The 48,726-nt window shown below is 72.0% G+C and carries 57 protein-coding genes and 1 pseudogene (1 of these 58 cut by a window edge); 34 read left to right on the top strand and 24 right to left on the bottom strand.

Going from position 1 to position 48,726, the window contains the following annotated elements; genetic code table 11:
- Positions 1-292: 292 nt before the first annotated feature.
- Positions 293-1,180 carry a DUF5926 family protein gene (locus tag ACLQ25_RS12750; protein ID WP_425731078.1) on the top strand — a complete coding sequence of 296 codons (888 nt, stop codon included), beginning with the start codon at positions 293-295 and terminating at the stop codon, positions 1,178-1,180.
- 81 nt (positions 1,181-1,261) lie between these two features.
- On the opposite strand, the gene ACLQ25_RS12745 is transcribed toward ACLQ25_RS12750, so the two are convergent.
- Positions 1,262-2,479, bottom strand: coding sequence for an arginine deiminase (locus ACLQ25_RS12745; protein ID WP_425731077.1), 1,218 nt, complete (start codon positions 2,477-2,479; stop codon positions 1,262-1,264).
- Positions 2,480-2,642: 163 nt separating this feature from the next.
- Between ACLQ25_RS12745 and ACLQ25_RS12740 the strand changes: the two genes are divergently transcribed.
- The 5 genes from ACLQ25_RS12740 to pheA all read left to right on the top strand — a co-directional run bounded on the left by ACLQ25_RS12740 (position 2,643) and on the right by pheA (position 6,092).
- The gene (locus ACLQ25_RS12740; RefSeq protein ID WP_355048649.1) at positions 2,643-3,383 is read left to right on the top strand and encodes a hypothetical protein; all 741 of its coding nucleotides are present in this window, start codon (positions 2,643-2,645) and stop codon (positions 3,381-3,383) included.
- Positions 3,384-3,551: 168 nt separating this feature from the next.
- Positions 3,552-4,010 carry a hypothetical protein gene (locus ACLQ25_RS12735; protein ID WP_357131480.1) on the top strand — a complete coding sequence of 153 codons (459 nt, stop codon included), beginning with the start codon at positions 3,552-3,554 and terminating at the stop codon, positions 4,008-4,010.
- 75 nt (positions 4,011-4,085) lie between these two features.
- On the top strand, positions 4,086-4,475 hold the full coding sequence (locus ACLQ25_RS12730) for an ACT domain-containing protein (protein ID WP_425731076.1): 390 nt from the start codon (positions 4,086-4,088) through the stop codon (positions 4,473-4,475).
- An 83-nt stretch (positions 4,476-4,558) separates the two neighbouring features.
- Positions 4,559-5,128 carry a hypothetical protein gene (locus tag ACLQ25_RS12725; protein WP_425731075.1) on the top strand — a complete coding sequence of 190 codons (570 nt, stop codon included), beginning with the start codon at positions 4,559-4,561 and terminating at the stop codon, positions 5,126-5,128.
- 10 nt (positions 5,129-5,138) lie between these two features.
- Positions 5,139-6,092, top strand: a complete 954-nt coding sequence (gene pheA, locus ACLQ25_RS12720; protein WP_425731074.1) for a prephenate dehydratase — start codon at positions 5,139-5,141, stop codon at positions 6,090-6,092.
- A gap of 37 nt (positions 6,093-6,129) precedes the next feature.
- On the opposite strand, the gene ACLQ25_RS12715 is transcribed toward pheA, so the two are convergent.
- The 3 genes from ACLQ25_RS12715 to ACLQ25_RS12705 all read right to left on the bottom strand — a co-directional run bounded on the left by ACLQ25_RS12715 (position 6,130) and on the right by ACLQ25_RS12705 (position 7,825).
- Entirely contained in the window at positions 6,130-6,852 is a 723-nt protein-coding gene (locus ACLQ25_RS12715; RefSeq protein WP_234582643.1) for an AIM24 family protein, read from the bottom strand.
- A gap of 102 nt (positions 6,853-6,954) precedes the next feature.
- Positions 6,955-7,302 (bottom strand): metallopeptidase family protein, encoded by a 348-nt coding sequence (locus tag ACLQ25_RS12710; RefSeq protein WP_425731086.1) that lies wholly within the window; start codon positions 7,300-7,302, stop codon positions 6,955-6,957.
- A gap of 91 nt (positions 7,303-7,393) precedes the next feature.
- Entirely contained in the window at positions 7,394-7,825 is a 432-nt protein-coding gene (locus ACLQ25_RS12705) for an OsmC family protein (protein ID WP_355048644.1), read from the bottom strand.
- A gap of 184 nt (positions 7,826-8,009) precedes the next feature.
- On the opposite strand from ACLQ25_RS12705, the gene ACLQ25_RS12700 reads away from it, so the two are divergent.
- The 3 genes from ACLQ25_RS12700 to ACLQ25_RS12690 all read left to right on the top strand — a co-directional run bounded on the left by ACLQ25_RS12700 (position 8,010) and on the right by ACLQ25_RS12690 (position 10,693).
- Entirely contained in the window at positions 8,010-8,753 is a 744-nt protein-coding gene (locus ACLQ25_RS12700) for a hypothetical protein (RefSeq protein WP_425731073.1), read from the top strand.
- Positions 8,754-9,059: 306 nt separating this feature from the next.
- On the top strand, positions 9,060-9,881 hold the full coding sequence (locus ACLQ25_RS12695) for an HAD family hydrolase (protein ID WP_425731072.1): 822 nt from the start codon (positions 9,060-9,062) through the stop codon (positions 9,879-9,881).
- Positions 9,881-10,693 carry a Cof-type HAD-IIB family hydrolase gene (locus ACLQ25_RS12690; RefSeq protein ID WP_425731071.1) on the top strand — a complete coding sequence of 271 codons (813 nt, stop codon included), beginning with the start codon at positions 9,881-9,883 and terminating at the stop codon, positions 10,691-10,693. Before ACLQ25_RS12695 ends, ACLQ25_RS12690 begins: the two co-directional genes overlap by 1 nt.
- A 4-nt stretch (positions 10,694-10,697) precedes the next feature.
- Here the strand turns inward: ACLQ25_RS12690 and ACLQ25_RS12685 are convergent, their stop codons facing one another.
- On the bottom strand, positions 10,698-11,312 hold the full coding sequence (locus tag ACLQ25_RS12685) for a bacterial proteasome activator family protein (RefSeq protein ID WP_425731070.1): 615 nt from the start codon (positions 11,310-11,312) through the stop codon (positions 10,698-10,700).
- Between the two features lie 61 nt (positions 11,313-11,373).
- On the opposite strand from ACLQ25_RS12685, the gene ACLQ25_RS12680 reads away from it, so the two are divergent.
- Together ACLQ25_RS12680 and ACLQ25_RS12675 are read left to right on the top strand one after the other, a co-directional pair.
- Positions 11,374-12,171, top strand: a complete 798-nt coding sequence (locus tag ACLQ25_RS12680) for an alpha/beta hydrolase family protein (RefSeq protein ID WP_425731069.1) — start codon at positions 11,374-11,376, stop codon at positions 12,169-12,171.
- Positions 12,172-12,250: 79 nt separating this feature from the next.
- Positions 12,251-13,438: an ABC transporter substrate-binding protein gene (locus ACLQ25_RS12675; protein WP_425731068.1), complete on the top strand. Its 1,188-nt coding sequence runs from the start codon at positions 12,251-12,253 to the stop codon at positions 13,436-13,438.
- A gap of 72 nt (positions 13,439-13,510) precedes the next feature.
- Here ACLQ25_RS12675 and ddaH read toward each other — a convergent pair whose 3' ends face one another.
- A complete protein-coding gene (gene ddaH, locus ACLQ25_RS12670; RefSeq protein WP_425731067.1) occupies positions 13,511-14,344 on the bottom strand; it encodes a dimethylargininase in 834 nt (277 codons plus the stop codon).
- 59 nt (positions 14,345-14,403) lie between these two features.
- Here ddaH and ACLQ25_RS12665 point away from each other — a divergent pair, with 59 nt between their 5' ends.
- Entirely contained in the window at positions 14,404-14,865 is a 462-nt protein-coding gene (locus tag ACLQ25_RS12665; RefSeq protein ID WP_007453771.1) for an Lrp/AsnC family transcriptional regulator, read from the top strand.
- Between the two features lie 98 nt (positions 14,866-14,963).
- The gene (locus ACLQ25_RS12660) at positions 14,964-15,926 is read left to right on the top strand and encodes a zinc-binding dehydrogenase (RefSeq protein ID WP_425731066.1); all 963 of its coding nucleotides are present in this window, start codon (positions 14,964-14,966) and stop codon (positions 15,924-15,926) included.
- Here ACLQ25_RS12660 and ACLQ25_RS12655 read toward each other — a convergent pair.
- From ACLQ25_RS12655 to mobA, 3 genes are all read right to left on the bottom strand, one after another.
- Positions 15,923-17,017, bottom strand: a complete 1,095-nt coding sequence (locus tag ACLQ25_RS12655; protein ID WP_425731065.1) for a T3SS (YopN, CesT) and YbjN peptide-binding chaperone 1 — start codon at positions 17,015-17,017, stop codon at positions 15,923-15,925. The genes ACLQ25_RS12660 and ACLQ25_RS12655 overlap by 4 nt on opposite strands.
- A 108-nt stretch (positions 17,018-17,125) precedes the next feature.
- A complete protein-coding gene (locus tag ACLQ25_RS12650; protein ID WP_425731064.1) occupies positions 17,126-17,389 on the bottom strand; it encodes a DUF6457 domain-containing protein in 264 nt (87 codons plus the stop codon).
- Positions 17,386-18,117: a molybdenum cofactor guanylyltransferase gene (gene mobA / locus ACLQ25_RS12645; protein ID WP_425731063.1), complete on the bottom strand. Its 732-nt coding sequence runs from the start codon at positions 18,115-18,117 to the stop codon at positions 17,386-17,388. Before mobA ends, ACLQ25_RS12650 begins: the two co-directional genes overlap by 4 nt.
- Before the next feature lie 102 nt (positions 18,118-18,219).
- On the opposite strand from mobA, the gene fdhD reads away from it, so the two are divergent.
- The gene (gene fdhD / locus ACLQ25_RS12640; RefSeq protein ID WP_425731062.1) at positions 18,220-19,083 is read left to right on the top strand and encodes a formate dehydrogenase accessory sulfurtransferase FdhD; all 864 of its coding nucleotides are present in this window, start codon (positions 18,220-18,222) and stop codon (positions 19,081-19,083) included.
- A 29-nt stretch (positions 19,084-19,112) separates the two neighbouring features.
- On the opposite strand, the gene ACLQ25_RS12635 is transcribed toward fdhD, so the two are convergent.
- On the bottom strand, positions 19,113-19,349 hold the full coding sequence (locus ACLQ25_RS12635; RefSeq protein WP_425731061.1) for a flavin reductase: 237 nt from the start codon (positions 19,347-19,349) through the stop codon (positions 19,113-19,115).
- Positions 19,346-19,639: a hypothetical protein gene (locus tag ACLQ25_RS12630; protein WP_425731060.1), complete on the bottom strand. Its 294-nt coding sequence runs from the start codon at positions 19,637-19,639 to the stop codon at positions 19,346-19,348. The genes ACLQ25_RS12635 and ACLQ25_RS12630 overlap by 4 nt, the downstream gene beginning before the upstream one ends.
- A gap of 195 nt (positions 19,640-19,834) precedes the next feature.
- Here ACLQ25_RS12630 and ACLQ25_RS12625 point away from each other — a divergent pair.
- The 4 genes and pseudogenes from ACLQ25_RS12625 to ACLQ25_RS12610 all read left to right on the top strand — a co-directional run.
- Positions 19,835-19,933: pseudogene (locus ACLQ25_RS12625) on the top strand (XRE family transcriptional regulator); the annotation flags it as partial.
- A gap of 11 nt (positions 19,934-19,944) precedes the next feature.
- A complete protein-coding gene (locus ACLQ25_RS12620) occupies positions 19,945-20,175 on the top strand; it encodes a Scr1 family TA system antitoxin-like transcriptional regulator (protein WP_425731085.1) in 231 nt (76 codons plus the stop codon).
- A complete protein-coding gene (locus ACLQ25_RS12615) occupies positions 20,163-20,366 on the top strand; it encodes a DUF397 domain-containing protein (protein ID WP_425731059.1) in 204 nt (67 codons plus the stop codon). Before ACLQ25_RS12620 ends, ACLQ25_RS12615 begins: the two co-directional genes overlap by 13 nt.
- 145 nt (positions 20,367-20,511) lie before the next feature.
- Positions 20,512-21,021 carry a GNAT family N-acetyltransferase gene (locus ACLQ25_RS12610; RefSeq protein WP_425731058.1) on the top strand — a complete coding sequence of 170 codons (510 nt, stop codon included), beginning with the start codon at positions 20,512-20,514 and terminating at the stop codon, positions 21,019-21,021.
- Positions 21,022-21,100: 79 nt separating this feature from the next.
- Here the strand turns inward: ACLQ25_RS12610 and ACLQ25_RS12605 are convergent, their stop codons facing one another.
- The 3 genes from ACLQ25_RS12605 to ACLQ25_RS12595 all read right to left on the bottom strand — a co-directional run bounded on the left by ACLQ25_RS12605 (position 21,101) and on the right by ACLQ25_RS12595 (position 22,855).
- A complete protein-coding gene (locus ACLQ25_RS12605) occupies positions 21,101-21,499 on the bottom strand; it encodes a hypothetical protein (RefSeq protein ID WP_425731057.1) in 399 nt (132 codons plus the stop codon).
- On the bottom strand, positions 21,496-21,747 hold the full coding sequence (locus tag ACLQ25_RS12600; RefSeq protein WP_425731056.1) for a hypothetical protein: 252 nt from the start codon (positions 21,745-21,747) through the stop codon (positions 21,496-21,498). Before ACLQ25_RS12600 ends, ACLQ25_RS12605 begins: the two co-directional genes overlap by 4 nt.
- 61 nt (positions 21,748-21,808) lie before the next feature.
- The gene (locus ACLQ25_RS12595) at positions 21,809-22,855 is read right to left on the bottom strand and encodes a DUF4192 domain-containing protein (RefSeq protein WP_425731055.1); all 1,047 of its coding nucleotides are present in this window, start codon (positions 22,853-22,855) and stop codon (positions 21,809-21,811) included.
- A 152-nt stretch (positions 22,856-23,007) separates the two neighbouring features.
- Here ACLQ25_RS12595 and ACLQ25_RS12590 point away from each other — a divergent pair, with 152 nt between their 5' ends.
- The 5 genes from ACLQ25_RS12590 (at position 23,008) to ACLQ25_RS12570 (ending at position 29,715) form a co-directional block, all read left to right on the top strand.
- Positions 23,008-23,922 (top strand): fructosamine kinase family protein, encoded by a 915-nt coding sequence (locus tag ACLQ25_RS12590; RefSeq protein ID WP_425731054.1) that lies wholly within the window; start codon positions 23,008-23,010, stop codon positions 23,920-23,922.
- The gene (gene moaA, locus ACLQ25_RS12585) at positions 23,919-24,932 is read left to right on the top strand and encodes a GTP 3',8-cyclase MoaA (RefSeq protein ID WP_425731053.1); all 1,014 of its coding nucleotides are present in this window, start codon (positions 23,919-23,921) and stop codon (positions 24,930-24,932) included. The genes ACLQ25_RS12590 and moaA overlap by 4 nt, the downstream gene beginning before the upstream one ends.
- A 3-nt stretch (positions 24,933-24,935) precedes the next feature.
- Positions 24,936-25,190 (top strand): MoaD/ThiS family protein, encoded by a 255-nt coding sequence (locus tag ACLQ25_RS12580; RefSeq protein WP_355048625.1) that lies wholly within the window; start codon positions 24,936-24,938, stop codon positions 25,188-25,190.
- Positions 25,191-25,202: 12 nt separating this feature from the next.
- On the top strand, positions 25,203-26,453 hold the full coding sequence (locus tag ACLQ25_RS12575; protein WP_425731052.1) for a metallophosphoesterase: 1,251 nt from the start codon (positions 25,203-25,205) through the stop codon (positions 26,451-26,453).
- Positions 26,454-26,514: 61 nt separating this feature from the next.
- Positions 26,515-29,715, top strand: a complete 3,201-nt coding sequence (locus ACLQ25_RS12570; protein WP_425731051.1) for a UvrD-helicase domain-containing protein — start codon at positions 26,515-26,517, stop codon at positions 29,713-29,715.
- Between the two features lie 104 nt (positions 29,716-29,819).
- Here ACLQ25_RS12570 and ACLQ25_RS12565 read toward each other — a convergent pair whose 3' ends face one another.
- The 3 genes from ACLQ25_RS12565 to ACLQ25_RS12555 are packed head-to-tail and all read right to left on the bottom strand — an operon-like array spanning position 29,820 to position 31,454.
- Positions 29,820-30,440, bottom strand: a complete 621-nt coding sequence (locus ACLQ25_RS12565) for a prepilin peptidase (RefSeq protein WP_425731050.1) — start codon at positions 30,438-30,440, stop codon at positions 29,820-29,822.
- A gap of 10 nt (positions 30,441-30,450) precedes the next feature.
- Entirely contained in the window at positions 30,451-30,885 is a 435-nt protein-coding gene (locus ACLQ25_RS12560) for an EamA family transporter (protein ID WP_425731084.1), read from the bottom strand.
- Positions 30,777-31,454: an EamA family transporter gene (locus tag ACLQ25_RS12555; protein WP_425731049.1), complete on the bottom strand. Its 678-nt coding sequence runs from the start codon at positions 31,452-31,454 to the stop codon at positions 30,777-30,779. The genes ACLQ25_RS12560 and ACLQ25_RS12555 overlap by 109 nt, the downstream gene beginning before the upstream one ends.
- 543 nt (positions 31,455-31,997) lie before the next feature.
- Here ACLQ25_RS12555 and ACLQ25_RS12550 point away from each other — a divergent pair.
- The 3 genes from ACLQ25_RS12550 (at position 31,998) to ACLQ25_RS12540 (ending at position 34,592) form a co-directional block, all read left to right on the top strand.
- Positions 31,998-32,438, top strand: a complete 441-nt coding sequence (locus ACLQ25_RS12550; protein WP_425731083.1) for an LppU/SCO3897 family protein — start codon at positions 31,998-32,000, stop codon at positions 32,436-32,438.
- Between the two features lie 368 nt (positions 32,439-32,806).
- Entirely contained in the window at positions 32,807-33,220 is a 414-nt protein-coding gene (locus ACLQ25_RS12545) for an LppU/SCO3897 family protein (protein ID WP_425731082.1), read from the top strand.
- A gap of 133 nt (positions 33,221-33,353) precedes the next feature.
- Positions 33,354-34,592 (top strand): AAA family ATPase, encoded by a 1,239-nt coding sequence (locus ACLQ25_RS12540; protein WP_425731048.1) that lies wholly within the window; start codon positions 33,354-33,356, stop codon positions 34,590-34,592.
- Positions 34,593-34,639: 47 nt separating this feature from the next.
- Here the strand turns inward: ACLQ25_RS12540 and ACLQ25_RS12535 are convergent, their stop codons facing one another.
- Complete coding sequence (locus tag ACLQ25_RS12535) at positions 34,640-35,188, bottom strand: GNAT family N-acetyltransferase (RefSeq protein WP_425731081.1); 549 nt, start codon at positions 35,186-35,188, stop codon at positions 34,640-34,642.
- 134 nt (positions 35,189-35,322) lie between these two features.
- Here ACLQ25_RS12535 and ACLQ25_RS12530 point away from each other — a divergent pair, with 134 nt between their 5' ends.
- Complete coding sequence (locus ACLQ25_RS12530; protein WP_425731047.1) at positions 35,323-35,868, top strand: DoxX family protein; 546 nt, start codon at positions 35,323-35,325, stop codon at positions 35,866-35,868.
- A 215-nt stretch (positions 35,869-36,083) separates the two neighbouring features.
- Positions 36,084-37,529, top strand: a complete 1,446-nt coding sequence (locus tag ACLQ25_RS12525; RefSeq protein WP_425731046.1) for a glycosyltransferase 87 family protein — start codon at positions 36,084-36,086, stop codon at positions 37,527-37,529.
- A 57-nt stretch (positions 37,530-37,586) separates the two neighbouring features.
- On the opposite strand, the gene ACLQ25_RS12520 is transcribed toward ACLQ25_RS12525, so the two are convergent.
- The 5 genes from ACLQ25_RS12520 to ACLQ25_RS12500 all read right to left on the bottom strand — a co-directional run bounded on the left by ACLQ25_RS12520 (position 37,587) and on the right by ACLQ25_RS12500 (position 40,961).
- Positions 37,587-38,015: a molybdenum cofactor biosynthesis protein MoaE gene (locus tag ACLQ25_RS12520; RefSeq protein WP_425731045.1), complete on the bottom strand. Its 429-nt coding sequence runs from the start codon at positions 38,013-38,015 to the stop codon at positions 37,587-37,589.
- Entirely contained in the window at positions 38,012-39,268 is a 1,257-nt protein-coding gene (locus tag ACLQ25_RS12515) for a molybdopterin molybdotransferase MoeA (RefSeq protein WP_425731044.1), read from the bottom strand. Before ACLQ25_RS12515 ends, ACLQ25_RS12520 begins: the two co-directional genes overlap by 4 nt.
- A gap of 116 nt (positions 39,269-39,384) precedes the next feature.
- The gene (locus ACLQ25_RS12510) at positions 39,385-39,855 is read right to left on the bottom strand and encodes a MogA/MoaB family molybdenum cofactor biosynthesis protein (protein ID WP_357171769.1); all 471 of its coding nucleotides are present in this window, start codon (positions 39,853-39,855) and stop codon (positions 39,385-39,387) included.
- On the bottom strand, positions 39,852-40,343 hold the full coding sequence (gene moaC, locus ACLQ25_RS12505) for a cyclic pyranopterin monophosphate synthase MoaC (RefSeq protein WP_425731043.1): 492 nt from the start codon (positions 40,341-40,343) through the stop codon (positions 39,852-39,854). The genes ACLQ25_RS12510 and moaC overlap by 4 nt, the downstream gene beginning before the upstream one ends.
- Positions 40,344-40,607: 264 nt before the next feature.
- The gene (locus ACLQ25_RS12500; RefSeq protein ID WP_425731042.1) at positions 40,608-40,961 is read right to left on the bottom strand and encodes a tetratricopeptide repeat protein; all 354 of its coding nucleotides are present in this window, start codon (positions 40,959-40,961) and stop codon (positions 40,608-40,610) included.
- 619 nt (positions 40,962-41,580) lie between these two features.
- Here ACLQ25_RS12500 and ACLQ25_RS12495 point away from each other — a divergent pair.
- The 6 genes from ACLQ25_RS12495 to ACLQ25_RS12470 all read left to right on the top strand — a co-directional run bounded on the left by ACLQ25_RS12495 (position 41,581) and on the right by ACLQ25_RS12470 (position 47,578).
- Complete coding sequence (locus tag ACLQ25_RS12495; RefSeq protein WP_425731041.1) at positions 41,581-44,103, top strand: putative bifunctional diguanylate cyclase/phosphodiesterase; 2,523 nt, start codon at positions 41,581-41,583, stop codon at positions 44,101-44,103.
- Between the two features lie 76 nt (positions 44,104-44,179).
- Positions 44,180-45,502 (top strand): glycosyltransferase 87 family protein, encoded by a 1,323-nt coding sequence (locus ACLQ25_RS12490; RefSeq protein ID WP_425731040.1) that lies wholly within the window; start codon positions 44,180-44,182, stop codon positions 45,500-45,502.
- Positions 45,503-45,543: 41 nt separating this feature from the next.
- Complete coding sequence (locus ACLQ25_RS12485) at positions 45,544-46,176, top strand: phosphoribosyltransferase (protein ID WP_425731039.1); 633 nt, start codon at positions 45,544-45,546, stop codon at positions 46,174-46,176.
- Positions 46,177-46,198: 22 nt separating this feature from the next.
- Positions 46,199-46,591 carry a zf-TFIIB domain-containing protein gene (locus ACLQ25_RS12480; RefSeq protein ID WP_425731038.1) on the top strand — a complete coding sequence of 131 codons (393 nt, stop codon included), beginning with the start codon at positions 46,199-46,201 and terminating at the stop codon, positions 46,589-46,591.
- 95 nt (positions 46,592-46,686) lie between these two features.
- Complete coding sequence (locus ACLQ25_RS12475; RefSeq protein WP_425731037.1) at positions 46,687-47,364, top strand: maleylpyruvate isomerase N-terminal domain-containing protein; 678 nt, start codon at positions 46,687-46,689, stop codon at positions 47,362-47,364.
- Positions 47,365-47,383: 19 nt separating this feature from the next.
- Positions 47,384-47,578, top strand: coding sequence for a DNA-binding protein (locus ACLQ25_RS12470; protein ID WP_425731036.1), 195 nt, complete (start codon positions 47,384-47,386; stop codon positions 47,576-47,578).
- A gap of 69 nt (positions 47,579-47,647) precedes the next feature.
- Here the strand turns inward: ACLQ25_RS12470 and dnaB are convergent, their stop codons facing one another.
- Positions 47,648-48,726: the end of a replicative DNA helicase gene (gene dnaB / locus ACLQ25_RS12465; RefSeq protein ID WP_425731035.1), read on the bottom strand. Its footprint extends 1,693 nt past the window's final position; 1,079 of the gene's 2,772 nt are visible here — the last part of the coding sequence; its start codon lies off the right edge, out of view; it ends in the stop codon at positions 47,648-47,650.

Raw genomic sequence — 48,726 nt, 5'->3', positions numbered from 1 at the left:
ACGGCCAGCCGCCCGACCCCATCAGTCGACCCGACATCGTGCACACTGATCACCAGACAGCCCTTGGTTTGCGATCTCCTTCCCTAGACAAGAGGAATGATCGATCAAGGGCTGTCCCCATAATCAGCCGGGGTCGATGCCACCGCCCTGCAGGTTAAAAATCAAGCTAGGGTCTGTTTCACAAGGGCGGTCGAGCCGAGGCGGAGTCCGGGCAGTTCTTCTGACACCGGCCCTGGCGCCGGTGGCGGGTCCGGGCCACGGCACCGGGCCGAGGGATCTAGGCTGTGACGCCGTGAGCAAGCGTCGAAAGAGCCAGCGAGCAGCCACCGAAACCACTCCCCGTCGGGACAAGGTGCGGGACGTCTTCGTGCCGCGTCCCTTCGAGGGCCTGGTCGACGAGCCCGAGTGGATCGCGCTGCGCGAGCTGGTGCCCGCCGCGTCCGCCCCGCTGCGCCTGGCGCCCGCCCTGGTCGAGGAGTTCGGCGACCGGTCGGCGACCCTGGCCACGGTGCTGCCGATGGCCGCGCCGGCGGTGAGCAAGCCGGACGGCCAGGTGCTCATCGGTCTGCAGCGTCACCAGCAGTCCGGCGACGTCTCCCGGGACCTGGCCGAGGCGCTCCTCAGCGCGCTGCGCACCGAGCCGGGCGGCCAGGTGTCCGTGCCGCCGCTGCCCGGCCCCGGGCCGCGTCTTCAGGACATCCTCGTGGACGGCCCGCTGGAGATCAGCATGCACGACGGGTTCGAGTTCTGGCTCGATCCCGGCGCGACCGACGACCCGAGCGTCCAGGCGTCCCTGGAGCGGGCGAACGCCGCCATCTACCCGACGGTGCGGATGACCTCCGCCAAGGCCGCGTACTGGTGTCAGGTCCCGGAGAAGGCGCACGTGCGCTGGGTGCTGCCGGACGACGAGGACGCGGCCCTCGACGCGCTGGCCCGGCTCGGCGCGGCCGGCACGCTGACGCTCGGCGACCAGACCAAGTTCGCCGGGATGTTCCGCGCCCACGGCCGGCTCGTACCCGTCTGGGACCTGCCCGAGAACACGCCGGCGAGCGAGTGGGAGGACCCGGTGGCGCAGTTCGCCAAGCGGTACGCGGAGGCTCTCGCCAGCACCGAGGTGTTGGACGCCGCCGGCCGGCGGGCCCGCCAGGGGCTGCTCGGCCGCCAGCTCACCCTGCGCTGACCCGGGCCCGCTGCCCGTCGCGCCGTTCACGGCAGCGGGTGGCCCGGTGTCAGGCGCGCACGGGCAGCGGGTGGCCCGGTGTCAGGCGCGCACGGGCAGCGGGGCGCGGACGATCGGGCAGGACATGCAGCGCGGGCCGCCCCGGCCGGAGCCCAACTCCGAACCGGCGATCGGGATGATCTCGATGCCGGCCCGCTCCAACTGCGCGTTGGTCTCCGTGTTGCGCTCATAACCGACGCACAGCCGGGGCGCGATGGCGAGGGTGTTGTTGCCGTCGTCCCACTGCTCGCGTTCCGCGGTCACCGGGTCCAGGCCGGTGTCGATGACCCGGAGCTGGTCCAGGTCCATCGCGTCGGCGGCGGCTCGCAGGAAGGGCGCCGGGCCGTCCACCCGCGGGTCCTCGCCGTCCGCGCCGGCGATGACGGTGTACGCCGAGAGCGTGCTGGCGATGTTCGGATACATCAGAACGGCGTCGACGTCGACCATCGTGCAGACGGTGTCCAGGTGCATCGTGGCGCGTTTCTGGGCGATCGGCACCACCAGGATGGTGTGGGCCAGGCCGGCGGCGAAGACCTCTCGGCCGAGGCGTTCCGCGCCTGCCGGAGTGGTCCGCTCACCCACGCCGACGGCCAGCACGCCGGGTGCGAGCAGCAGCACGTCCCCGCCCTCCAGGTGTTCCAGGTCGGGGCGGTAGACGAACTCGGTGCCGACGAACCGGGGGTGGTGCCGGTAGATGGCGTCGGTCAGGGTGGTCTCCCGGCGGCGGGCCGGCATGGCGAGGCTGGTGACGCCGACCCGGTCGCCGATCCACAGCGACGAGTCCCGGGTGAAGAGCAGGTTGGGCAGTGGGTCGATGACGAAGTCGTGCCGGTCCATCAGGGTGTAGACGAGCCCGCCCGGCCGCTCCGAGCTGATCCGCAGCTCCTCGTGGGCCAGCCCGGCGGTCAGCACGTCGGCCAGCGCGGCCGGGTCCAGGTAGGCGAGGTGGTCGGCGACCCGGGCGCGCAACGTGTCGCCGAGGCGGCGCGAGCGCAGCACCTGCTCGGTCAGTTCGGTGCGGGCGTCCTCGACGGCCAGCGTCTCGGCCAGCAGGGTGGCCAGGTAGAGCACCTCGACCCCGCGTTCGCGCAGCGCCGCCGCGAAGGCGTCGTGCTCCTCCTGGGCGCGGCCGACCCAGGGGATCGCGTCGAACAGGAGCGAGTCGTTGTTGCGCGGGGTGAGCCGGGCCAGTTCCGGGCCGGGCCGGTGCAGCAGGACGGTGCCGAGCCGGCCGACTTCACTGTCGACGTAGTGGGTCACTCCCGCAGCGTAGGGCAGGGTTTGGCGGCATCCGAGAAAAGAACTGTGGATGAATATGGCATTCATCCACAGTCACTCCGGCGCTCCGGCTTGCCGAACACCCACAGTGGCAACGTAGGGTAGTGAGGACATAACTTCGAGGGACCTTTTGCCGGAGGTCGCGATGACTGTCTTTCCCGCACGACGAGCCGTACCGACCGCACGGGCACTGCCGCCCATCGCGGTGCCCCACCCCCGCGTCGAGGCGCCGGGGGCTCTCGAACCGGTCCGCCCCACACCGCTCGAGTGGGCCCGACGCCGCCGTGCCGAGCGAGGCGCCCGTCGGCTGGAGGCGGCCGGCGCGCGGGCACTCGGTCAACTCGACCACCTCGGGCCGTCCTGGCACGTCATCGAGTGGCCCCGCACCGACGTGGCGGACGTCCTGCTCGACCGCGCGCAGGACGACCGCGCCGGTTTTCTCGCCATCGGGCCGAGCGGCCTGTTCGCGGTGACCATCGCCGACCACGGCCGGGCCCGGGTGCTCGTCGCCGGGGACGTCGTACAGATCAACGGGAAGCGGCCCCCGTACGTGACCGAGGCCCGCCGGGACGCCAAGCGGGCCAGCAAGGCCCTCTCCGACGCGGTGGGGCTGACCATCCCGGTGACGCCCGTGCTGACCTTCGTGGGGTCCGGCGTGATCAGCGTCTACGGCCTCCCGAAGGACTGCCTGATGGCCACCCACCGGGAGCTGGACCGGCTCCTCGTGGCCGGTGGCAACCGGATCAGTCCGACCACGGCCGAGAAGCTGGCACGGGTGGCACAGCACCCGAGCACCTGGCTGAACGGCACTTACCGTCCATCGGCCGACTACCGGTGGTACGAGGAGGGCCGAACGGCCGCTGACAAGGCGGCCCACCGCCGGTAACGTCACCGGCGACGCCACGCGGCCCCGGTCCCCCACCTACCCACCGGCTCCCGCGCCGTCGCCGGCCGCCCGGGGGTTCTCCGCTGCGGCGCGGTGACCCGGCTCGCTCGGTGAATCCGTCGTTGACCGGCTAGCGTGGACAGTCCGTCGTTGTACATAGGAGGCGCGGTGGCCCACGTCGAACTCTCGCTCTCAGAAGTGTTCGTGCCCTCGGCCCGAGCCTCGACAGAGTCTGAGTTCGACAATGTCGGCCAGTGGTCCTCGACCGTCGGGCGGGCGGACGAGCCCTGCCTGCTGATCGACGCCGACACTCGTGTGGTGGCCATCTCCACCGCCGGCTGCGCGCTGCTCTGCCTGGGCGAGCCCGCCGGCCTGATCGGGCGTCCACTGCTCGACGGCGGCCTTCGCCTGCTCGACTTCACCGCGAACCGGGGCGAGCTGACCGAGGCGGAGATCGACAAGATTCCGCCCCTGCTGGCGCTCTCCTCCGGCCGGCTCGCCCGGGGCCTGCTGCGGGTGCAGGCCGCCTCCGGCGGCGGGCCCGACGCGACGGTCGACGCGATCTCCACGCCGGTGCTCTCCGACGGCGCCGTCGCGGGCTCGCTCACCTTCTTCTCCGAGGTCTGACCTGCGGCGCGATGTGGCGTTCGCCGCACGCGGCAATGCCCAGTTGGGCTCGGTTCCACGCCGTAAGGTGCCCTCATGCTCGATATCACTCTGCTGCCGGGGGAGTACGCCGTGTGCCGGCTGGGTGGCGGCACCGCTCTGCCGGACGAGCTGTCGAGCGGGCTGGGTCGCGCCGACGTGGTCACGGTGAGCTGGACCGCCGACGGGATCTCGGTGATCTGCCCGGCCGATCGGTTGCCCGACGAGGCCGTGGTGGAGACCATCTGGCGCTGCCTCCGCGTCGCCGGTCCGGCGGGCGTGGACGGCACCGGCACGCTCGCCGCGCTCGTGGACCCACTCGCCGCGGCCCGGGTCAGCGTGGTCACCTTCTCCACCTTCGACACCGACTACGTGCTGCTTCCGGCCGTCCGACTGACCGAGGGCACGACCGCGTTGGAGCGCGCCGGACACCGCGTCCTCGGCTGAGCTTCACCCGGCCGACCGCTCGCCCTACGATGGGCTCGGCCACCCCCGGCCGCGACGTATCCCGATGTCCCGAGGACCGGCCCGTGCCGTTCAGCCCACCCCGCCGCCCGTCGGCCCCCACCGCGCCCGCGTGGGCCGCGGCGCTGCTGGCGCTCCTCACGATCGGAGCGCTGACCGGCTGCGGAGCACCTCCGGAACTGAGTGACCCGACCGGCGTGCCCACCGGGGCCAGCAGCCCCAGGCCGTCGGGCCCGACCGGCGTCGCAACGAGCACGCCCTCGACCGCGCCGACCGCACCGCCACCTGCCACCGGCGTGGCCACCCCGGAGCCCGGGCTGGTGGCGACGACCTGCCGGAACGGGCCGACCGGGCAGCGGGTGGTGCAGTTGCTGCGCGGACCGGCCTCGGTGCTCCCGGACAACGTCCGGGTCCGGGTCCGCACCGGCCCGTTGTGCGCCGGAGACTGGCAGTACACCGTGCTGGAGGTGACCGGGCACGAGGAGCTTCAGGTCGTCACCCAGGGTGGGCCGACGGCTCTGCAACTGGTCACGGCCGGCACCGACGTGTGCACCATCGAGGTCCGGGCCACCGGGCCGGCCGGAATCCGTACGCTCGCCTGCGATACATCTCCAGCGGTCGGACCGGGTGCGTAGTCTGGGCGGCATGCCCGGAACACCGCCTACGCGCTACGTGTACCTCGGCCCCGAGGGCACCTTCGCCGAACAGGCCCTGCGCACCATCCCGGCAGCCGAACACGGCTCCCGTACGCCGGCTCGCAGCGTCGGGGAGGCGCTCGACAGCATCCGGGCCGGAGATGCCGACGCGGCGCTCGTGCCGCTGGAGAACTCGATCGGCGGGGCGGTCGGCGTCACCCTCGACGAGATCGTCGAGGGTGAGCCGCTGGTGATCACCCGCGAGGTGGTCCTGCCGGTGGAGTTCGTGCTCGCCGCGCCGACGGGCACCGCGCTGTCGACGGTCCGCTCCATCGCGGCACACCCGCAGGCGTCCACCCAGTGCCGCGGCTGGCTGCGTGACCACCTGCCGGATGCGACGGTCGTCGATGTTCTCTCCAACGGGGCCGCGGCGGCCGGCGCCGGGTCCGGCGAGTACGACGCGGCGATCTGCGCGCCGATCGGGGCGGCCCGGCACCGGCTCGCGCTGCTCGCCGACAAGATCGCCGACCACCCCGACGCGGTGACCCGGTTCGTGCTGGTCTCCCGTCCCGGGCCACCCCCACCGCCGACTGGCGACGACCTCACCTCGCTGGCCGTCTACATCGCTCACGACCGGGTGGGCGCGCTGCTGTCGGTGCTGGTCGAGCTGGCCGTACGGGGGGTGAACCTGACTCGGATCGAGTCCCGCCCGACCGGTGAGGCGCTGGGCCGGTACGTCTTCTTCCTCGACTGCACCGGGCACGTGGCCGACGTACGCCTGGGTGAGGCGTTGCAGGGGCTGCGCCGGGTGTGCGCGGAGGTCCGTTTCCTCGGGTCCTATCCCCGACACCGTTGGGTCGAGGCCGGCGAGCGGCGGGTGCCCGCGCCGGCCGGCCTGTCGGACGTCGACTACGCCGACGCGGCGGCCTGGCTGGCCCGGCTGCGCACCGGCGAGATGAGCTGACCGGGGCGAACGCCACGCGCCCCGGCCGCGTCGGCGCTCAGCTCAGCAGACCGCCGAGCAGGCCACCCTCCTGCTGCTGCTGACCGCTGCCCATGACGGGCGGCTCCTCGGACGGCTGCACCACCACGAAGCCCTGACCGGCAAAGCTCATGGTGAACGACTCGCCGGTGCGCCGACCGAGCAGCGTGCCGAGACCGAGCTGCTCGGCTCGGTGGTAGCCGGTCTGGAGGTTGGCCGACCAGCAGACGGCGGCCTGCGGGTCGACGTACGTCGGCGCGTCCACGTTGAGCACCACTGGGGTGCCCTTGGTCGTGATGGCGATCCGGCCGTACCCGCTGAACACGCAGTTGAACAGCCCCGACGAGGAGGCCATGCCGGCGCCGCCGACCATCCTGATGTCGTACTGCAGGGTCGAGTCGAAGGCGAGCACGCTGGAGCCGTTGATGGAGAGCGCGTCGCCCGGCTCCAGGTCGATGATGTGGACGTCCTTGGCCAGCTCGGCGAGGAAGACGTCACCCTGGCCGGTGACCTTCATCAGCGGGACGCCCTCGCCGGTGAGCTTCTGCTTGAGGAACTTGCCGAGGCCGCCCGAGCCCAGAGCCTGGAACTGCACGTTGCCCTGGTAGGCGACCATCGAGCCGACCCGGGCCATCGCCTCGCCGTTGAGCTCGATCTTCAACATCTTGGAGTTCTGCAGACGCATGCCCGCCTGCGCGGACTCCTTCTCCAGATTCTCCGCCGAGAACAGCTCGCTGCGCATGAAAGGTGCCTCCTGAAATGGTCGCGGTCGCTGCATCGACCGTAGGTGACCACGGCAACCGGAGGCGATCGGTTCAGCGGCGCGCCGACGAAGGCTTGCGCGTCAGCCCCAGCCCAGGGCGTGCAGCCGCTCGTCGTCGATGCCGAAGTGGTGGGCGATCTCGTGCACCACGGTCACCGCCACCTCGTCGACGACATCCTCGTCGTTGTCGCAGATCCGCAGGATCGGGTGGCGGTAGATGAAGATCCGGTCCGGCAGCACGCCGGAATAGTCCCAGCCCCGGTTGGTGAGCGCGTGCCCCTCGTAGAGGCCGAGCAGGTCGGATTCACCCGCCGGTGGGTCGTCCTCGACGAGGATCACCACGTTGTTCATCAGGCCGAGAAGCTCTTCGGGCACCTCGTCGAGGGCGTCAGCGACCAGCTCCTCGAAGCGCTCGCGGGTCATCTCCACCGGCACGACGTTCATTCTGCCCGATGCGGGACCGGTCGGCCGGGTCGCGCTCGGCGACCCGGGCCGGGGTCCACGTGTGCGGGTCGCCGGGTCAGGCGGCCAGGCGGGCGGTGAGGGTGATCTCGGCGCCCGGCGAGAGCAGGCGGGAGATCGGGCAGTTGGCCTTGGCGGCCTCGGCGAGCTTCTGGAACTCCGCCTCGTCGACCCCGGGCACCTGGCCGACGGTCTCGAGGTCGATCCGGGTCACGCTGAACCCGGCGTCGGTCTTGTCCAGGTGGACCTTGGCGGTGGTCTCGACCGAGGTGGGCGTGGTGCCGGCGTCGGCGAGGGCCTTCGAGAACGCCATCGAGAAGCAGCCCGCGTGCGCGGCGGCGATCAGCTCCTCGGGGTTGGTGCCCTCGCCCTCCTCGAAGCGCGACTTGAAGGAGTAGTTGCCGGACAGGCCGCCCTTACCGGTGCGGACGGTGCCGGAACCCTCGGTGAGATTGCCCTGCCATTGTGCGGAAGCGGTACGGATTGGCATGTTGAGAACGCTAGCGGATACGTGACCTGCGGGCGACCGACCGGTACCGACGACCGCCCTGCGATTCCCGTCACCGTGATCGGCGACGCGGCGGACGTGGGCGCGCGCGGTGTCTACGGCAGCGCTGCGACCGAGGGCTGTGCCATGATTCGTCGCAGGCCCGTGACCGGCGGAGGGATGGCCGATGCCCGAGGATCTGCCCGTTCCGCGCCAGGGAGACTCGCCCGACGCGCCGGCGGTGATCGATTGGGGCGCCGACGAGCCCGCGCGGACACGCCGGTTCGGTAATCCCCTGGTCGGCCTGACCCGTGACCCTCGCCTGCCGCTGCTGCTGGCCGGCCTCGGCGCGGTCGCCGGGATCGCGTCGATGATCGGCGAGTGGCTGCTGACGACCGTGCCGAGCGGCGGGCCCGAGGGGCCCAACACGATCGAGGTGCGCGCCAGCGTGTCCGAGATCGGCGGCTTCGGGGTCGCCTATCTCGCCGGCCTGCTCGGCCTGGCCTGCGCCGTGGCCCTGGCGCTGGGGGGCACGGCGGCGGTCCGTGCGAACGCGCGGCTGGTCGGGCTCACGCTGGCCGGCGCGCTCCTGGCGTTGCTGGTCGCCGCTACCGCGACGCTCGACGACACCGGGGAGCGGGCCCTTCTCTACTCGCCCGAGGAAGAGTTCCGGGTCGAGTACGGCCGCGGTCTCGTGCTGGCGTTCGTCGCGTGCGTCCTCTTCGCCGCCGCCCTGAGACTGGCGGTGGCCGTACCGACCGGCACGTCGGCGGGACCGGCTGACGACGACGCCCGGGCCGCCGACGTACCCGCGATGCGGTCCTGGCGTCGCCGCCCGGACCCGGGTCCACTCGACGACGGCCTCCCCGCCCCCGCCGACCTGACGGTGGAACCGGCCACCCCCTTCGCCCGCCCCGAAAACCCCACCTGACCTCACCCCACCCCCGCGCCGCCCCACCACCGCGCCGATCTTGCGGTTTCTGTTGTCATATAAGGCGCAAAAGCTCACAAATCAGCCACCGAAAGTGCAAGATCGACGAGGCGCGGGGCGCGGGCGCGGGGGACGGGGTGCGGGGGCGGGGTTGGACACCTGTCGGGTGCCGCGCGTTGGTGCCCGATTCGCCGGGAAGCCATGGTTGCGACCCTTTCCGCGAGGTACGGTTGCTGCCCGCCGTCACGCCGGGTCTCGACCAGGACCGCACGGCTGGCTGCGACGGCGGCGGGCGAAGGAGGAACGATGACCCGCCCGGGACTGCCCAAGCTGATCGCTACCGACCTCGACGGAACACTCGTCCGCAGTGACGACACCGTCTCCGCGTACACCCACGGGGTGCTCGACCGGGTGCGGGCCGCCGGTATTCCGGTGGTCGGCGCGACCGGACGCGGCCCTCGCCTGACCGAGCTGACCCGCAACGACATCCGCGCCGCCGACTTTCTGGTGATGGCCGGCGGCGGACGTGTGGTCGACCAGAGCGACCCGGCCGGCCCGGTGGTGCTCCGCGACGAGCGCCTGCCCGCCGAGGTGCTGGCCCGGCTGCTCGCCGACCTGGAGGCCGAGGTCGGCCCGCTGACCGTGATGGTCGAGGCGTCCGACGAGCACGACGCCCCGCTCTGGGGTGACTACCACCCGAGCTGGCCCTACCAGGACCGGTTCGAGGCGCGCACCCGCGACGAGTGCCTCTCCTGCGACGTGCTCAAGGCGTTCGCCAGGACCGCCGACCACCACGTGGATGAACTGCTGGCGGTGGCCCGCCGGATCGTCGAGCCGCAGGTCGCCACGCTCACCCAGGCCGGGCTCGATTTCATCGAGATCTGCCCGCCCGGGGTGGACAAGGCGACCGGGCTGACCGTCGTGGCGCAGACGCTCGGGGTCGACCCGGCCGACGTGCTGGTCTTCGGCGACATGCCCAACGACCTGCCGATGTTCGAGTGGGCCGGCTGGTCGCGGGTGGCGGTCGCCAACGCTCACCCCGACGTCCGCGCGGCCGCCGACGAAGTGACCCTGCGTAATGATGACGACGGAGTGGCGGTGTATCTGGACCGACTACTCTCCCGATGATGGGAGAGACACCCCGGCTGGTAGCCACGGACATCGACGGCACGCTGATCCACGACGACCACACGGTCAGCCCGCACACCGCCGACGTGCTCGCGCGGATCTCCGCGCGAGGCACGCCGGTCGTGCTGGTCACCGGCCGCCCGGTCCGCTGGCTCAAGATGGTGTACGACCAGCTGGCCGAGCCTCTGCCGGCGGTCTGCGCCAACGGCGCCGTGGTCTACGACCCGTTCAACGACGAGGTGTTACGGGCCGACCCGCTCGCGCCACAGCATCTGGTGGAGGTGGCCCGGCGGCTGCGCGCCGAGGTGCCCGGCATCCGCTTCGCCGTGGAGATCCTGGACAGCCGGGAGATGCGTCACGAGGCGGACTACCCGCTGCGCTGGGATGCCGACGCCGACGCCATCCGGCCGATCGAGACGCCGGAGGAGTTGCTCTCCGTACCGGCGGTGAAGCTCCTCGCCCGGGCCGGCGAGCAGGACCCGGACGCGTTCGCGGCGCTGATCGCCAGGGCGCTGCAAGGGCTGGCCGAGGCGACGCACTCGTCGTCCTCAGGGCTGGTGGAGATCTCCGCGGCCGGGGTGACCAAGGCGGCCGGGCTCGACTGGTACTGCGACCGGCTCGGCGTGGCCGCGGCGGACGTGGTCGCCTTCGGCGACATGCCGAACGACGTACCGATGCTGAGCTGGGCGGGGCGCGGCGTGGCGGTGGCCAACGCGCACCCCGCCGTCCTCGCGGTCGCCGACGAGGTGACCGGCTCGAACTCCGAGGACGGCGTGGCCGCGTACCTGGAGAAGGTCTTCGGGGTCCAGTGACCGGTCAGAGGTACTGACCGGTGTTGTGACCCTCACCGCCGGCCGGCTGGCCGATGCCCGGCATGCCGGGGACGACCCCGCCGGGGCCGCTGGGCAGCGCCTGCCGGCCGCCGCGCATCTGCTCAAGCTGAACCCGGGCGGCCATCTGCTGGGCGACCAGTGCGGCCTGGATGCCGTGGAACAGGCCTTCCAGCCAGCCGACGAGCTGGGCGTGCGCGATGCGCAGCTCACTCTCGCTGGGCGCCTTGTCCTCGGTGAAGGGCAGCGAGATCCGCTCCAGCTCGTCACGCAGCTCGGGTGCCAGACCCTCCTTCAGCTCGACGATCGAGCGTTCGTGGATCTCCCGCATCCGGTGCCGGCTGGCGTCGTCCAGCGGGGCGGCCTTGACCTCCTCCAGCAGCTGCTTGATCATGCTGCCGATCCGCATCACCTTGGCCGGCTGCTCGACCAGGCGGGTCGGGTCCTCGCCGTGGCCCTCCTCGGTCTGCACGGTGCCGATCGGCCGCCCGTCCGGACCGACCACCACCACGGTGCCGGAGTGGCCGGAGTCGTCGGGGCCGGGCTGGTCGTTCTGCTCAGCGGTCATGGGGTCCATCTTTACCCAGGAGGTCCGGCCCATGCCGCCCGGGACCGACTCCCCTGGGCCGAACCACCCGGGCGGGGCGCGCTACCGTCGCGCCATGTCTGCCGACCCGCGCGCCGTGCTGACCCGGCCGGCGCCCGCGCCGGACCGGACGGTGGCGTACGGCGATCACCCCGACCAGATCGCCGACCTTCGCCGCCCAGCCGGTTCCGGGCCGGCCCGGCCGCTGGTCGTCGTAGTCCACGGGGGCTTCTGGCGGGCCGAGTACGACCGGCGACACACCGGACCGCTGGCCGCCACGCTCGCGGCCGACGGGTACCCGGTGGCGCAACTGGAGTACCGGCGTACCGGGCAACCGGGCGGTGGCTGGCCGGGCACGTTGACCGACGCCCTCGCCGGGATCGCGGCGCTGCCGGAGCTGGTCGCGCAGGCGCTGCCCGGTCGGGTGAGCGGGACCGCGCCGATCCTGATCGGTCATTCCGCCGGTGGCCACCTGGCGTTGTACGCGGCGGCCACCGCGCCGTCGACGGTGGGCGGGGTGCTGGCCCTGGCCCCGGTCGCCGATCTCGCCGAGGCGTACCGGCTGGACCTGGACTCCGGAGCGGTGGCCGCGCTGCTCGGAGGTGGCCCGGGGGATGTGCCGGACCGGTACGCGGCGGCCGATCCACGGTCATTGGTACCGACGCCAACACGCACGGTAGTGATACATGGCTCACTTGACGAACAGGTGCCGGTCTCGATGAGCCGGGATTTCGTGGCGGCAGCTCATCGCGTGGGATCCGATATCTCCCTTGTTGAGCTGCCCGGATGCGAGCATTTCGGGCTGATCGACCCGGAGTCCTCGGCCTGGCCCAGGGTGCGGGATGCGTTGCGGTCCCTGCACGATGATCTATAGCCATTGACGCAGCGTCGCCGACCAGGTAGAACGCCGGAGGGGCGCTGTTCGCCCTGCAACGCTCCTGGAAGGGAACTCGGTGTCGCAGATGAATCGCAGGCGGGCGCTCCAACTGATGGCCGCGCTCGGTACGACCGGATTCGCCACCGCGTGCGGCTCCGACACCGTCGACCAGCCGACCGTCACCAAGAACCCGATCAAGATCGGTCTGATCGCGCCGAAGGCCGGCGGGTTCAAGTCCATCGGTGACGACATCACCAACGGCTTCCAACTCTTCCTCGACCTGCACAACCAACAACTGGGCGGGCACCCGGTCGAGCTGCTCACCGCCGACGAGGGCGAGAACGCCAAGACCGGCAAGGCCGCCGTCGACCAGCTCCTCAAGCAGAACGTGCTGGCGCTCACCGGCGTGGTCAACTCGTCGGTGATGGTGGGTATCCGCGACACCATTGAGGACGCCCGGGTCCCGCTCATCGGGTCGAACGCCTCGCCGAGCAGCCTGCAGAGCGTCGTCTACATCTGGCGTACCTCGTACGTGCTGGACGAGGCCGGGCGGGCGCTCGGCCGCTACCTGCGCGACCAGCTCCCGGCGAACGGCCGGATCGCGATCATCATGCCGGAGAACGTGGGCAGCCCGGACGTCGTGCGGGGCTTCAAGCAGGAGTTCGGCGCCACCGACCCGCGCATCGCCGACCCGGTGACCAACACCAGCCCCACCCCGAACCCGAGCAAGACCACCTACTCGGCGGACATCGAGAAGGCGCTGCGCAAGGACCCGACCGCCGTGTTCTGCTTCTTCGCGGGTGCGGCCGCCGTCGAGTTCATCAAGCAGCTGCGCGACCAGTTCTCCGGGCCCGTGTACGCCCCCGGCTTCCTCACCGAGGGCGCCGTGCTGGACAGCCTGGACCGGGACGCGCTGGGCATCCAGACCGCCCTGAACTACTCGGCCGACCTCAACAACACGTCGAACCGGGTCTTCGCCTCGGCGTACCGCAAGAAGCACCAGAGCACGCCGACGACCTACGCGATGGCGTCGTACGACGCGGCCCAGGTGCTCGACCAGGCCATCCAGCTGACCGGCGGAGCGCCCACCCCGCAGCAGGTCAACCTGGCGCTGGGCAAGATCGGCCAGATCGACAGCCCGCGCGGCATCTGGCAGTTCAACCAGCCGCGTACCCCGCAACAGAAGTGGTACCTGCGGGAGGTCCAGCAGGACGGTCAGGTCATGTCGAACGTGCTGATCAACGAGCTGGCCACGCTGGGCTGATCGCCCACCGGACGAAGCAGGGGCCGGCCTCCCACGGGAGGCCGGCCCCTGCCGTACGCGGCGCCGTTCGGGTCAGTGCCGCAGTTCGGCGATGCAGCACTTCACGCTGCCGCCGCCCTTCTTCAGCTCGGCCAGCTCGACCGGCACCGGTGTGTAACCGGCGGCCTTGAGCTTGCCCGCCAGTCGGGTGGCCTCGCTGTTGAGCACCACGTTCGCGCCGTCGCTGACGAGGTTGAGCCCGAAGGCCAGGGCGTCCTCGTCGTCGGCGATCACCGCGTCCGGGAAGAGCTGCGTGAGGACGCGCTGACTGGCCGCCGAGAACGCGCCGGGGAAGTAGACGATGTTCGCGTCGTCGAGGGCGGCGAGCGCCACGTCCAGGTGGTAGAAGCGCGGGTCGACCAGCCGCAACGACACCACCGGCCGACCCAGCGCCTCCTGCGCCTCCGCGTGCGCCGGGATCTCGGTACGGAAGCCGTGCCCGGCCAGGATGAGTCCGCCGTGCGCCTCCGGCACGTACGCGAAGTCGCCCTCGCCCTCGTTGGTCTCGCTCGGGGCCAGGAAACGCCAGCCCTGCTGCTCGTAGAACGCGTGGTGCACGGCGGCCTCGGCGGTCCGCTGCTCGTGCTTGAACCGCGCGCCGTAGACGCTGCCGTCGACCACGAAGGCGCCGTTGGCGGCGTACACCATGTCGGGCAGCCCCGGCTCCGGCGTGAGCAGGTGCACCTCGTGGCCGAGACCGACAAGCGTCTCGCGCAGCCGGTCCCACTGCTTGACGGCCAGGTCCCGGTCGACCGGGGTGGTCACGTCCATCCACGGATTGATCGCGTACTCGACCGCGAAATGCTCGGGCGAGCACATGAGATATGTCCGCTTTCGCGAGACTCGCTGCTGGTTCACGGTCACCAAGAGTAGGTATCGTTGAACTTTGGTAACAGCCACAACCATTGCTTCCCAGAGGCGGAACGTTGCAGATAGACGCCGTTGACCAGCGGATCATTGCGTTGCTTGTCGCCGACGCCCGTGCGTCGTACGCCGACATCGGCACCCGGGTGTCACTCTCCGCCCCGGCGGTCAAGCGCCGCGTCGACCGACTGCGCGCCACCGGCGTCATCCGGGGATTCACGGCCGTCGTCGACCCGGCCGCCGTCGGCTGGACCACCGAGGCGTTCGTCGAGCTGTTCTGCGCCGGCCGGACCACCCCGGCGCAGATCGGCGTGGCCGCCCGCCGACACCCCGAGGTGGTCGGCGCGTACACCGTCTCCGGCGAGGCGGACGCGCTGGTGCACCTGCGCGCCGCCGACATCGCCCACCTCGAGGCGGCCCTCGAGCGGCTGCGCGCCGAGTCGTTCGTGACGTCCACCCGCAGCACGATCGTGCTGTCCCGGCTGGTCGAATCCCCCGGCGTCGGGCCGTCCACCCGCGCCTGACCGTCCACCGCGCGACTCGACCCTCAATTCGCGGCTTGACCTCAAGTCTGGTTCAGGTGTTGGACTCGTGGCGGCCTGGCACTACACGAGGGGGAGCGATGCGGGCGATCTGGCTACGTGAATTCGGCGGTCCCGAGATGCTGACGCCCGGCCCGGCGCCGGACCCGACGCCCGGCCCCGGCCAGGTGTTGATCGACGTCGCGCACGCGAACGTCACCTTCGTCGAGACGCAGCAGCGCTCGGGGCGTCCCGGGCCGAACCGGTACACCCCGCCGCTGATCCCCGGCAACGGCGTCGGCGGCGTCATCACCGCCGTCGGGTCGGACGTCGACCCGGCCCGCATCGGGCACCGGGTGGTCACCGCCACCGGCGGCTCCGGCGGGTACGCCGAACAGGTCGCGGTGGACGCGTCGGCGCCCATCGACGTGCCGGCCGGGCTGGCACTGGACGCGGCCGTGGCGCTGCTCGCCGACGGGCGTACCGCCACCATGCTCGTCGAGGCGGTCGGCGTCCGCGCCGGCGACCGCGTGCTGGTCGAGGCCGCCGCGGGTGGGGTGGGGAGCATGCTCGTCCAGATCGCGGCGCGGGCCGGCGCACGCGTGATCGGCGTGGCCGGCGGACCGCGCAAGGTGGCCCTGCTGCGCGGGCTGGGCGCCGACGTGGCGGTCGACTACCTACGGCCGGGCTGGGCCGATGGCGTCCGCGACGCGGCGGGCGGGGTCGACGTGGTGTTCGACGGCGTCGGCGGCTCGGTGGCCAGGGCGGCGTTCGAGCTGTTGACCCCGGGCGGCCGGATGATCAGCTACGGGCTGGCCAGCGGCGAGTGGTCCCCCGTGACACCGGACGCCGCCGCACAACGCCGGATCACGCTGATCCGGCCGGACGTGACGCCCGCGCGGCTGCGGGCGTACACCATCGGGGTCCTGGCGGACGCGGCGGCCGGGCAGCTCCGGCCGCTGGTCGGCCAGCGCTTCCCCCTCGAACGCGCCGCCGACGCGCACGCCGCCATCGAGGCGCGCGCGACGGTCGGCAAGACCCTGTTGGACGTGGCTGCCAGCTAGAGGTACATGCCGGTGCGGTGCTGGGAATCGTCACCGCGACCCGGCTTGTCGCCCTCGCCGAAGAAGCGCTTGCCGCCGAACTCACCGTGCAGACGATCGTCCAACTCGTCGGCGAGACCGGTCATCACCTGCACGGCCAGCATGAGATGGGTCGCCTGGAAGTTACGGCCGAAGACCGGGATGGAGGCCCAGACCGTGTCGTCGGCACAGTAGAGGCGGCCGATCGGCATGCGGTTGGTCAGCTCCGACAGCTTGACGTAGAGCCGTTCGGTCGGCTCGACCTCGGTGAGGACCGGGGAGAGGACGTCCACCAGCGGCGGGTTGTCCCGCACCCGCACGAAGACCATCGCCGAGCCGGCCCGGATGGTGATGTCGCCGTCCGAGTCGATCTGCAACCGCTCGGCGTCGGACTTCAACATCGTGGACACCACGGTACGGACGCGCTCCGGCAGGTCCAGCACGTCGTCCCGGTCGGCGGACGCCTCGGCCAACGCCTCCTGAAGGTCCCCCTCCACGTCGGCGTCCGGGCCGAACTCGCTGCGCGCGGTGCCCAACGGCTCGACGGCCAGCGGCTCGCCCTCGGCGTCGTGCACCAGGTAGACGAGGAAGGCCGGGTGGGGTGCGCCGTACACGTCGCGCAGCGTCCGGGACAGCAGCGGGGCGATCCGGTTGGCCTCCGCCACCGTGCCGTCCAGCCCGAACGCGCCGCCGGAACCGGCCACCACGCCGGGCGGGGACCAGCCGAGCGCCACCATGTCCGCCACAGCGGCACGGTCCAGCCGGTAGCCCTGCGGCAGCGCCGCGTTACCGACCGCCCGAGCGGACAGACCGCCGTCGTCGGTCGCGTCGACGCTGATCGAGTAGACGGCGTCGCCCGTACCGGAGGCGGTGGGATCGAGGGTCAGTTCGAGGTGCGCGCCGGCCGGTAGCTCCCGTAGCCGCAAGGCGAGCATCCGGGCGAACTCCCGCCAGGCCTCCGTCACCTTGGCCCGCAGATCGGTGGTGCTGGGGTCGTCGAGCAGGATCGACTCCGCCGGCTCGGGTGTACCGCCGGGCTCTCCGTCCGACGCCGAGGGGTGGTCAGCCGTCATGATCGCCTCCGTCCGTTCCGATCACCCTACCCACGGTCCACTCGGCTCGAATCAGCCCGGACCGGGATCGGACACCCGGCGTCGTGACACCCGCACGGGGCGCGGCGGTCAGAAGGTGGGGTCGGCGAGTTCAGCGTCGAGGCCGACCGGCCAGTCGGCCGCGAGGGCACTGAGCCGGGCCGCGGCGTCCGCCGGATCGGCGCCACGACCGACGGCCAACCCCAGCAGGTACGCGCTGACCGGCGCACCCGGTCGCACCACCTGGTGGGCGACGTCGCGGGCCAGGTCCAGCACCGCCGGAACCGGCACCTCGGCCGGGTCCAGACCCACCTCGGCGCAGGCCGCCGTGACCCAGTCGTCCAACACCGTCATCGCACCCACTCCTCCGCCCGGCGTACGTCCTCGTCAGTGTCGCAGTCGAACCAGGGCGGCGGACCGGCACCGACCCACGGCACGTCGTGAATCGCCAGACCGACCAACAGCGCCCGCATCGAAGCACCGGCCAGACTGCCGCCCCGGTCGGCGGCCAGCCGCAGCAGCCCGGACCGCAGCGCCTCAACCCGCCACACCCCGCAGAGCGACTGCCGCCGTCCGTCCGCGTCGACGAAGCACACCCCGTCGACAGGCTCGGTGTGAAAGACAGTGCCGGCTTTCGGGCCGGACGGGCTGTCCGCCGGGGCGGCGAGTGCCGGGCTGTCCGCCGGGGCGGCTTTCGGGCCGGCCGGGCTGTCCGCCGGGGCGGCGGATGCTGGCCTCCCAGCGGCGGCGAGGTGGGTCAGCAGGTCGCCGATGGCGGCGCGGGTGAGCAACGGCAGGTCGGCGGCGAGCAGCGCGACGAGCGTCGTGTCGCGGTCGAGCAGCGCCAACCCGGCCGCCGTCGCGGCGACCGGTCCACCTCCGGGCGGATCCTCGCGCGTCACCCGTACGTCGTCCGGCACGCCGTCAGCAGGCCCGACCAGCACCCGGGGCGCGGCATCCCCCACCGCGGCCAGCACCCGGTCGCGCATCGAGCGACCACCGACCGGCAGCGCGGGCTTGTCCACCCCGCCCATCCGGCGGGCGGCCCCACCCGCGAGCACCACGGCGGCGTACGTCCCCACCCGGTCACGGTAGCCGTGCCGGCGCTCGACCGCCGAGCGCTGCGGGGTGCCTGATGGGCGGCGGCCGTGCGGGCCAGCCGGAGTGGGGTGCAGGATGGCGGGATGGGACGGGCGACTGACCGACGGCGCGTACTGCGGATCGACCTGGACGCGGCCGACGGACGCGCAGCCGTCAGACGGCCGGACACCCTCTCGGTGGAGGAGCCGCTGGAGATCCGCGTCGGCCCGGCCGGTCCGGGCCGACGCAAGCCGCTCGCCGTCACCATGCGCACCCCCGGAGACGACCTGGACCTGGCGATCGGCTTCCTGCTGACCGAGGGGTTGATCCGGTCCACCGACGACGTGCTGACCGCTCAACTCTGCGCCGGCGCGGGGACTCCGAACACGTACAACGTGGTGGACGTGGTGCTCGCCCCCGGCGTCCCGGAACCGACCACCGACCCGTCCCGGAACTTCTACACGACCAGCTCCTGCGGGGTCTGCGGCAAGGCCAGCATCGACGCGGTCCGTACCCGCTCGCTGTTTCCGGTCGTCCAGGACCCGCTCGTCGTACCGGCCACGCTCCTCGCCGAGCTGCCCGACCGGCTGCGGGCCGCCCAGCGCGCCTTCGACCGCACCGGCGGGCTGCACGCGGCGGGGCTGTTCACCCCGGCCGGTGAGCTGGTGACACTGCGGGAGGACGTGGGCCGGCACAACGCCGTGGACAAGGTCATCGGCTGGGCGGTGCGGGAACGACACCTGCCGTTGACCGGGCACCTGCTGCTGGTGTCCGGCCGGGCGAGCTTCGAGCTGACTCAGAAGGCCTGGATGGCGGGACTGCCGCTGCTGGCGGCAGTGTCCGCACCGAGCACCCTGGCGATCGAGCTGGCCGAGGAGGCGGGAATGACGCTCGTCGGATTCCTGCGCGGCCGGACCATGAACGTGTACGCCGGCCCACAGCGGATCACGGTGGAGCAACCGGCCTGACGCGCGGCGGTCGACCGAGTCCCGCGCCGTCACCGAGCCTGGACCCATCCGACGAAACGGTCGGTCAGGTTGCCCGGGGGCGGGCCGCCGTACAGGTCGGTGAGGTGTTCGGTCGCCTCGGCCTGTAGTGCTGTCAGGTGCTCGACCAGTTCGTCGCGGCGGCCCCGGTACTGGCCGAGCAGCCGCAGTTTGGCAGCCGAGCAGGGCCACGCGATCCCGCAGGTGCGGCAGCGCCACGTCGGCTTGAGCAACGGGTGTTCGGTCATCTGACAGCCCACACCGGGTCACGCCGAGTCACCTGGCGGCTGGTCGGCCCGGACGTCAGCAGGTCGGCCCCTTCGCGGAGCACGAACAGCTCCCGCCTGGCCCGTGCGGTGCCGTCCGAACCCAGCTCGTACGCCTCGATCCAGGTCCAGCCGTGGTAGGTGTGGCGGTCGGTGAGTTCGCGGATGATCCGGACCGTGATCGGCCGGACGAACTGCGGGCTCGCGGCGCGGGTCAGGCGAACAAGGTCACCGGCTTTGAGCGGTGGCGGGTTCGTGGGCTTGGGCGGCATGGTCCCCCTCCTCGTTGGGAGGGCCGCCCCGGAGTGCTCGCCCGCGGGGCGGCCCTGACACGAACGCGACCGCCGGGTCTCGGGGCCCCTGTCAGCCGCGCCGTTTCACAGAGGAGACTTCCAAGGGTTGCGAGTCGAATACACTGCGTAGCAATATCTCCTGTGGACGTCTGGGACGTTCGAGAGGAGCCGTGGATGAACCGGGCAGTCGCCGAAGCGATGTCAGCATCCGGCCTGACAGCGGACAGTCTCGCGGCCGAGATCGGGGTGGACCCGAAAACGGCGGCCAAGTGGGGCCGGCCGTGATGATCCACGTACTCCCCCTCACGGCCGGATTTCACCCCGGCCAGGCCGGGCCGTTCGTCATCGCCAGCACGCCGGACGGCGGCGACGTCGGCTACCTCGACGACCAGGCGGCCGGGCGCATCAGTAATGACGTTGCTCCCTTGTGGGCGGTGTGGGATAGCGTGAGGTCGTTAGCGCTACCGCGAGACCTGACCATCGACCTGATGAGAGCGCGAGCATGGATGACGTGACCGGCGCCCGTTGGCGCAAGAGCACCCGCAGCAGCTCGAACGGTGGAGCGTGCGTCGAGGTGGCCGACAATCTGCCGGGCGTCGTGCTCGTCCGCGACACGAAGGACCGCGACGCCGGCACGCTGACGTTCGAGCCGGCGGCCTGGGCCAGCTTCGTCAGGCTGGCGACGGAGATCGGCCCGGTCGGGTAAGGGCCCGTGTCGACGTCGGTCACAGCCACTCGATGATGGCGGCGATCTCTACCGTGCCTTACGCAGCGCACGGCGAGCTCGTCGAAGCGGGTCGCGATGGCCTGGCTGGTGCTTGATGGCCCTGACGCCCGCCGAGCGGAGCGGCATGGACGTTCGTCTCGAGCCGTGGTCGGCAACCGCGCTCGACCTCCTGCGCCGGATCAACACTCCGCAGATGCGTCGTCACGTCGGCGGTCCCGAGCCGGAGGAACAACTGCTTGCCCGGCACCGCCGATACCTTGCCATGCCCGCAACCGGCCGCGGCCGCATGTACGCCGTACTGCTTGGCAACGAGATGGTGGGCAGCATCGCCTATCACCAGCGTGACTGGCAGGGTGAGCAGATCTACGAGACCGGCTGGAACGTCCTACCGCCCTACCAGGGCCGAGGCATTGCGCTCGCAGCCGGCACCGCCCTGATCACCATCGTCCGCGCGGTTGCCCGCCGCTCCGACGCACCCCAAGGCCTGCACGCGTTCCCCTCGGTCGAGAACGTCCCCTCCAATGCGCTCTGCCACCGCCTTGGCTTCACTCTTCTCGGCCCCTGCGATTTCGAGTACCCACCGGGTAGCGGCTCTCTGATGCGCAGCAACGATTGGCGCATTGGCCTCGACTGACCGCTGAACGAGATCGTGGAAGGAACGGGCCCCTCCAGGGACGGTTTCCGTCCAGGATCTGCGGACGGACGGCGGCCCGTCAGGCCAGGTTGAGGATGCTCCAGTTGGCGGGCAGCGCCTTCGCGGCCAGGTCGGGCCGCGCGGTCGCGTAGTGCGCCTCGTGCGTGAGGGCGACACTGGCCGCCTGCCCGAGCGAGATGTCTCCACCCACGGCGCGGGCCAGCGTGCCGGTGTCGCGTACGCCGTCGGCGTCGAGCGGCAGCACACGGATCATCGGAGCACTGACCAGCAGGGCGAGCAGCGCCGCGCCAACCTCGTCACCCGCGTCCGCGACGGCGGCCGCCAAGCAGGCGGCCGGGACCGCCACCTGCCGGCCCTCATCGGCGACCTCCAGCATCAACTCTCCGACCGAGATGTTGCCCTCGATGTAGGCCGTCAGCGCCGACGCGTCGAACACGGCCGCGATCCGATCGCTCATTCGGCACGACCCAGCATGCGGCGCCCCTCGGCGAGGGCGTCCGCCGGGATGGGTGTCGCCAACCGCTCACGCCACCGCGCCCTGCCCTCCTCGGTCACCTCGATGCCGGCTCGCCGCAACACCTCCCGGAGGTGGACGACGGCCATCTGGGCGCGTACCGCCTCGGTGATCGCGGCGGAGACGTTGGGCTGCTGGTCGAGCCACTCCGCGACGTCGTCGGGAAGGCTGACGGAGCGCTTCACGGTCATGGTCGTCAGCCTAGCAACCCTGGTAGCACCAGTGGTACTACCGGACGCTCGGCCGGACTGGTCAGCGGCGGCCACGTCGACGTCGCTTACGGGGGCGGACCACGCCGGGCAGACCGACCGAGGGCCAGCCGTCCAGCTCCGAGGGGGGTACGCCCCGCCGGAGCAGGTCGTCCAGGAGCAGGGCCAGCGAGTATTCGGGGTGCAGGCTCAGCGTGCGTTCCAGCGCGACCGCCGCCAGGGCCCCCTGACCCGCCCGCCACGCCGCGAACGCGAGGAGCGCGCCGGGCGCGGCGGTCAACTCCGGCTCGGCCCGGCGCAGCACGTCCGTCCAGAGGTCGATGTCGCGGTCACGGCCGTCGGTGCGTTCCCAGGCGTGGTCGCGGACGGGCAGGTGCCCGAGGAGCAGGCTGAGCCAGGCCACCTCGTCGTCGTCGAGCCGCTCACCGCGCCGGTGCCGGCGCTGCGCGTCGCGGACGGCCGTCACCCCGGCGGAGCGGACGGCCCGCCCGCCCAGCAGGTCGCTGGCGGGCGCCCGCTCGATCAGCTCGACCAGCCGTCGCTCGGCCCGGACGGTGGCCGCCCGCAGCGCCTCGCGGGCCGGGCCGGCCACCGGCGACACCTGCGCCACGAGGGCCGCCCGATCGGGGAGGGCGACCTGACCGGCGAACACGGCCGACGCGGTCACCGCATTGGCCTGCGGGTCGTAGCGCCGACCCTCGGGCGGGCAGCAGTCCACCTCGGTGCACAGGTAGGACCACCACCGGCCGTCGGTGACCCGCAGCGCGTCGAGCACCTCCAGGCCGGCAGCCGTCAGGGCGGCGCGCACCGCGTCCACGCTCGGGGTCACCCTCTCGGGTGACCCGTAGCCCACCACGGTGGCGGCGTCCGCGCCCTGCCGGTGGATCACCCCGGCCAGGTGCCGGGCACGGTCGACCGGGTCCGTCGCGGGCTCGGGCAGGTCAGCGCGGGCGGCGAAAATGATCTGTCGACCGCGCAGCGCCACCGCGACCACGCTGTCGGCCGGGTGGAAGCCGAGCAGGTACGGCACGGCGGCGATCAGATCTGCGGGCGAGCGGACGGAGAGCTTCGGACGTTCGGTCGAGGTCATGCAGGAAGGCTGCGTCCGCGCCGCGGAGCCTTCCAGACCCTGTGGATGACACGCGACTTATCCACAACTACGGAGCGTATTCCCAGAGGTAGAAGCGATTCGATGTGCTCACACGACACCACCGTGTCATGGGCAGCCGCTACCGTGCGCTGATGGACCTGGCGTACCTGCGCGCGCATCCGGCACACCTGCCGACGTTCCGGACCCATCAGCGGCTCCGGGAGACGCCGGTCGCCGGGGGCGACATCTGCGCCGCCGCCCGGCTGACGCTTGACGACGGTCACTCGGTCTTCGCGAAGTCCTGGCCGGAGGGGTCCGGCCGGCCGGTGCCCGAGGGCTTCTTCGCCGCCGAGGCCGCCGGGCTGCGCTGGCTGCGGGAGGCCGACGCGATCGGCGTACCCGAGGTGATCGTGGCGTTGCCCGACCTGCTGGCGCTCGACTGGGTGGAGCCCGGCGAGCCGACGCCGCAGGCCGCCGATCGCTTCGGCCGGGAGTTGGCCGCCCTGCACCGGGCCGGCGCGCCTGCCTTCGGCGCGCCCTGGGACGGCTTCATCGGTGCGCTTGCCCAGGACAACACCCCCGACGACGGCCCCTGGTCAACGTGGTTCGCGCGGCGGCGACTCGTTCCCTACCTGCGCCTGTCGGTCGACGGCGGCGCCCTGACCACCAGCGATGCCGCGCTCATCGAGCGGGTGATCGGGCGCGTCGGTGAGTTCGGCGGGGACGAGCCGCCGGCCCGCGTCCACGGCGACCTGTGGCCGGGCAACGTGCTGTGGGGCATCGACGAGCGGGCCTGGCTGGTCGACCCGGCAGCGCACGGCGGGCACCGCGAGACCGACCTCGCCCAACTGGCGCTCTTCGGTGGCGTCGCGCACCTGGACCGGGTGCTGGCCGTCTACCGGGAGAGCTGGCCGCTGGCCGACGGTTGGCGCGAGCGGGTGCCGTTGCACCAGCTGCATCTGCTGCTCGTGCACACCGCGCTCTTCGGCGCCGGTTACCGCGACACGGTTGTCCAGGTCGCCCGAGCCGTCCTGGGCGGCGTCGAGCGCGCTACGGTCGACCGGTGAGTATCGACCGACGTACCGACGGCGTCCTCGTCGACCGGTACGGCCGCGTCGCGCGGGACCTGCGCGTCTCTCTTACCGACAAGTGCAACCTGCGGTGCACGTACTGCATGCCGGCCGAGGGGCTGCCCTGGTTGGCCGGCCCGGAGCTGCTCACCGACGAGGAGATCATCCGGCTGGTCCGCGTGGCCGTCGAGCAGCTCGGTGTGACCGAGGTGCGGTTCACCGGCGGGGAGCCGTTGATCCGGCCCGGACTGCTCGGCATCGTGGGCGCGGTCGCCGCGCTCGATCCGCGCCCCCGGATCTCGCTCACGACCAACGGCATCGGCCTGGACCGGCTGGCGCCCGCGCTGCGGACGGCCGGCCTGGACCGGGTGAACGTCTCGCTGGACACACTGGACGCGGCCCGGTTCGCCCAGCTCACCCGCCGTCCTCGCCTGGACGCGGTGCTGGCGGGGCTCGCCGGGGCGGCGGCGGCGGGTCTCGACCCCGTAAAGATCAACTCAGTCCTGATGCGCGGGGTCAACGAGGACGAGGCGCCGGCTCTGCTCCGCTTCGCGCTCGACCACGGCTACCACCTGCGGATCATCGAGCAGATGCCGCTGGACGCGCAGCACGGCTGGGACCGGAGCACGATGGTCACCGCCGAGGAGATCCTGGCCTCCCTGCGTACCCGGTTCGACCTCAGCCCCGACCCGGCCGAGCGCGGCGCGGCGCCCGCCGAGACCTGGCTGGTCGACGGCGGCCCGGCCCGGGTCGGCGTGATCGCCAGCGTCACCCGGCCCTTCTGCGGCGACTGCGACCGCACCCGGCTGACCGCCGACGGTCAGGTGCGGGCCTGCCTGTTCGCCACCGAGGAGTCCGACCTACGGGCGGCGCTGCGCGACGGCGCGACCAACGACGAGTTGGCACGGCGATGGCGTACCGCGATGTGGGGCAAGCGGGCCGGGCACGGCATCGACGACCCGACCTTCCTCCAGCCGACCCGGCCGATGTCCGCGATCGGGGGTTGAGTCGTGGAACCGAGGCCGTTGACCGTCCGCTACTTCGCCGGGGCGCGGGCCGCCGCAGGCCGCTCCGAGGAGGTCACGCCTGCCGGCCGGTCTCTTGACGACCTGACGGCCGAGCTGTCCCAGCGGCACGGCGACCGACTGGCCGCCGTGCTGCGGGTGGCCAGTTTCCTCGTGGACGGCGTCACCTGCCATGATCGTCGGGCACCCCTGCCGGGCGGGGCCACGATTGATGTCCTACCCCCGTTCGCGGGCGGCTGAGGGGGCGCGCACATGTTGGCGGTTCTAGGGTTCATGGGCGTACTGGCGCTGGTCACCGGGCTGATCCACCTCTACCTGTGGAAGCGTCTCGTCCGGGACACGACGACGCCAGGTCGCTGGCGGCGCGTCGGCGGGATCGTCGCCGGAGTGCTGGCGGTGCTCGTACCGGTCACCCTCGTCGGCACGCAGGCCGGCCTCTACTGGCTCGCCTGGCCGGGCTACCTGTGGCTCGCCGTCATGTTCTACCTGCTGGTCACGCTGGTCGTGCTGGAAGTGCCGATGCTCATCGCGCGTCTGGTGCTGCGCCGCCGGGTGACCGTCGCCGAGTCGACCACCGCCGCGCCCGAGCCGGTGCTGGTCGGGGCCGCCGGGCCCGCCGATCCGCCGGCCGCCGGCGCGGTCGCGGCACCGGACCACGACCCGGCCCGTCGCCTGCTGCTGGCGCGCGGCGCGGCCATCTTCGCCGGTCTCACCGCCACCGGCATCACGGGGTACGGCGTCCGCACGGCGCTCGGCCCGCCCCACCTCGACCGGGTGCGGATCCCCCTGGCCAAGCTTCCCCGCAGCATGGACGGGCTGCGTATCGCCACCGTCTCCGACATCCACCTCGGCCCCCTGCGCGGCCGGGCGCACACCGAACGGATCGTCGCCGCGATCAACCGCCTCGACGCGGACCTGGTCGCGGTGGTCGGCGACCTGGTCGACGGCTCGGTCGCCGAGCTGGGCCCGGCCGCCGCGCCGCTGCGTGACCTGCGCTCCCGGTACGGCAATTTCTTCGTCACCGGCAACCACGAGTACTACTCGGGTGTCGAGGAGTGGGTCCAGGAGGTGGACCGGCTCGGCCTGCGGGTCCTGCAGAACCGCCGGCAGGAGATCCAGGCCCGGGGCGGAGTGCTCGACCTGGCCGGCGTCAACGACCTGAACGCGGACCCCAAGGGCACCGGCCTGGCCGCCGGCCCGGACTTCGAGGCCGCCCTCGGCGACCGCGACCAGAGTCGCCCGGTCGTCCTGCTCGCACACCAGCCGCTCGCCGCCAAGCAGGCCGCCCGCTACGGCGTCGACCTGCAACTCTCCGGGCACACGCACGGTGGTCAGGTGGTGCCGTTCAACCTGGTCGTCAAGCTTGAGCAGCCGGTGGTGAGCGGGCTCGGTGAGGTCGACGGCACCAAGGTCTACGTGACCAACGGCGCCGGTTTCTGGGGTCCGCCGGTGCGGGTGGGCGCCGAGCCGCAGATCAGCCTCGTGGAGTTGCGCTCGGCATAGCCGACGTCACGTCCGCGCGTGGCGGAGGGCGGGCCTTGTGGCGGGCGTGACAGGATGCGGCGTGCCCCCGTTCAGTGACGTACCCCCCGGTGGCCTTGCGCCCTTCGTCGCGGACCTGCACATCCACTCGAAGTACTCGCGCGCGTGCAGCCGGGACCTGACCCTGCCGACCCTCGGATGGTGGGCGCGGCGCAAGGGCATCGCCCTGCTCGGCACCGGCGACTTCACCCACCCCGCCTGGTACGACCACCTGACCGAGACGCTGCGCCCGGCCGAGCCGGGGCTCTACCGGCTCAGCCCGGAGACGGAGCGCGACATCGCCCGCCGGCTGCCGCCACGACTGGCCGGTACGACCGACGCGGACGCGGTCCGTTTCATGCTGAGCGTGGAGATCTCCACCATCTACAAGCGGGACGACCGGACGCGCAAGGTGCATCACCTGGTCTACCTGCCCGACCTGGAGGCGGTGGCCCGGTTTAACACCGCTCTGGGGCGCATTGGCAACCTCGGCTCCGACGGCCGGCCGATCCTCGGTCTGGACTCGCGGGACCTGTTGGAGATCACCCTGGAAGCCAGTCCGGACGGGTATCTCGTGCCGGCGCACATCTGGACGCCATGGTTCTCCGCGCTGGGCTCGAAGTCCGGCTTCGACGCGATCGCCGACTGCTACGCCGATCTGGCCGAGCACATCTTCGCCGTGGAGACCGGCCTGTCGTCCGACCCGGCGATGAACTGGCGGGTCGGCAGCCTGGACGGGTACCAGCTCGTCTCCAACTCGGACGCGCACTCGCCGCCGGCCCTCGGGCGGGAGGCGACCGTGCTGACCGCTGAGCGGGACTACTTCGCCGTCCGGGAGGCGCTGCGCACCGGTGTCGGCCTGGCCGGCACCATCGAGTTCTTCCCCGAGGAGGGCAAGTACCACGCGGACGGGCACCGGCTCTGCGGCGTCAACTGGCCGCCGGAGCGGACCCGGGAGGCCGGGGGACGCTGTCCCGAGTGCGGCAAGCCGCTCACCGTGGGCGTCCTCAGCCGCGTGGAGGAGCTGGCCGACCGTCCGGAGGGGCACCGGCCGGCACACGCCCGGGACGTCACCCATCTGGTGCCGCTCGCCGAGATCCTCGGCGAGATCAACATGGTGGGCGCCCGGTCGAAGAAGGTCGAGGGGCGGCTCAACGAGCTGCTCGCGGCGCTCGGCCCCGAGTTGGAAATTCTGACCACGACGCCGCTGTCCGACATCGCGCAGGCCGGCGGTGAGCTGCTCGCCGAGGGCATCGGGCGGCTGCGGCGGGGCGACGTACGCCGAGTGCCGGGTTACGACGGCGAGTACGGGGTGATCACGCTGTTCGATCCGGCGGAGCTGGGCAGGGGCGCTGGCACAGCGCAGGAGACGCTGTTCGACGTACCCGTGTCGGTGCCGTCGCAGCGACGTCCGGCGGAGTCGGCGGCTCGCGCGACGGCCAAGCGCCCGGCGGCGGCCAAGGCGGAGTCGAAGCGCAAGCCGGCCCCGCCTCCCGCGCCACCGATCGCGCCGCCGCCGTCACCACACGAACCGTTCGAGCCGATGCTCTCCGGCATGGAGGAGGTCGGCACCGGCCTGCTGGACCGCTTGGACGCGATGCAGCGGGTGGCGGCGTCCGCGCCCGGCGGACCACTGCTCATCGTGGCCGGACCGGGCACCGGCAAGACCCGGACGCTGACCCACCGGATCGCGTACCTCTGCGCGGAGCTGAACGTCTTCCCCGAGCACTGCCTGGCGATCACGTTCACCCGCCGTGCGGCCGAGGAGCTGCGGCACCGCCTCGACGGGCTGCTCGGCCCGGTCGCCGAGGACGTCACCGTGGGCACGTTCCACGCGCTGGGACTGACGATCCTGCGGGAGAACGCCGACGCGGCGGGCCTGCCGGCCGGCTTCCGGATCGCCGACGACGCCGAGCGGACCGCAGCCCGGTCGGAGGCGGGTGACGACACCGCCGGCTACACGGCGCGGCTGCGCAAGCAGGACCTGGTCGACCTGGACGAGCTGGTGACGCTGCCGGTGGAGCTGCTGCGGGCGGACCGCAAGCTGGTCGAGCGGTACCGGGACCGCTGGCGGTGGATCTTCGTCGACGAGTACCAGGACGTCGACGCGGTGCAGTACGAGCTGCTGCGGTTGCTCAGCCCCGCCGACGGCAACCTCTGCGCCATCGGCGACCCAGACCAGGCGATCTACTCCTTCCGGGGTGCCGACGTCGGCTACTTTCTGCGTTTCTCACAGGACTTCACGGACGCCCGGCTGGTCCGGCTCAACCGGAACTACCGCTCGTCGGCGCCGATCCTGGCCGCCGCCGTGCAGGCCATCGCGCCGTCCTCGCTGGTCCAGGGCCGGCGACTGGATCCGGCCCGGCTCGACCCGGAGGCCCCGCTGGTCGGCCGATACCCGGCGTCGTCCGTCGCCGACGAGGCCGACTTCGTGGTCCGGACCGTCGACGAACTGGTCGGCGGGCTGTCCCACCGATCGCTGGACTCGGGCCGGATCGACGGCCGGTCCACCACGCTGTCATTCTCCGACATCGCCGTGCTGTACCGCACCGACGCGCAGGCCGCTCCGATCGTCGATGCCCTGACCAGGGCCAACATCCCCGTACAGAAGCGCTCGCACGACCGGCTTCGGGACCGGCCCGGGGTGGCGGCGATCGCCCGCGAGCTGCGGCACGCCGACGGGTTGGCCGGGTCGCTGGCGGCCCGGGTGCGGCTGGCCGGTCAGACGGTCGCCGAGCGGTTCGCCGTGCCCACCCTGGACGGCACGGGTAGCGGGGCCCGCCCCGACGACGTGCGCTCGGCGGTGGACCTGCTGACCCCGCTGGCCCACCGCTGCGGCGACGACCTGGAGGTGTTCCTGTCGCAGCTGGCCACCGGCGCCGAGGTGGACGCGCTCGACCCGCGCGCGGAGGCGGTGACCCTGCTGACCCTGCACGCCGCGAAGGGCCTTGAGTTCCCGGTGGTGTTCCTGGTCGGCGCCGAGGACGGGCTGCTGCCGCTGCGCTGGCCCGGCTCGACGCCCGACGAGGACGCGGTCGCCGAGGAGCGCCGACTCTTCTTCGTCGGCCTGACCCGGGCCCAGGACCGGCTGTACGTCAGCCACGCCGCCCGCCGTACCCGGCACGGCGCGGAACGCGACTGCGCACCCTCGCCGTTCCTCGGCACGATCGATCCGGGCCTGTTCGAACGGTTCGGCGAGACCGAACCCCGCCGTCCCAAGGACCGCCAACTCCGCCTGATCTGACCCGGCGGGGGACCTTTCCGCCGATCATGAAGTTGTTGCCGCGACACGCCGATACGGCTGGCAACAACTTCATGATCGACGCCAATCCGGGACGCGCGGCGCGGTCAGTTGAGGAGTGCGGCGAGCCACGCGCCGGCCAGCAGGGCTGGGCCGAGCGGGAGCAGGGTGTCGCGGTGTACCCGTCGCGCGGCGAGCAGGCCAAGGACCAGGCCGCCGTGCAGCAGGTGCGGCAGGAGGAGCCCGGTGAGCAGGGCATCGCGGCCCAGCCAACCGAGCGGCAGGCCGAGGACGGCGGCGAGCTTCACGTCCCCGAAACCCAACCGGGACCTCGGCAGCAGGGCGAGCAGCACGTGTGCCGCGCCGGAGAACGCCGCACCGGCCAGCGCGCCGACCAGTCGCCCGGGAGTGCCGGCCAGCAGCGCCGCCCCGGCCAGCCCGCCGAGAGCCAGCGCGCCGGCAGCAGCGACAAGTGGGTCGGGCAGTCGCAGACACGCCACGTCGACCACGGCCAGCACCAACCCCACCGCCGCCACCGCCAGAAGGACCGGCAGCGCCGGGTCGTCACCCCGCGCGGCGGCGAGCCCCACGAAGACCAGGGCCCCCAGTGGTGGACAGAGCCAGACCGCCCCAACCGGCCGGTCGACGAAGCGCCGGGCCACCGGGGGTACGACGAGACCGGCCAAACCACCGAGCGCCGCCACCGGAAGCAGCGCGGCGGCCGACATGGGCCGGACGTTACCGGCGGGCTCCCGTCCGCGCCGCCCCCGATCGTGATTCCGCTGTCTTGCGGCGTGGACGTTCGGTGCTCACCACCAGGGCCACCCCGGCGACGATGACCGCCCCGCCGAGCAGCACCTGCGGCGTGATCGGCTCGGCCACGAGCAACGCGCCGAGCGCCACCGCGACCGCCGGGTTCACGTACGCGTACGTCGACACCAACGAGATCGGCGCGCTCTGTAGCAGCCAGACGTACGCCGTGAAGGCCACCAACGATCCGGCCACCATGAGGTAGGCCAGCGCCAACCAGGACCGGGCGCTGACGGCCGACGGGTGGAAGTCACTCAGCTCGCCCCGGCCGGCGGCGACCACGGCCAGGGCCAGCGCTCCGGCTGCCATCTCGTACACGGTCGCCACGAACGGGTCGGCGGGCATTTCGATCCGTCCCGACAGGAACGACCCGAACGACCAGGCGGCGGCTCCCGCCACCACCGTGAGCGCGCCGACCAGTGGCACCGCGTCCGCGCTGCCGGCGGGTAGCACCAGCAGCACCAGACCGACGAAGCCCACGGTGACCCGGCGAACGTCCAGAGCGGCGGTCGGTCGCCGGTGACCGACCGCAGCAGCACCACGAGCAGCGGCACGGTCGCCACCAGCAGGGCGGCGACGCCGGAGGGCAGCGCCACCCCGGGCGGCCCGGACTCGGCGAGCACCACCAGGCCGTTGCCACCGGCGAGCAGGAGCACACCGACCAGCGCGGCCGAGCCGAGCTGTCGAGGCCGCACGCGGAGGGCGCCCGGCCCTCGGCGCAACCGCAGCACCACCGCCAGCACCAAACCGGCCACCGCGAACCGCATCGTGGCGGACAGCAGCGGCGGCAGCGTCTCCACCGTGATCCGGATGGCCAGATAGGTGGAGCCCCACAGCAGGTAGACCACGATCAACGCGGTCCAGACCAGGCTTGGCGCGGCGTCGGCGCGGCGGCCGGATGCGGCGGCGGCGCTCGGTGGAGGTGAGCTCATCGGTGGACCACGCTACGGTGACCTCGGAGTCGGCGTCGCGCTTTGGTGGCCGGCCTCTCACCACTTGTGCAGGAGGGCGGCATGACGAACTACGGACCACCGGGTGAGGGCTACGGACGCCCGTGGCGTGGGCAACGCCCCGACGAGACGCCAAACCGGCCGCCGCAGCAGCCCTATCCGCCGGCCGCGGAGCCCTATCCGCCGACGGTCCAGCCCTACCCGGTGGCGTCGCAGCGGCCCGGTTCCTACGGCGACGGCCCGTACGGCGGCGCACCGGCGGCGCCCCATGAGGGCGGCCAGTACGGGGGCGGCCAGTACGGAGGCGCACCGGCAGCGCCCCACGGCGGCGGACAGTACGGGGGCGGTCAGTACGGCGGCGGCCAGTACGGGGGCGGAACGGGGACGCCGTACGGCGGCGCGGCCTCGGAGCCTTACGGCAGCGCGTACCCGACCGTCGACGGGAACCCGGCCTACGGCTCCGGGCCCTACCAGCCCGACGGTGACGAGCCCGAATCCGGGCCGCCGAGGCGGGGGCGGGGACCGCTGATCGCGGTGCTGGCTGTCGTCGTGCTGCTGGTGGTGGTGGCCGGCGGCGCGTACTGGTTCCTGCGGGGATCGGACGATCCGGCGCCGACCACGGCCGCGCCGAGCGGCTCGGCCGCTGCGGCGGAGCCCACCGCCGGTGTGACCGAACCGGAGGAGCCGGCGCCGAGCGCCGCGGCGCCGGAGTCGTCGGCCGATCCGCGGTTCGTCAAGGTCGGGCAGTGTGTACGCAACGACGGCGCGGCGGGCGGCAAGCCCAAGCTGCTGATCAGCGGCTGCGCGCCGAAGTCGTACGAGGTGTTGCGCCGCGTCGACGGCGCGACCAGCGGTGAACGCGACGCCGAGGCCAAGTGCGCCAAGGTCGAGGGCTACACGAACTGGTACTTCTTCGACAGCGAGCTGGACACTCTCGACTTCGTGCTCTGCCTCAAGCAGCGCTGACCACCCACCCTGGGGATGACATGACGACCTACGGACCACCGGGTTCCGGGCAGCCGGACGACCCGTACCAGCGTCCGCCGACCGGCCCCGGCGGCCCGCCACCGGTCGATCCGACGCTCCCGCAGTGGGGGCCACCACCGGAACCCTCGCAGTGGGCTCCCCCGGAGCAGCCGGCGCAGTGGAACGCTCCCCCGGAGCAGCCGACGCAGTGGAACGCTCCGCCGCAGCAGCCCGCGCAGTGGAACGCTCCACCGGGGCCGTTCCCGCCCGCCCCCGGTCAGCCGGGAGCACCGTTGGGCCCGCCGCCGCCCGGCGCGTACCCGATGCCGCCCGCCGCCCCCGCCGGTGGCAACGGCCGCAAGGTCGCCCTGATCGTGGGGTTGGTCGTGCTGCTTCTGCTCTGCCCCTGCCTCGGTCTCGTCGGCTGGGCGGCCTGGCGGATCGCCGACTCCGACAGCGACGTCACGCCCGTGCCGTCGGCGAGCGCTCCGGTCGTTCCTCCCGGCCTGCCCAGCGATGCGCCGAGCTCGGTCGCGCCGTCGCCGGACGAGGAGGAGGAGGAGTTCGCCAAGGGTGACTGCGTGGTCAACGACGGCAGCGAGGACGACGCGGAGCTGCGTAAGGTGCCGTGCGGCCCGAACACCTATCAGGTGCTGCTGCGGATCCCGGCGACCACCGACGGGGACCGGTGCGAGACGCTCGCCCCGCAGGCGACCGCGAACTACGTGCACGACAACTCGATCGACCTGTTCGACTACGTGCTCTGCCTGAAGAAGCAGTAGACGATTCCCGAAACTAGGGCTGTCTAGCGTGGACGCTAGACAGCCCTAGTTTTGTCTCGACGGTCTCGACACGCCGTAGCCCCATCTATCCATATCTAGCTTCCCAGTTAGAGTGCCCGATATTCTGCGATGCGTGGATCCGGTCCGCAACCCGTACGCCCCCGGCGCCGGTCAGCGCCCACCCGAACTCGCCGGGCGGGGGCGCGAGTTGGACGTGTTCGACATCGTGCTGGAACGCATCGCCCGCGGCCGGCCCGAGCGCAGCCTCATGCTCACCGGGCTGCGCGGCGTCGGCAAGACCGTCCTGCTCAACACCCTGCGGTCCCAGGCGATCAACCGACTGTGGGGTACCGGCAAGATCGAGGCTCGTCCGGACCAGTCACTGCGCCGCCCCGTCGCCGCCGCGCTGCACATGGCGGTCCGCGAACTCGCCCCACGCCACCGCGCCCCCGACCGGATCGACGCCTTTCTCGGGGTGCTCAAGGCGTTCGCCCAGCGTTCCGCGCCGACCGGCCGCGGGGCCGCGCCCAAGCTGCGCGACCGGTGGCAACCCGGCATCGACGTACCCGCCGCCAGTGGCCGGGCCGACTCCGGCGACATCGAGATCGACCTGGTCGAGCTGTTCAGCGACGCCGCCGCCGTGGCCAGCGACGTCGGCACCGGCATCGCGCTCTTCATCGACGAGATGCAGGACGTCGGGCCGGAGGACGTCTCGGCGCTCTGCGCCGCCTGCCACGAGATGTCCCAGATCGGCGCCCCGCTGATCGTCGTCGGCGCCGGGCTGCCACACCTACCGGCCGTGCTCAGCGCCGCCAAGTCGTACTCCGAGCGGCTCTTCCGCTATCAGCGCATCGACCGGCTCGACCGGATCGCCGCCGACCAGGCGCTCTGCGCGCCGGCCGAGCGCGAGGAGGTGGAGTACGAGCAGAAGGCGCTCGACCTGCTCTACGAGAAGTCCGGCGGCTACCCGTACTTCGTCCAGGCGTACGGGAAGGCGACCTGGGATCACGCGCCACGGTCGCCGATCACCGCGGCCGACGTCCGGGTCGCCGCGCCCGAGGCCGAGGCCGAACTGGCGGTCGGGTTCTTCGGCTCCCGGTTCGAGCGGGCCACCCCGGCCGAGCGTGAGTACATGCGGGCGATGGCCACGCTGTCCCTGGTGGAGGGCGAAGCCAGCGGGGCGGTACGCGACGACATGGACGCCGCCGTGCCCACCGCCGAGATCGCCCGCGCCCTCGGCCGCAAGCCGGCCAGCCTCTCCCCGGCACGGGACGCCCTGATCAAGAAGGGGCTCATCTACTCGGGCGAGCGGGGCACGGTGGCCTTCACCGTTCCGCACTTCGGCCGCTACCTGCGTACCCAGCCGGCCTGACCGCGCGAACGGTCGGCCTTCGCCGGGTGCGGTGGCGGGCCGGCGCGTCAGACCTGGGACCAGGGCGGGGGAAAGACGACCTCGCCGCGTGGCGGCGCGCCCTCCTCGCTGGTGGACGGTGGCAGCACCAGCGCCTGCCACGGCTCACCGAGACCGGCCCACGGGCTGCTGAGGCCCAGCTCGGCGGCCCGTCCGAAGCCGAAGCGGCGGTAGAAGGCCGGGTCACCGAGCACCACGACCAACCGCTCACCCAGCTCGGTGGCGGCGTCCAGGGCGGCCTGCACCACCGCGCTGCCGTGTCCGACCCGCTGTCGGTGCGGTGCCACGGCCACCGGCCCGAGTGCCAGGGCCGGCACGACGGCACCCCGTTCGGGTCGCACCCGCACCCGAGTGAGCAGCGCGTATCCAACGACCTCACCGCCGTACTCGGCGACCATGGCCAACTCGGGCAGCCACGCGTCGGTGCCCCGCAGGTCGTCGACCAGTCCCACCTCCGGCGGCGTCTGCACGTCCGGGCGGGCGAACGCCGAGGCCAGCACCCGTCGCACCGGGCCGGCGTCGGCCGGGTCCTCGGGGCGGAGCCGCAGCGTCGTCACCCGCGCGACGTTACCCGTCACGCCCCGTCCATCAGCGATGGTCGCTCGATTCGGCGTGGCGCGCGCGCCCGCGGATCGATCCGGATCCGCCGGTTGACCGGGTAGCAAACGCCGCGAGGGGGTATGACTGATCCATGACGCCCGTACGCTCCCTCGCCCGCGCCATGCTGAGCGGCATCTTCGTGATCCAGGGGTACCGCAACTTCCGCAACCCGCACCGACTGGCGGAGACCGCCAAGCCGGTGACCGACAAGGTCGCGCCGTTGCTGCAGAAGGCGCACCCGAACTTCCCCACCGACACCGAGTCGTTGATCCGGCTCAACGCGGCGACGCAGGTCGGGGCGGGGCTCATGCTGGCCACCGGCCGGTTCAGCCGGCCCGCCGCGCTGGTCCTCGCCGGCACCCTGGTGCCCGTGACCATCGCCGGGCATCCGTTCTGGAAGAACGACGACCCGATCGCCAAGAACAACAACCAGATCCACATGCTCAAGAACCTCGGGCTCCTGGGCGGTCTCCTCCTCGCGGCCGTCGACACCGAGGGCAAGCCCGGCATGCGCTGGCGTACGGGTCACCGCATCGGCCACTCTCGACGTTCCATGCAGCGGGCGGTACGCACCGCCCGCCGCGAGGCGCGGATCGCCGTCCGGTCGGCGGCCACCGCGCGTCGACTCCCAGGCTGACCTGCCTCGATGCCTCTCGTTGTCACCCCCACCCCCCGCTAAGGCCGCGAATTACCTGAACCACCCGGTAGGCGTTAACGCGGTGGAAATGTCAAAAACATGTGTGGGATCGGACACGGTCGCATAACGCGGGAGGCATTGACGTGAGGCGCCGTTCTAGGCTCCGTGCAGGACCTGGACGGGTAGGACGACCTTGGTACGGGGGTGGCCACGCCATGCCGACGGCTGTCGGTAGACGGGCGGACCGCCTCGCCCCAGTTCAACGCATGACCCGGGGGATCGATCGCAAGAATGTCGTGCGGGCCGCCGTCGTGGTCGCCGTCGCCTACGCCGCATGGCTCGCCATCGGCGAGTTCGGGCGACCGTACAACTTCTTCGATATGAAGATCTACCATGGTGCGGTGGTGTGGTGGGCGAGCGGTCACGAGCTCTACGAGTTCATCGCGCCCGGCACCACGCTCGGTTTCACCTACCCGCCGTTCGCCGGACTCGTCATGTTGCCGATGGCACAGTTGCCGATCGGCGCGGCCGGGATGGTCAACGCCTTCGCCAGCATCGCCGCGCTGGCCCTGGTGCTGGCCGGGCTGCTGCGCCCCATCGTGGACCGGTTGGCGTGGCCACTGTGGTTCACCGTGGCCCTGGCCGTCCCGCTGGCCGTCGCCATCGAGCCCAGCCGCGAGACCCTGGGCTACGGCCAGGTCAACCTCCTGCTCTTCGCCCTGATCATGGCGGACCTCATCGGGCTGCGGTGGCGCTCCCGCCGGGGCACCCACTACGCCGCTACCGACGGTCCACTGCTGCGCTTCGTCTACGGTGGCGCCTGGGCGGGCGCCGGCATCGGCCTGGCCACCGCCGTCAAGCTCACCCCGGCGCTGTTCATCGCCTACCTGCTGATCACCCGGCAGTGGCGGGTGGCGGCCACCGCGATCGGCACGGCGATCGGCGTGACCATCGGTACCTTCGCGATCGTCGGCGACGAATCACGTACCTACTTCGGCAGCGTGCTCTGGCAGACCGAGCGCGTCGGCGCTGCCGACATGACGCCGAACCAGTCGCTCGCCGGCCTGCTGGCCCGCCTGTACGACTCGATCGAGACGCCCGGTCTGCTCTGGCTCGCCTTCTCGGTGCTGATCCTGGCGCTGGGCCTGTCCCGGGCGGCCAATTCACGCGCCGAGGGCGACGAGTTGACCGCGTTCACGCTTGTCGGACTGACCGCCAACGTGATCAGTCCGATCTCCTGGACGCACCACCTCGTCTGGGTGATCCCGGCGATCATCGTGCTGGCCGACGCCGCCGTACGCCGCCGCGAGGCCAGCCGGGGCCTCTCGCAGCGCACCGGCCAAGGGCCGGCGTTCGGTGGCCTGAACGGACTGAACGCCCTTCGCCCGCCGATCTGGTATCCCACGCTGACCGGGCTCCGGCACGGCGTCGCGGCTGTCGGGCTCTACCTGCTGTTCCTCATCTCCCCCATCTGGCCGTACGAGCACCAGTTGCCGGAGGTGTCGCACTATCAGGACGGCCTGTTCGGGGCGCTGATGGAGAACTCGCTGGCTCTCGCCCTGATCGTGCTGGTAGCGGCCCTGCCGTGGCGGCCCGGCGCTGAGCCGGCCTTCTACGGCGAACGACTCGCCCGGGCAGTGGTGGTGAACAGCCGCCGCTAGAACCTTGCCTGGCCGTCGTCTGGGCCCGCCACAGGTCGACCCAGGGCTATGGCCCGGTCAGGGGCAGTTGACCCACTCCTCGGTGCCGTCGGCGAAGACCTGCCGCTTCCAGATGGGCAAGCGGGCCTTGGCCTCGTCGACCAGTCGGGCACACGCGGTGAAGGCGGCGGCGCGGTGCGCCGTGCTCACTGCGGCGACCAGCGCCACGTCACCGATGGCCAACGGGCCGACCCGGTGCGAGACCGCCACCGCGTAGACGTCGGGGTCGGCCGCGATCTCGGCGGCGACCTCGCGCAGCACCTGCACGGCGCTCGGGTGCCCCTCGTAGTCCAGGCTCACCACCGCACGCCCGTGGTCGTGGTCGCGGACGACGCCCTGGAAGGAGACGACCGCGCCGGCCCGACGGTCGGCGACCGCCGCCTCGTGGGCGGCGAGGTCCAGGGGCCGGTCGGTGACCTCGACGACGGTGATCGCCGGCGCGGTCACGACGCCCGCTCCCCGGGCAGCAACGGCAGCGGCACGATCGGCACCCGGTCACCCGGCGCACCGCTGGTGCCGGGTCGGATGACGGCAAACCCGTCGGCGCCCGCGAGGCCGCGCAGCATCGCCGAACCGACGTGCCGCACCGGGTACGCCGTGCCGGCGGTCCGGTCCAGCCGAACCAACGCCAGGTGGGTGTGGTCACCGCGCCCGGGCACCGCCTCGGCCAACGTGGCGTGCGGCAACACCGGCATCGAGCGACCCGCGAGGCCGGCGAGCAGCGGGGCGACCAGTGACACCAGCGCGACGATGGCCGACTGTGGATTGCCCGGCAGGCCAGCGACGAACCGGACCCGCCCGTCCGGATCGGCCAGCCGGGCCAACAACATCGGGAAGCCCGGCCGGACCGCCACCGTGTTGACCACGTAGTCGGCGCCCAGCGCCTCCAGGGTGGGGTGCAGATGGTCGACCGGACCGTTCATCGTGCCGCCGGTGGTGCAGACCAGGTCGGCGGTGGTCAGCGCCGTACGCAGCGCCGCCACGTGCGCGGGCAGCGTGTCCGCCACCGGCCCCACCACGTCCGAGGGGCGGACGTGGCACCCGTACCGCCGCAGCCACGCCGGCACCGCTGGGCCCAGCGCGTCCCGCACCCGACCCGCCGCGGGCGGACCCGCCGTCAGCAACTCGTCGCCGAAGACCAGCAACGCGGCGCGCGGCGCGCGCCGGACCCGCAGCGTGTCGTGGCCGCAGGAGGCGGCCAGGCCGATCACCGCCGGGTCGACCGGCGTGCCGACGGGCAGAAGCTCCTCATCGGCGTACGCCTCCTCGCCCGGCTGCCGCCACTCCGGCGTGCGCCGGGGCGTTCCGCTGACCAGACCGTCGGCGACGGTGGACTCCTCGACGCGCAGCACGGCGCTGGCGCCCTCCGGGACCATCGCTCCGGTCGCGATCTCGACGGTCGTGCCGTCGTCGGTGAGCGGCGCGGGAGTGTTGCCGGCCAGTACCCGGCCGACGATCCGCCACGGCCCGTCGCCCCGGACGGCCCAGCCGTCCACGCTGGAGGTCGGGAACGCGGGCAGGTCGGTGCGGGTGGTCAGGGGCTCGGCCAGGGTCAGCCCGTCGGTGTCGACCAGCGGCCGGGCGACGGCGGGCAGTGCGGCGGCCAGGCCTACCGCGTACACCCGGGACCGCGCCTCCTCCCACCCGGCCGGCGGGGGCGCGGCGACCTGGGCCGCCGTTGGTGTGGTTTCCGTTCGCACCGCCCGAGCCTATCGGGACGGACGGACAGCCGGCGCGCTCTGACGACGCGGGACGGGTTACGGGCCGGTCGGTGATCGCTACGGCGCGGCTGGCTGGTCCGGTTCCGCGCGTGCGGTCAGTGGTCGCCGCCGCGCAGTTGGTCGACGGTGTGGCCGAGGATCGGCCCCAGCACGGCGAGGCCGTCGCGGGCGCCGCCCGTCGAACCGGGCAGGTTGACCACCAGCATCCGGCCGGCCACCCCGGCCAGCCCTCGGGACAGCACGGAGGTGGGTACTCGTTCCCGACTGTGCGACCGGATCGCCTCGGCGATGCCGGGGATCTCGTAGTCCAGCAGGGCACGGGTCACGTCCGGCGTCCGGTCGGACGGCGTGACGCCGGTGCCACCGCTGGTCAACACCACGTCGACACCGTCGCTGACGGCCTCCCGCAGGGCGTCGCCGACGGGCTCGCCGTCGGGCACCACCACCGGATCGTCCACCTGACAGCCCAACTCACGCAGGCCCGCGACGAGCAGCGGACCGCTGGTGTCGGCGTAGACGCCGGCCGCCGCCCGGTTGGACGCCACGATCACCCGGGCCCGGATCACGGCCGGTCCTCCGGCCGCACCCACTCGCCGGTCTTGCCGCCCTCCTTGCGCAGCACCCGGACCGCCTCCACCGAGGCCGCCGGGTCGACCGCCTTGACCATGTCGACAAGCGCGAGGCCGGCGACCGCGACTGCGGTGAGCGCCTCCATCTCGACTCCCGTCCGGTCCGCCGTGCGGGCGGTGGCGGTGATCTCCACGGTGTCGGTCGTCAGGCGCAGGTCGACGGTGACGCCGTGCAGGGCGATCGGGTGGCAGAGCGGGATCAGCTCCGGGGTGCGTTTGGCCCCCATGATTCCGGCGAGCCGGCCCACCGCCAGCGCGTCGCCCTTGGGCAATCCGTCCCGGTGTAGCAGGTCGACGACCTCTGCGGTGGTGCGCAGACGGCCCGCCGCGACGGCCAGCCGCCCGGTCACCGCCTTGGCGGAGACATCGACCATGCGGGCCGCGCCGGCACGGTCGACGTGGCTGAGCTGCGCGGGTTCGGTCACGGCGCTGAGCCTATCGGTGCGGTACGACGCGCGGGCGCTCGGAAGGGGCGACGGGACAGCAGCTCGCCGGGCGCTAAGGCGCATCCACTGGACCGTCACCCCTTCCTGGCCCCACCCGCCACCAGAGTCGCTGGGGGTGACCCGGCGACGGGCGTGTCTCGACGACCTGGTTCTGCCCAGGGGCAGAACCTCCCCCGTTCGTCGATACGCAGGAGAAGCTACCGAGCCCGGCGATAAGAAATCGATAAGCGCCATGTGGCCAGTTCAGCGCCCTGTCTCGTCGTCCAGCTCGGCGAGGCCCAGCTCGTTCAACGCCGCAGCCTCGACGTGCCGTTCGCTCGAACCGACCGCCAGGCTGCGGGCCACCTCGTGCTCCTGTTGCGCCTCCGCCAGACGACCCAGACCGCGATAGGCGACACCGAGGTCCAGGCGTACCTCCGTTTCTCCGTAGCGGTGGCCGGTACGGTCGCGAAGCGCCAGCGAAGCCTTGAGGATCCTGATCGCCTGGGGGAGGTCCCCCTTACGCGCGCGGCTCGATCGGCAGGAGGGGAAGGATCTGGTCGCTGCGTCTATGAGATCGGTCAGCGTCACCAACTGGCCCGGTTGAACAGCGAGCATCGCGAAGACTACCCGTTATTTCGGTGTGCCCAGGTGCAACTTGTGGTCAGCAAGCAGCACCTCCACGTCACCGAGCAGGTTGATCTTCACCGTTCCCCCGAATTCACATCCATCGGTGTTTAGCTGATCACACTGGGAAAGGCTATCGACGCCACAATTCGGAACAGCCCTTCGACCAGACCTTCCAAACCCACACCGACCAGGCAAGAGAGACCGGATTCTGCCCGACCGGATTGAGTCTGAACCCAAACTGACGGATGAGGCCGTACGCACACCGTCGCCAGACTAGGGAGGAGGTTGGCAACGTCGATAGCCTCTCAGCAGCGCGCAAGCTGCGAACCGCGAGTGCAGTACGACCGCGCTCCGCTCAGGCGGCATGGACAGACCGTCACAAAGCTCGCCAGCTTGGCTAATGTTGCGTATACCGACATTTATTGCTACTAAAACCGCGTAGCTCCTCTTAGGCTTCCCGTCACGAGAACGGTTCCGGAATACGGAAACGGCCGGACGAGCGGAGGGAGCATGCAATGCGCGGCAGCGACTGGTTCTGACATCCGGGTGGCACTGAGCGGTAAGCTCCCGTCGTCAACAGGTAACTGTCGGCGACGACGGGAGCTTCATGAGCCAGGGGTCACCGCAGAGTCCCAGGACAGATCGGCAGCTTCTGCTGCTCGTCGGTCTCATCGTCGTAATGGCAATCGTTCCGACAGCCCTCGCCGGGGCCAACGTGTTGACCCGTCCGCCCGTCTCCGTGGGCGACGGCGCGACGTTCGTGGCGCTGACCTTCATGACTGCGCTCGGCACGATCGTCATGGCGCCCATCCGGATCCGCTCGACCACACACGCCATCACCTGGATCGAAACGGCGATCGTGATAGGCCTCGCCGTCGCACCACCCTCGTGGGTGGTGCTGGCAACGGGGGCCGGCGTCGGTGTGGCGTCGGCCATCATGAAGCTGCCAGCGATCAAGGCGGCATTCGCCGTCAGCAAGAACATCCTGGTGGCAGGCGGGGCGAGCGTCGCCACGCTGGCCGTCCACTGGCAATGGCCGTCGGCCGGCGTGGTCGAGCTGGCCACTCTCCTCGGTGTGATCTACCTGGTCGCGGCACTGCTCGACGATCTGCTGGCGATCCCGGTGATCGCGCTGGCCACCGGCACACCGATTTCCCGTCAGTTCCTGAACAACCTCGATCTGCGGATTGCCGGCTTCGGCGTGCGATTCATCGTGGCCTTCTGCACGCTCCTCATTCTCCGGCAGGATCCCCGCCTGCTGCTTGCCGTTCCGCCACTGATGTTGAGCCTGCACCTCGCGTACTCGGCGCGCATCCGGGGCCGTAGCGAGCAGCAGGCGTGGCAGCGACTCGCCCGCACCACCGACGCGCTCAACGTGGTCGACCTGGACAATGTCCTCACCACCGCCGTCACCCAGGCTGCCGAGCTGTTCTCCGCCGACGAGGTCGAGATCGAGCTGCGCGACGGTGGGCGCACCGTCCGGGGCGCCACCGGTGGCATCACCTTCGACGGGCCGACCGACACAGCCACCGAGGTGGACGGCACCATCGTGCCCACCCCGCTGGAGGGCCACGACCGATCCGTCGACGTCGGCGTCCTACGCCTGCGCTTCCGTGGGCCGGTGCAGCTGTCCGAGCGGGAGCAGTACACGCTGCGGACCTTCGCCTCGGCGCTCTGCACGGCGGTCCGTAACGCACAGGCGTACGCCGAGCTGGCCCGGGTGGCCGACGAGCACGCGTACGCCGCCGCGCACGACGCCCTCACCGGCCTCGCGAACCGACGGCACCTGCTCGATCAGGGCACCGAGCAGCTCAGTGCCCGGCACGCCGACGGGGTGACCGCTCTGGTGCTGATCGACCTCAACCACTTCAAGGAGGTCAACGACACCCTCGGCCACGCAGCCGGCGACCAGGTGCTGGTCCAGGTCGCCGACCGGCTGCGCGGGGCCGCCCAGGCGAGCGACCTGGTGGCCCGCCTCGGCGGCGACGAGTTCGCCGTACTCCTGCGCGGGCTACCGGCCCCGGCGGTGGCCGCACACCGGGCCGAGACGCTGCTGGCCGCCCTGCACGAGCCGTTCGAGCTGGACGGAATGCGGATCAGCGTCGAGGCCAGCGGCGGAATCTCCGTGGCCCCGGCCAGCGGCGGCATGCCCGAGCTGCTGCGCCGCGCGGACGTGGCGATGTACCAGGCGAAGCGGGCCGGGCAGCGGATCTCCACGTACGCGCCGACCCGGGACACCGCCGACCTGAACCGCCTCACCCTCGGCGGTGACCTGCCCCGCGCGGTCGCCGACCACGAGTTCATCGTCAACTTCCAACCGATCGTCGACCTGGGCACCGGCGAGGTGACCAGCGCCGAAGCGCTGGCCCGCTGGCACCATCCCACCCACGGGCTGATCGATCCGCTGCGCTTCCTGGAGGCGGTGGAACGCTCGGGAATGCTGCCCGCCTTCGCCGAGGCGATCCTCGACCAGGCACTGATCGCCGCCGCCGACTGGCGTGACGCCGGCTTCGACGTGCCGGTGGCGGTCAACGTCTCGCCGCGCAGCCTGCTCGACGCACGCTTCCCCGGCTCGGTGCTGGCCCGGCTGCGCGCCCACGACCTGCCGCCCGAGCGGCTGGTGCTGGAGCTGACCGAGACGTTGACGCTCAGCCAACTCGACGTGGTCGACCGGGTCCTCAGCCGGCTCCGCGACGAGGGCGTCCGGTTGGCGCTGGACGACTTCGGCACCGGCTACTCCTCCCTCTCGCTGCTCTCCCGGATACCCGTGCACGAACTGAAGATCGACCGCAGCTTCGTCACGACCATGGAGAGTTCGGCCGAGGCCGCGGCCGTCATCCGCTCCACCCTCGACCTGGGCCGCAGCCTCAACCTGGCGGTGGTCGCCGAAGGCGTGGAGAGCGAACCGCAGCGGCGGGCGCTCTGGGAGCTGGGCTGCTCGGCAGGTCAGGGCCACCTGTTCGCCCGACCGATGCCCGCCGGGACCCTGCTCGCCACGATGCAGCGCGGCTCGGGGGGCCAACCCGGGACGCTGGCGCCGCCGCTGCACGACACCGGCGCGGTGATCCGCCTCAACCAGACCCGCCGCCAGGCCGGTCGCTCCCGCCCCGACCGCCACCTCCCGGCCTGACCGGGCACCGGCGCCCCGACCGGCGGCGGCCAGACGGCCAACTGGGTGAGCAGCGAGATCTGCCAGACTGGCGGCCGTGACCGCCGACGCACCGACCGCCCGCCACCAGCGCTGGCGGACGCTCGACACCGCCGCCGGCGGACTCGCCCTCGACCTGGGTCTCTACACCGTGTCGGCCCTGTTCGCGGCGATCACCGCGAGCACGGCGACCCTCCTGCCGCACCGGGCCTGGGGTGCCGTCGCCGCCGTCGGCTACCTGTTCGCGACGCTGGCGGTGGTCGTCCAACTCGTGCTGCGCCGACGCAGCCCCCGGCTGGCCGGCCTCGGCTCCCGCTGGGTGGTGACGGGCTTCGCCTGGGTGACCACCGCACTGGTACCCGTGCTCTGGCAGAGCATCGAACGGGCCAACGGACGCACCGACCGGGCGCAGGAAGAAGTGCTGGTCGTCGAGCAGGCCGGCATCCGACTGCTCGACCACGGCACCCCGTACCTCGGTCGGGACGCGATCGCCGCTCTACCACCCGCTGAGCAACTACTCGGATACACGCCGTACCAGCCGGGCATGGCCATGTTCGGCCTGCCCCGAGCCCTCGTCGACGTCTGGTGGACCGACGCCCGGGTGTGGTTCGCGCTGGGCACCGCGCTGGCGCTCGCCCTGGCCGTGGTCGCGCTACGCGCCGCGCCGGCCACCCTCGACGCGAAACACCGGCGGGACGCCGCCCTGCTGCGGGGAGTGCAGGCCGCCACCGTCCTGCCCGTCTGCGCGCTGACCCTGGCCACCGGCGGCGACGACCTACCCGTACTCGCGCTCTGCCTGCTCGCCCTCGCGCTCGCCGCGGCCGGACGGCCGGGCCGGGCCGGTCTCGCCGTCGGCCTGGCCGGCGCGCTGAAGCTGTTCGCCTTGCCGATCGCCCTGGTCCTGATCGTCTGGGGTCTGACCCGGCGAGCCGGCGCCCGGGTCGCGGCCGGCGCGATCGGGCTACCCGTGCTCGCGCTGCTCCCGGCGTTGCTCGTCGACCGCGGGGCCCTCACCGAGAACGTGCTGCGCTTCCCCCTCGGCCACGGCCTGGTCACCAGCCCGGCGCAGTCCCCGTTCCCCGGCCACCTGATCGCCACCACCCTGCCGGGAGGCCGGCTGATCGCCGCCACCCTCCTGGTCGCGGCCGGCGCGGCCATCGCCGTCCGGCTCGCGCGACGCCCGCCCGGCACCGCCGCGACCGTCGCTTCGATCTGCGGGTACGGGCTACTCGCCGCCATCGCCCTCATGCCCTCCACCCGGTTCGGTTACCTGCTCTACCCGGTGGCGCTGCTCGTCTGGGCACCCGCGGTGCACCGCCCGGAGCCCGCACCGACCACCCCGACGCCCGAGCACCTGCCCGGTCGGGCCACATCGGCGTAACCGGCGGGCGAAACGACGTCGCACGGCGTACACCTGAGGGCATGACCACCTACCGCGACCGCGCCGAGGCGGGCCGGGTGCTCGCCGAACGGCTCACCGCCCTGGTCGGTGACCCGGACGCCGTCGTCCTCGGCCTGGTCCGCGGCGGCGTACCGGTGGCCCGGGTCGTCGCCGAACGGCTCGGCGTCCCCCTCGACGTGCTGGTCGTCCGCAAGCTCGGCATGCCCTGGGCGCGGGAGGTCGCCTTCGGCGCGCTCGGCCCCGGTGGCGTGCAGGTGCTCAACGACGCGATCGCCAGCCGCCTCGGCAGCAACGACATCGCCGAGGTCAGCCACCGCGAACAGGTCGAGTTGGAGCGCCGCGAGCGGCTCTACCGGGGCGGTCGCCCACCGCTGGACCTCACCGGACGCGTCGCCGTGATCGTCGACGACGGTCTGGCCACCGGCGCGACCGCCCGCGCCGCCGTCGAGGTCGTCCGCCGGCTCGGCGCCCGCCGCGCCGTGGTGGCCGTGCCGGTCGGCGCCCAGGAGGCGTACGAACTGCTGGCCGCCGAAGCCGACCAGGTCATCTGCGCCCAACGCCCGCCGGAGTTCGGCTCGGTGAGCGTCTACTACGACGACTTCCACGAGGTTTCCGACGACGAAGTCATCGAGGCGCTCACAGCAATCGCTTAGGTCGACCGGGTACCGTCGGGTGATGAGTGACCTCATCTGTCCCAAGTGTCGCGGCGAGATGCGCCAGTACGAGCGCAGCAGCGTCGTCATCGACCAGTGTGGCGAGTGCCGGGGCATCTTCCTCGATCGCGGCGAGCTCGAGAAGCTGTTCGAGGCAGAGGCCAACTGGAGTCGCCAGCAGGCCGGGCCGACCGCGCCAGTCCAGCAGCCGGGCGGTTACGCGCCCCCACCCCCGCCGCCGCCCGCTCAGCACCAGCCCGGTTACGGCGCCGTCCCGCCACCGCCACCCCCGCCGCCGGCGCACGGCTACCCGCCGGCGCCTGCCCACGGCCACCAGCAGCAGCAGCACTACGGCTACCACGGCCACTACCGGCACAAGAAGCGCAAGAGCTTCCTCGACGAGATGTTCGGCTGAGCCCAGCCGAGTCTTCGGCCCGGGTCGATCCACGTCGACCCGGGCAACGCCGCGAGTGATTGGTTGGCGCGGCGGTCCGTGCGAGGCTGCATCGCATGACCGCCACCCGGCACGACGAGGCCCTCGCCGAGGCGTACGACGGCATCACCGCAGTGGTCGACGGCCTCGACGACGCTGACCTGCAACGGGCCACCCGATGCCAGGGCTGGCTCGTCGCCGACCTGCTCCTGCACGTGCTCGGCGACGCCCAGCGGGCACTGGTGGCCCTGGCCAGCCCGGTCGACGGTCCAGCCGACGTGGACGACGTCTCCTACTGGCGCGGCTTCCCGGGCGGCGACGAACAGGCAGCCCGGCACGCCTGGTGGATCCGGCGGTCGGCGTCCGCCTTCGACCGGCCGACGGCCATCGTCCGGCTGTGGCGGGAGACCGCCCCGGCGGCGGTCCGCGCCGCCGGGTTCGCGGACCCCGAGGGGTACGTGGCCACCCAGGGCCACGTGCTGCGCGTACCCGATCTCCTGGCCACCCTGACCACCGAGGCCGTGGTGCACCACCTGGACCTCACGCCGGAGCTGCCGGCCGCGCCGCCTCCCGGACCGCTGGCGGTGGGCGTGGCGGTGTCCACCATGGAAGGCCTGTTGAGCGACGACGCCGTACGCCCCGCCGGATGGGACGACCAGGAGTTCCTGCTGAAGGCGACCGGCCGGCTGCCGCTCACCGACCGGGACCGGCTGGAGTTGGGCGAGGCGGCGGGCTGGTTCCCGCTGCTGGGGTGACGTGATGAACCATGGACACATGGATTCTTCAACCGACATGCTGCCGAAGATCGGTGCGCCGGCCACCCGCGCCTTGCACAACGCCGGTTACACGACTCTGCGCGAGCTGGCCGGGGTGCCCCGTACGGAGCTGGCCGCACTGCACGGCATGGGCCCGAGGGCGCTCGACATCATCCAGGCCGCTCTCGAGAAGCACGACCTCAGCCTGGGGTGACGCCTGTCTCGAGCCGTTGCCCGGGCCGTCCGGGGATCGGCGAGCCGTACGGTGCGCCGAGGACGCCGATCATCCGATGGCCATGTCCACGAATCGCGACAGGTGCAGTTGGGCCGCGACCGTCACCGTGTCGGTCGGACCATTTCGATGCTTGGCAACGATGAAATCCGCTTCGCCCGCCCGCGGTGACTCCTTGTCGTAGTAGTCGTCGCGGTGCAGAAGGATGACAACGTCGGCATCCTGCTCAATTGATCCCGATTCACGCAAATCGGACAACTGTGGGCGCTTGTCGGTGCGCTGTTCCGGGCCACGGTTCAGCTGGCTGACCGCGATGACCGGGCACTCGACCTCCTTGGCCAGCAGCTTGAGGCCACGGGAGAGGTCGGCGACCTCCTGCTGCCGACTCTCGGTGCGCTTGGGCGAGGTCATCAGCTGGAGGTAGTCGACCACGATCATCTTGAGGTCGTGCCGCTGCTTGAGTCGGCGGGCCTTCGCGCGAATCTCCATCAGGTTCATGCTGGGCGTGTCGTCGACGAACAACGGCGCCTCGCTGATCTCACCCATGCAACGGGCCAGCTTGGTCCAGTCGTCGTCGGAGAGCTGCCCGCTGCGCAGCACGTGCAGCGGCACCCGCGCCTCGGCCGAGAGCAGTCGCATGACGATCTCGACCTTGCTCATTTCCAGCGAGAAGATGGCAGCGGCCTGGTTGGCCCGGATAGCGGCATTTCGGGCAAAGTCCATACTTGCGGTGCTGTTGTGGGTCGGGATCATGGACCGACCGGCCAAATACAGGTGGTCGTCGTTGTCGACAGTCACGCACCGCACCGGCACGCTGGGAGTCGGCCGGACGTCTACGATGAACCGACAACCCGTTCGCGCGGAGCCCTCCCCCCGCCGTCGTGCCACATGCGCATCCCGCTTTCGGGCGAGCCCGAAGACCTCGTCCGTCGTCGTGAAGTTCAAGTTGTACGCGACCGACGTCTCCGGCTTGCGTCCCTCGACTGCCTTGCGACTTATTGAGCAGCGGTAACCGAGGCTGACGATCAGCTCGTACACGTCTGCGGCCAGCCGCTCCGAGGTGCTGGTGAACTGAACATTTCCCGTACCGGTGACAGTCCCATCGGTGTCGAGTAGTCCCGCAAGTAGGG

This window comes from Micromonospora sp. DT44, from assembly GCF_049841635.1.
Lineage (GTDB): Bacteria > Actinomycetota > Actinomycetes > Mycobacteriales > Micromonosporaceae > Micromonospora.
This window is presented reverse-complemented; position numbering and strand designations above follow the sequence as displayed.

Bases quoted from the DNA above. Each gene is read 5' to 3' on its own strand.
- ACLQ25_RS12615 (WP_425731059.1), top strand. From the start codon at position 20,163: ATGGATGACGTGACCGGCGCCCGTTGGCGCAAGAGCACCCGCAGCAGC.
- ACLQ25_RS12695 (WP_425731072.1), top strand. From the start codon at position 9,060: ATGACCCGCCCGGGACTGCCCAAGCTGATCGCTACCGACCTCGACGGA.
- ACLQ25_RS12575 (WP_425731052.1), top strand. From the start codon at position 25,203: ATGTTGGCGGTTCTAGGGTTCATGGGCGTACTGGCGCTGGTCACCGGG.
- ACLQ25_RS12485 (WP_425731039.1), top strand. From the start codon at position 45,544: ATGACCACCTACCGCGACCGCGCCGAGGCGGGCCGGGTGCTCGCCGAA.
- ACLQ25_RS12620 (WP_425731085.1), top strand. From the start codon at position 19,945: ATGATCCACGTACTCCCCCTCACGGCCGGATTTCACCCCGGCCAGGCC.
- ACLQ25_RS12565 (WP_425731050.1), bottom strand. From the start codon at position 30,440: ATGTCGGCCGCCGCGCTGCTTCCGGTGGCGGCGCTCGGTGGTTTGGCC.
- fdhD (WP_425731062.1), top strand. From the start codon at position 18,220: ATGGGACGGGCGACTGACCGACGGCGCGTACTGCGGATCGACCTGGAC.
- ACLQ25_RS12480 (WP_425731038.1), top strand. From the start codon at position 46,199: ATGAGTGACCTCATCTGTCCCAAGTGTCGCGGCGAGATGCGCCAGTAC.
- ACLQ25_RS12605 (WP_425731057.1), bottom strand. From the start codon at position 21,499: ATGAGCGATCGGATCGCGGCCGTGTTCGACGCGTCGGCGCTGACGGCC.
- ACLQ25_RS12685 (WP_425731070.1), bottom strand. From the start codon at position 11,312: ATGGGCCGGACCTCCTGGGTAAAGATGGACCCCATGACCGCTGAGCAG.
- ACLQ25_RS12700 (WP_425731073.1), top strand. From the start codon at position 8,010: ATGCCCGAGGATCTGCCCGTTCCGCGCCAGGGAGACTCGCCCGACGCG.
- ACLQ25_RS12650 (WP_425731064.1), bottom strand. From the start codon at position 17,389: ATGACGGTGTTGGACGACTGGGTCACGGCGGCCTGCGCCGAGGTGGGT.
- ACLQ25_RS12610 (WP_425731058.1), top strand. From the start codon at position 20,512: ATGGACGTTCGTCTCGAGCCGTGGTCGGCAACCGCGCTCGACCTCCTG.
- ACLQ25_RS12555 (WP_425731049.1), bottom strand. From the start codon at position 31,454: ATGAGCTCACCTCCACCGAGCGCCGCCGCCGCATCCGGCCGCCGCGCC.
- ACLQ25_RS12660 (WP_425731066.1), top strand. From the start codon at position 14,964: ATGCGGGCGATCTGGCTACGTGAATTCGGCGGTCCCGAGATGCTGACG.
- ACLQ25_RS12470 (WP_425731036.1), top strand. From the start codon at position 47,384: ATGGATTCTTCAACCGACATGCTGCCGAAGATCGGTGCGCCGGCCACC.
- pheA (WP_425731074.1), top strand. From the start codon at position 5,139: ATGCCCGGAACACCGCCTACGCGCTACGTGTACCTCGGCCCCGAGGGC.
- ACLQ25_RS12705 (WP_355048644.1), bottom strand. From the start codon at position 7,825: ATGCCAATCCGTACCGCTTCCGCACAATGGCAGGGCAATCTCACCGAG.
- ACLQ25_RS12730 (WP_425731076.1), top strand. From the start codon at position 4,086: ATGCTCGATATCACTCTGCTGCCGGGGGAGTACGCCGTGTGCCGGCTG.
- ACLQ25_RS12635 (WP_425731061.1), bottom strand. From the start codon at position 19,349: ATGACCGAACACCCGTTGCTCAAGCCGACGTGGCGCTGCCGCACCTGC.
- ACLQ25_RS12630 (WP_425731060.1), bottom strand. From the start codon at position 19,639: ATGCCGCCCAAGCCCACGAACCCGCCACCGCTCAAAGCCGGTGACCTT.
- ACLQ25_RS12495 (WP_425731041.1), top strand. From the start codon at position 41,581: ATGAGCCAGGGGTCACCGCAGAGTCCCAGGACAGATCGGCAGCTTCTG.
- ACLQ25_RS12655 (WP_425731065.1), bottom strand. From the start codon at position 17,017: ATGACGGCTGACCACCCCTCGGCGTCGGACGGAGAGCCCGGCGGTACA.
- ACLQ25_RS12740 (WP_355048649.1), top strand. From the start codon at position 2,643: ATGACTGTCTTTCCCGCACGACGAGCCGTACCGACCGCACGGGCACTG.
- ACLQ25_RS12500 (WP_425731042.1), bottom strand. From the start codon at position 40,961: ATGCTCGCTGTTCAACCGGGCCAGTTGGTGACGCTGACCGATCTCATA.
- ACLQ25_RS12595 (WP_425731055.1), bottom strand. From the start codon at position 22,855: ATGACCTCGACCGAACGTCCGAAGCTCTCCGTCCGCTCGCCCGCAGAT.
- ACLQ25_RS12530 (WP_425731047.1), top strand. From the start codon at position 35,323: ATGACGCCCGTACGCTCCCTCGCCCGCGCCATGCTGAGCGGCATCTTC.
- ACLQ25_RS12680 (WP_425731069.1), top strand. From the start codon at position 11,374: ATGTCTGCCGACCCGCGCGCCGTGCTGACCCGGCCGGCGCCCGCGCCG.
- ACLQ25_RS12525 (WP_425731046.1), top strand. From the start codon at position 36,084: ATGCCGACGGCTGTCGGTAGACGGGCGGACCGCCTCGCCCCAGTTCAA.
- ACLQ25_RS12690 (WP_425731071.1), top strand. From the start codon at position 9,881: ATGGGAGAGACACCCCGGCTGGTAGCCACGGACATCGACGGCACGCTG.
- ACLQ25_RS12715 (WP_234582643.1), bottom strand. From the start codon at position 6,852: ATGCGCAGCGAGCTGTTCTCGGCGGAGAATCTGGAGAAGGAGTCCGCG.
- ACLQ25_RS12590 (WP_425731054.1), top strand. From the start codon at position 23,008: ATGGACCTGGCGTACCTGCGCGCGCATCCGGCACACCTGCCGACGTTC.
- ACLQ25_RS12475 (WP_425731037.1), top strand. From the start codon at position 46,687: ATGACCGCCACCCGGCACGACGAGGCCCTCGCCGAGGCGTACGACGGC.
- ACLQ25_RS12600 (WP_425731056.1), bottom strand. From the start codon at position 21,747: ATGACCGTGAAGCGCTCCGTCAGCCTTCCCGACGACGTCGCGGAGTGG.